At 60.0% G+C, this 54051-nt stretch carries 44 protein-coding genes and 1 pseudogene; 13 read left to right on the top strand and 32 right to left on the bottom strand.

Features of this window, described 5'->3' with window-relative positions:
- The 7 genes from ASE72_RS19195 to ASE72_RS19945 all read right to left on the bottom strand — a co-directional run.
- Positions 1-236 (bottom strand): hypothetical protein (locus ASE72_RS19195; protein WP_443024791.1); only part of this gene is annotated, 236 nt, incomplete at its 3' end.
- Between the two features lie 144 nt (positions 237-380).
- Positions 381-1142 carry a glycosyltransferase family 2 protein gene (locus ASE72_RS19190; RefSeq protein ID WP_056025572.1) on the bottom strand — a complete coding sequence of 254 codons (762 nt, stop codon included), beginning with the start codon at positions 1140-1142 and terminating at the stop codon, positions 381-383.
- Between the two features lie 115 nt (positions 1143-1257).
- The gene (locus ASE72_RS19185) at positions 1258-2544 is read right to left on the bottom strand and encodes an exopolysaccharide biosynthesis polyprenyl glycosylphosphotransferase (protein WP_156350690.1); all 1287 of its coding nucleotides are present in this window, start codon (positions 2542-2544) and stop codon (positions 1258-1260) included.
- Between the two features lie 258 nt (positions 2545-2802).
- Positions 2803-4101, bottom strand: coding sequence for a hypothetical protein (locus tag ASE72_RS20490; protein ID WP_156350689.1), 1299 nt, complete (start codon positions 4099-4101; stop codon positions 2803-2805).
- Positions 4061-6274: a GumC family protein gene (locus tag ASE72_RS19180; RefSeq protein ID WP_200916417.1), complete on the bottom strand. Its 2214-nt coding sequence runs from the start codon at positions 6272-6274 to the stop codon at positions 4061-4063. Before ASE72_RS19180 ends, ASE72_RS20490 begins: the two co-directional genes overlap by 41 nt.
- Before the next feature lie 15 nt (positions 6275-6289).
- Positions 6290-7060, bottom strand: a complete 771-nt coding sequence (locus tag ASE72_RS19175; RefSeq protein ID WP_235532464.1) for a polysaccharide biosynthesis/export family protein — start codon at positions 7058-7060, stop codon at positions 6290-6292.
- Positions 7057-8439, bottom strand: a complete 1383-nt coding sequence (locus ASE72_RS19945) for an O-antigen ligase family protein (protein ID WP_082446312.1) — start codon at positions 8437-8439, stop codon at positions 7057-7059. The genes ASE72_RS19175 and ASE72_RS19945 overlap by 4 nt, the downstream gene beginning before the upstream one ends.
- A gap of 1068 nt (positions 8440-9507) precedes the next feature.
- Between ASE72_RS19945 and ASE72_RS19165 the strand changes: the two genes are divergently transcribed.
- The 3 genes from ASE72_RS19165 to ASE72_RS19155 all read left to right on the top strand — a co-directional run bounded on the left by ASE72_RS19165 (position 9508) and on the right by ASE72_RS19155 (position 13013).
- Positions 9508-10170: a site-specific integrase gene (locus tag ASE72_RS19165; RefSeq protein WP_327196502.1), complete on the top strand. Its 663-nt coding sequence runs from the start codon at positions 9508-9510 to the stop codon at positions 10168-10170.
- A 522-nt stretch (positions 10171-10692) separates the two neighbouring features.
- Positions 10693-11574 (top strand): replication initiator protein A, encoded by an 882-nt coding sequence (locus ASE72_RS19160; RefSeq protein ID WP_056025556.1) that lies wholly within the window; start codon positions 10693-10695, stop codon positions 11572-11574.
- Between the two features lie 713 nt (positions 11575-12287).
- Positions 12288-13013: a helix-turn-helix domain-containing protein gene (locus ASE72_RS19155; RefSeq protein WP_235532463.1), complete on the top strand. Its 726-nt coding sequence runs from the start codon at positions 12288-12290 to the stop codon at positions 13011-13013.
- Positions 13014-13356: 343 nt separating this feature from the next.
- Here ASE72_RS19155 and ASE72_RS19150 read toward each other — a convergent pair whose 3' ends face one another.
- Positions 13357-13671: a ribbon-helix-helix domain-containing protein gene (locus ASE72_RS19150; RefSeq protein ID WP_056025550.1), complete on the bottom strand. Its 315-nt coding sequence runs from the start codon at positions 13669-13671 to the stop codon at positions 13357-13359.
- On the bottom strand, positions 13668-14354 hold the full coding sequence (parA, locus tag ASE72_RS19145) for a ParA family partition ATPase (RefSeq protein WP_056025547.1): 687 nt from the start codon (positions 14352-14354) through the stop codon (positions 13668-13670). The genes ASE72_RS19150 and parA overlap by 4 nt, the downstream gene beginning before the upstream one ends.
- Positions 14355-14945: 591 nt before the next feature.
- Here parA and ASE72_RS19140 point away from each other — a divergent pair.
- Positions 14946-15539 (top strand): hypothetical protein, encoded by a 594-nt coding sequence (locus ASE72_RS19140; protein ID WP_235532462.1) that lies wholly within the window; start codon positions 14946-14948, stop codon positions 15537-15539.
- Between the two features lie 241 nt (positions 15540-15780).
- Here the strand turns inward: ASE72_RS19140 and ASE72_RS19135 are convergent, their stop codons facing one another.
- Positions 15781-16863 (bottom strand): HAD family hydrolase, encoded by a 1083-nt coding sequence (locus ASE72_RS19135; RefSeq protein WP_056025544.1) that lies wholly within the window; start codon positions 16861-16863, stop codon positions 15781-15783.
- 294 nt (positions 16864-17157) lie between these two features.
- Between ASE72_RS19135 and ASE72_RS19130 the strand changes: the two genes are divergently transcribed.
- The 3 genes from ASE72_RS19130 (at position 17158) to ASE72_RS19120 (ending at position 19046) form a co-directional block, all read left to right on the top strand.
- The gene (locus tag ASE72_RS19130; RefSeq protein WP_156350688.1) at positions 17158-17529 is read left to right on the top strand and encodes a hypothetical protein; all 372 of its coding nucleotides are present in this window, start codon (positions 17158-17160) and stop codon (positions 17527-17529) included.
- 527 nt (positions 17530-18056) lie between these two features.
- Positions 18057-18440, top strand: a complete 384-nt coding sequence (locus ASE72_RS19125; protein ID WP_056025538.1) for a hypothetical protein — start codon at positions 18057-18059, stop codon at positions 18438-18440.
- Positions 18441-18581: 141 nt separating this feature from the next.
- A complete protein-coding gene (locus ASE72_RS19120) occupies positions 18582-19046 on the top strand; it encodes a hypothetical protein (RefSeq protein WP_156350687.1) in 465 nt (154 codons plus the stop codon).
- A gap of 228 nt (positions 19047-19274) precedes the next feature.
- Here the strand turns inward: ASE72_RS19120 and ASE72_RS19115 are convergent, their stop codons facing one another.
- Positions 19275-20393 carry a Fic family protein gene (locus ASE72_RS19115; protein WP_056025532.1) on the bottom strand — a complete coding sequence of 373 codons (1119 nt, stop codon included), beginning with the start codon at positions 20391-20393 and terminating at the stop codon, positions 19275-19277.
- Positions 20394-20504: 111 nt separating this feature from the next.
- A complete protein-coding gene (locus ASE72_RS20985) occupies positions 20505-20657 on the bottom strand; it encodes a hypothetical protein (protein WP_156350686.1) in 153 nt (50 codons plus the stop codon).
- A 148-nt stretch (positions 20658-20805) separates the two neighbouring features.
- Here ASE72_RS20985 and ASE72_RS19110 point away from each other — a divergent pair, with 148 nt between their 5' ends.
- Entirely contained in the window at positions 20806-21402 is a 597-nt protein-coding gene (locus ASE72_RS19110; RefSeq protein WP_056025529.1) for a recombinase family protein, read from the top strand.
- Between the two features lie 72 nt (positions 21403-21474).
- On the opposite strand, the gene ASE72_RS19105 is transcribed toward ASE72_RS19110, so the two are convergent.
- A complete protein-coding gene (locus tag ASE72_RS19105) occupies positions 21475-22203 on the bottom strand; it encodes a 3-keto-5-aminohexanoate cleavage protein (protein ID WP_056025577.1) in 729 nt (242 codons plus the stop codon).
- Positions 22204-23011: 808 nt separating this feature from the next.
- Between ASE72_RS19105 and ASE72_RS19095 the strand changes: the two genes are divergently transcribed.
- The gene (locus tag ASE72_RS19095; RefSeq protein WP_056025523.1) at positions 23012-23905 is read left to right on the top strand and encodes a phosphatase PAP2 family protein; all 894 of its coding nucleotides are present in this window, start codon (positions 23012-23014) and stop codon (positions 23903-23905) included.
- Here the strand turns inward: ASE72_RS19095 and ASE72_RS19940 are convergent.
- The 9 genes from ASE72_RS19940 to ASE72_RS20480 form a co-directional block, all read right to left on the bottom strand.
- A complete protein-coding gene (locus ASE72_RS19940; RefSeq protein ID WP_082446309.1) occupies positions 23823-25148 on the bottom strand; it encodes a glycosyltransferase in 1326 nt (441 codons plus the stop codon). The genes ASE72_RS19095 and ASE72_RS19940 overlap by 83 nt on opposite strands.
- A 585-nt stretch (positions 25149-25733) precedes the next feature.
- Positions 25734-32612, bottom strand: coding sequence for an autotransporter outer membrane beta-barrel domain-containing protein (locus ASE72_RS19090; protein WP_156350685.1), 6879 nt, complete (start codon positions 32610-32612; stop codon positions 25734-25736).
- Between the two features lie 681 nt (positions 32613-33293).
- Positions 33294-34253: a GDP-L-fucose synthase gene (fcl, locus tag ASE72_RS19085; RefSeq protein ID WP_056025574.1), complete on the bottom strand. Its 960-nt coding sequence runs from the start codon at positions 34251-34253 to the stop codon at positions 33294-33296.
- Between the two features lie 14 nt (positions 34254-34267).
- On the bottom strand, positions 34268-35395 hold the full coding sequence (gene gmd, locus ASE72_RS19080; protein ID WP_056025517.1) for a GDP-mannose 4,6-dehydratase: 1128 nt from the start codon (positions 35393-35395) through the stop codon (positions 34268-34270).
- A gap of 182 nt (positions 35396-35577) precedes the next feature.
- Positions 35578-36447, bottom strand: a complete 870-nt coding sequence (gene rfbA / locus ASE72_RS19075; RefSeq protein ID WP_056025513.1) for a glucose-1-phosphate thymidylyltransferase RfbA — start codon at positions 36445-36447, stop codon at positions 35578-35580.
- The gene (gene rfbD / locus ASE72_RS19070) at positions 36444-37385 is read right to left on the bottom strand and encodes a dTDP-4-dehydrorhamnose reductase (RefSeq protein WP_200916414.1); all 942 of its coding nucleotides are present in this window, start codon (positions 37383-37385) and stop codon (positions 36444-36446) included. The genes rfbA and rfbD overlap by 4 nt, the downstream gene beginning before the upstream one ends.
- The gene (gene rfbB / locus ASE72_RS19065) at positions 37382-38437 is read right to left on the bottom strand and encodes a dTDP-glucose 4,6-dehydratase (RefSeq protein WP_056025501.1); all 1056 of its coding nucleotides are present in this window, start codon (positions 38435-38437) and stop codon (positions 37382-37384) included. The genes rfbD and rfbB overlap by 4 nt, the downstream gene beginning before the upstream one ends.
- Positions 38438-38448: 11 nt before the next feature.
- Positions 38449-39018, bottom strand: a complete 570-nt coding sequence (gene rfbC / locus ASE72_RS19060; protein ID WP_056025498.1) for a dTDP-4-dehydrorhamnose 3,5-epimerase — start codon at positions 39016-39018, stop codon at positions 38449-38451.
- A gap of 184 nt (positions 39019-39202) precedes the next feature.
- Positions 39203-39379, bottom strand: coding sequence for a hypothetical protein (locus ASE72_RS20480; RefSeq protein ID WP_156350684.1), 177 nt, complete (start codon positions 39377-39379; stop codon positions 39203-39205).
- A 77-nt stretch (positions 39380-39456) separates the two neighbouring features.
- On the opposite strand from ASE72_RS20480, the gene ASE72_RS19055 reads away from it, so the two are divergent.
- Genes ASE72_RS19055 through rfbH form a run of 4 tightly spaced genes read left to right on the top strand, consistent with a single transcriptional unit; the run spans position 39457 to position 43703 of the window.
- Positions 39457-40485 (top strand): FAD-binding oxidoreductase, encoded by a 1029-nt coding sequence (locus ASE72_RS19055; protein WP_200916412.1) that lies wholly within the window; start codon positions 39457-39459, stop codon positions 40483-40485.
- Between the two features lie 9 nt (positions 40486-40494).
- Complete coding sequence (gene rfbF, locus ASE72_RS19050) at positions 40495-41265, top strand: glucose-1-phosphate cytidylyltransferase (RefSeq protein WP_056025491.1); 771 nt, start codon at positions 40495-40497, stop codon at positions 41263-41265.
- Complete coding sequence (rfbG, locus tag ASE72_RS19045; RefSeq protein ID WP_200916419.1) at positions 41259-42377, top strand: CDP-glucose 4,6-dehydratase; 1119 nt, start codon at positions 41259-41261, stop codon at positions 42375-42377. The genes rfbF and rfbG overlap by 7 nt, the downstream gene beginning before the upstream one ends.
- A gap of 12 nt (positions 42378-42389) precedes the next feature.
- Entirely contained in the window at positions 42390-43703 is a 1314-nt protein-coding gene (gene rfbH, locus ASE72_RS19040) for a lipopolysaccharide biosynthesis protein RfbH (protein ID WP_056025486.1), read from the top strand.
- A gap of 40 nt (positions 43704-43743) precedes the next feature.
- On the opposite strand, the gene ASE72_RS19035 is transcribed toward rfbH, so the two are convergent.
- From ASE72_RS19035 to ASE72_RS18995, 10 genes and pseudogenes are all read right to left on the bottom strand, one after another.
- Entirely contained in the window at positions 43744-45303 is a 1560-nt protein-coding gene (locus ASE72_RS19035) for a glycosyl hydrolase family 28-related protein (protein WP_200916410.1), read from the bottom strand.
- Entirely contained in the window at positions 45300-46199 is a 900-nt protein-coding gene (locus tag ASE72_RS19935; RefSeq protein ID WP_162235508.1) for a glycosyltransferase family 2 protein, read from the bottom strand. Before ASE72_RS19935 ends, ASE72_RS19035 begins: the two co-directional genes overlap by 4 nt.
- Complete coding sequence (locus ASE72_RS19930) at positions 46196-46987, bottom strand: glycosyltransferase (RefSeq protein WP_162235507.1); 792 nt, start codon at positions 46985-46987, stop codon at positions 46196-46198. Before ASE72_RS19930 ends, ASE72_RS19935 begins: the two co-directional genes overlap by 4 nt.
- 49 nt (positions 46988-47036) lie before the next feature.
- Positions 47037-48161, bottom strand: coding sequence for a hypothetical protein (locus tag ASE72_RS20475; protein WP_156350683.1), 1125 nt, complete (start codon positions 48159-48161; stop codon positions 47037-47039).
- Positions 48154-49071 (bottom strand): glycosyltransferase, encoded by a 918-nt coding sequence (locus tag ASE72_RS19020; RefSeq protein WP_056025475.1) that lies wholly within the window; start codon positions 49069-49071, stop codon positions 48154-48156. The genes ASE72_RS20475 and ASE72_RS19020 overlap by 8 nt, the downstream gene beginning before the upstream one ends.
- Positions 49068-50012, bottom strand: coding sequence for a glycosyltransferase family 2 protein (locus ASE72_RS19015; protein WP_056025472.1), 945 nt, complete (start codon positions 50010-50012; stop codon positions 49068-49070). Before ASE72_RS19015 ends, ASE72_RS19020 begins: the two co-directional genes overlap by 4 nt.
- The gene (locus ASE72_RS19010; protein ID WP_156350682.1) at positions 50009-51382 is read right to left on the bottom strand and encodes a hypothetical protein; all 1374 of its coding nucleotides are present in this window, start codon (positions 51380-51382) and stop codon (positions 50009-50011) included. The genes ASE72_RS19015 and ASE72_RS19010 overlap by 4 nt, the downstream gene beginning before the upstream one ends.
- Before the next feature lie 19 nt (positions 51383-51401).
- Positions 51402-52352, bottom strand: a complete 951-nt coding sequence (locus tag ASE72_RS19005) for an NAD-dependent epimerase/dehydratase family protein (RefSeq protein WP_056025466.1) — start codon at positions 52350-52352, stop codon at positions 51402-51404.
- A 10-nt stretch (positions 52353-52362) separates the two neighbouring features.
- Positions 52363-53280: a transketolase family protein gene (locus tag ASE72_RS19000; RefSeq protein WP_056025463.1), complete on the bottom strand. Its 918-nt coding sequence runs from the start codon at positions 53278-53280 to the stop codon at positions 52363-52365.
- A pseudogene (locus ASE72_RS18995) lies at positions 53277-54011 on the bottom strand (transketolase); the annotation flags it as partial. The pseudogene ASE72_RS18995 and the gene ASE72_RS19000, both read right to left, overlap by 4 nt.
- Positions 54012-54051 lie beyond the last annotated feature (40 nt).

Raw genomic sequence — 54051 nt, 5'->3', positions numbered from 1 at the left:
TATTGCGCCATGACGCCGTGCCCCTTGCTAAGCACGAGATAGTCGCGATCAGGATGCCGGGGATCGCCACCGGGATAGCGCACGAACGAGCGGTACAGCACTGCCATGATCTCCACGATGGAGAAGGCGCAGCCGACGTGGCCGGTATTGCCGGCGCGTGCCATCGCAAGTACCGTCTCGCGCAGCGAACGAGGATTGAAGGCATCATTCTGCGGCCAGGAAACCAAGGGCGTCATTAGCGAGCAGCCCCGGGGGAAGTGACGCATCGGGCCGCAGCGCGGCACGAACGGCGAATGCAGAGGGTTCGTGTCATAATGCTCCTATGCCCGGAATGAGCATCTTTAGACAAGGTGTGGTCCTTCAGCACGTGGCGGGAAGGCTCAGGCGCGCGGCCGGCGGAATTGCAACAATTTAAGCGGCATGCGCAGCCATACTGCACCGCGGCTTAATGGTTGACCGAGTGCCCGAAGGCTACGTGCCAGTTCGCGGCTGAGCAAAAGCTTCGAGCTGATACCTGCGGTCGATACGCCTCCCGGGCGAAAATGGGTTAGTACGACTGGCAGCTTGGCGAAGCTGGCGCCACGACCGAGCACCGCCCGTGCAACAAGATCAAAATCGCCCGCGATCCGATAGCTCGTGTCGAAGCCACCTAGATCGCGAACGAGTGCGCGGCGCATAAACATCGACGGATGTGGCGGTTGCGCACCGACCCTGAGCCACCACGGCGCAAAACTGCGCGCCGAATAGAGACGCTGGCGCGCTGTATTGCCACCGTTGACGACAAACTGAGTATCCGCAAACAAACAATCTGAGTCTGTTAGGCCCAGACTTTCAGCAGCCAGCGCCAAGGCGTCGGGGCGCGCCAGATAATCGTCTGCGTTGAGGAACAGGAGATAATCGCCCGTCGCACGTGCTACGCCCTTATTCATGGCATCGTAGATACCAGCGTCAGGCTCACTCTTCGCCGACAGGCGGTCATGATCGTGCTGATGGACAACGTCCATTGTGCCATCGCGTGATCCGCCATCGACGATGATATGTTCGTAATCCACGCCGGTTTGTCGGGCGACGCTGGCAAGCGTATCGGCAATGGTCGCTGCTGCGTTAAAGCTTACGGTGACGACGGAAATGCTCGGCTTCATAGTGCTGGAGGTTCCCTGCAAGCAAATAGCGGTAAGGATCAGGGCGATAGCTAGGACTTACGCGCCGCCCATCGGCTTCTCTGGCATCGATAGGGCAATCTGCCTGACGGAAACTCTATTTTGCTCCCTTACCCGTCAGCATGGTCTGCGCCGTCCTGATCATTATCAGGATGTCCAACCAGACAGAGTAATTCTTGACGTAGTAGAAGTCATAATGGAGCTTTTCACGAACATCCGCCACATCTGCGACGTGGCCCTGGTTGATTTGGGCCCATCCAGTAACGCCAGGTTTAATAATGTGCCGATAATGATAAAAAGGAAGTTCGGTTGCGTACCATTCCGACAGCGCCAATGCCTCAGGTCGCGGCCCGATGAGGCTCATGTCGCCTTTGATAATATTAAAGAGCTGTGGCAACTCATCGAGCCTCGAACGTCGAAGGAAGCGCCCTAATCGGGTGATCCGTGGATCGTTATCCAGCGTGATTGCCGCATTTCGCGCGCTAGATGGCGCAGCCGGCGTCGCGTGACGCATGGTCCTGAACTTGTATACAAGGAAAGATTTCGCGCGAAACCCGACGCGGACCTGACGAAATAACGCCGGGCCCGGTGAATCAATTTTAATCGCCAAAGCCACTAAAGCCATAGGTACCGCAAGAAGAATTACACCTAATGTGGCAAGTATTACATCAATGAACGTCTTAGTCTTAAGAAAAACATCGTTTGGGTTGATCGACCCAAGCGTGTTTTCCGACAAAGCCTCTACTTCCACCCGGCCAGTTAGCTGCTCTACCGCCTGTTTTACGTGATAGACGGGAACACCTTGTAGAACTAGGTCAGCGATCCTGACGTCCCATTCGTCACTATGATCGTGGTTCAAATCTGCGACGACGCCATCGATTTCCGAGACCGGTCCTGGGAACTGCTCAAGCTGATGCCATACGACGTTATCGATCCGGTCGAGCCGGTCCGTTGCCCCTCCTGGCACGATCCCAAAAACCAGCCTTTTGTGATTGTCGATCTTGAAATGGAGAAACGCAAAAAACGCTATCGAAAGTAGGTAGCTAACGAGGAACTGCCCCCGGCTATAGTCAATCCGAAAAAAGATCAGTATCAACGATAGCATTCCGAACATAATCGTGAAGCTAGTTATGATATAGCCGCCAGACGCAATGCCTGGAAAGACGTGTAATCTTCTATATCCAATATAACCAAGTAAAATGGCAAATAATCCGCCAATCGCGGTATTGTACTGGGTTGGGGAAAATATAGAGACATCAAAAATATATTGCCTAAACAATACCGGTATGATGACGCAGAATAAGACGCCAAATGTCACTCGATACCGAATGCGATCGAGCCAGATGTACGAAGAATTGAGAACGGATCGTTGCTCGTGCACCATGTCGACTCGCAAAAAGGCATTACAAAGAATTTAGCGCATCATATTTGCTTTGAGACGCAGAAAGTAGGTAATTACGCACTCGATACAGTCAGTTACGACATATCACAACATAAGGCGTGTCTCGAACGGTCTGACGGTGGGGCTGAGCGTTATCCGCTCCGAAGTTCCTTGCTCTAGTAACATAAGAGACAATGATCGGCGCAAGGTTTCGAAGATAACGCTTCCTTTAACACATTGATCATCACCGCAAAACTCGGTTTAATGGGGCATTCTACCCGAACCGGTTGGTGTAAGTACTATACGATCGACCTGACCTGATATCCCGCTGGTTGCGTCCGATGGCTGCGCAAACAGCGTGAGCACCTGCACAGGGCAGCTAGCTGGTACAGTGAGGGTGCCTGTGAACACGCCATTCGCCGTCGCTGAATTCGGCATGGCGACGCGCCCCAGCTCATGCCCGTCGCTGCGGCAAATAAGGCTCCAGTATGGAAGCGCGCGGGCTTCTTGCTCTATTCCACTGCTGTGTCCAGCAACACGGTACGTGCCAGGCGGCAAGAGCTGCACCTGCTGAAGCACCGGTCCGCCGATACTTGCTGGTGCCGAGAACTCGAACGAACCGCCTTCGCGTGTGCGCTGGATCGACGTCGAGATGCTGCCATCATTCACCGGCGTCCAATCGAACAACGACGGTGTCTGAAGCAATGCAGCAAAGCGAGGATCGCGCGAGCGGTGGCGATCGGCGCCAGGTCGCACGTTCGCGTAATAGCTCCAAGCCTGATCGGCCTTGCCGGCATTAAGCAAGGCATTGACTACTGCAGCACGCGCGGGTTCGGGCACCGCGATCCCGCGCCCGCGGAGCCCTGAGAAAAGCGCTGCGGTATTTTCAGGATCGTCCTTCTGCTCAGCGGCATAGGTAATGTAACTGTCTGTCCAAAGCGGCTTGGCGGCTAGCGTGTTCACTAGCGCGGTCCGGATCGCAGGATCGTGCGCAGCCTGCGTCAAAACAGGATAGAGCAGATCGCTCATCATTGGCTTTGTGCGTAGAGCGATGTCGTACCAGCGTAACGCCCCGACAACGTCGCTGTGTGCAATAGCATCTTCTATCGACCACAATTGCGTCTGAACGTTCCGGCGAGAAAGCATTTGTGCGTAAGCGAGGAGGCGGCGTCCGCCTTTTCCGTTACCGTCCACTGTCGCAAGCCCGAGATTAGCTGCAGCAATTACCACAGTTGGATCCCGACGCAGCGACGTGCGTGAAAGAGCTTGTACCTCGACGCGGTCACGCGCAGTCGCTTCGGGGGTGACAAGCGCGCTGGCATGTAGCGCGGTCAGGCGGCCGTCATAGGGGAAAATCGCATCGGCAGCCGCAGGGCGTGTCTTAGCGGTAACTTGCGCAATCGAGAACGTAATGCTCGGAAGCGCAAGCACGGCAACGCCGCAGGCAAGCGCAATCCGCCCAGCCGACGCCGTGCGTGAACGACGCTTACGAATAGGGGAGCGCGGCATGTCGCTCGCCTCAGCCCTCGCCTTTCGTTTCGCGACCGTAGCCATATCCATAGTCATATCCGTAACCGTACGTTGCACGCCGTGATTCGAACTTGGTCAGCACGCCGCCGAAAATACGAACGTTGGCGGCAGCAAGGCGACCCAGTGCGGTTTTTACTTGGCTTGCACGAATACCATGCGACTCAACTGCATATATCACACCCTCAACGCGCGCAGCGATCAACGGCGCATCAGCGAGGCCCATCACCGGTGGCCCGTCAATTACGACGTGATCGTAATCTTCGAGTAGCCGCTCGATTAATCGGGCGAGGCGGTTGCCTGTCAACAACTCCGCTGCATTGGGTGGGATCGGCCCTGCAGACATCGCAGTGAACCCAAAATCGACCATTGAGAACGTCAAAGGCTCGATAGCGTCTTCGCCCGCGAGGAAGTTACTAAGGCCACGCTCGTGCCCGACATTGCCCAGGTGGTGAACCGACGGCGCACGCATATCGGCGTCGACAAGAATCACACGCTTTCCGGCACGAGCTAGCATTATCGCAAGCGCAAGTGCGGTCGTCGACTTCCCCTCGCCGGGGCGCGTCGACGTGACCGACAACGAACGAGGCGCGCCATGCTCGGTGGTAAAGCCAAGATTTGTACTGATGGCGAGATAGGCATCGACAAGATCGGACTTACGATCAAGCAGTTCGTCGCGTGGCGAGCTGTTATTAGCAACCTTCGGTGCCGACCCAAGCAAAGCGAGCCCAAGGCGGCGCTCCACTTCGCCAGGATCACCGAACGCCTCGTCCATTTGCTCAAGGATCAGAGCCGTGGCTGCACCCAATGCGAGGCCAGCTAAGAGCGAGATGAGCAGATTAAGGAAAAGGCGTGGGCTGGACGGCCGCTGCGGCTCATCGGCAATATCAACGACAGAAATGTTGTTAACTCCGACGCCATTGGCAACGCCAATTTCTTTATAGCGCTGAAGCAGACCGTCGTAGAGTGCGCGGTTGGTGTCTACTTCCTGCTGATAGATATTATACTGAATGCTACGCCGACGGTTGTCGAGATAACTCGACTTCAGCTGGTTGACGCGAGTCTGAAGCGAGTTTTCGCGAGCTGCTGCGATGCGATAGGCGCCTTCAATCGACCCTGACACACGCGATTCCTCGCGAGTAATCGCCCGATCGAGTTGGTCGATCTGCGATTTCATCGCCCTCGCACTCGGATAGCCGGGCTCGAACTGAACCATTAGCTGCTGATATTGCGCAGCAAGCTCCGCGCGGCGCTGACGCAGGCTGTTTATGGCCACGTTGCTAAGCGCCTCAGCTGGTGTGCCGCCCTTTTTAGCTCGGTACCGTGCTTCGGCTTCAATGCGGTCGGTGATTGCTTGCGTCAGTGCGGTGTTGAGCGCTGCAAGATCGTCCGCGACAATCGAACGCTCTGAGGTCACCGCGCCGTTGGCGCCGCTGCCCTGCGAAGGCAGATTGATGATCTGCTGCTGCGTGGCGTAGGTCACCAATTGGCGCTGGGTTTCATCAAGTCGTTGCTTCTGCAAGGCAAGCTGCCGCTCGAGCAGGTTGCGCCCGTATGATGTCGCCTGAACTTTGCGCTCAAGATTGGTCTGTATATAGTTCTCTGCCCAAGCGTTCGCGATACGTGTCGAGAACGATGCGCGAGGACTAGTGAACGAAATATCGACGAGGCGCGACAGTCGCGCCGGGGTCACCGAAAGGTTCTGCTGGAGAACCTCACCAGCGACGCGTTGGCGCTCGGCACGTCCTGTTGCGCTGTAGCGTCCATTTGAAAGCTCAAACGCTGGGCCATCGCTCGATATGCCGAACATCGTATAAAAGTCGGGATCGTCAACGAGGCGAAGCTGCGTTGCAACGCGCTCCGATAAAGCACGCGATCTTAGCAGGCCATATTGCGTCTGGTAAAACTCCTGATCAACACTATTCGTCTGGCGTTCAACGCCTTGAAAATTTGTGACCTGGTTGGCATCGCGCGCGATTTCGACAGTCGCGGTTGCCGTATATTTGGGAGTCATCAGCAAAGTAATGACAAGCCCCAGTACAACGCATGCAACGGTCACGCCAATAATGACGTATTTCCAGCGCAGCGCGATGCGTAGATACTGCTGGATGAGCGGCGTACGCTCGCTGTCGATTGGGCGCGGCGAGACAGGCATCGGTTCCGATGCGCCAGCTCCGGGCTGCAGGTTCGTCGTTACGGCGTTCATGCTTTTATCCGAACTTTACTGCAGGACAGCAATTAGCGGCGCGGCAAGAAGCGGCGCGACTGAGACTATATCGCGGAACCGACGTCGTGCGGGTGAGTCACCGACGACAACGACGTCATTAGCGTAAATTGCAGGGTCGTCGTAGGCACCCCGGCGGATGGCATCGATGTCATAAAGCCCTGCCATGTGACGCCCATCAACGGTGCGTAGGATCACGACTTCGTTCTGCTTTGCAAATTCAGACAAGCCCTTGGCGGATGCGATCGCACGTAGGAGCGTCATCTGGTTCGTTACCGGATAGAGGCCGGGCTCTATAACTTGCCCTTCCATCGTCACCACTTGGCTTACCGAACTCCGGATGTTCACTGTAACGTCGGGGTTGCGAACGTAGTGGCCGCGCAACGCAGTCTCGATCGACTGCGCAAGCTCCTGGGCAGTTCGGCCGCTTGCGTCGATCGTGCCAATCAGCGGCATGGCAATTCGCCCGCCGGCGTCGACTTGGACCTCGCGGCTGAGATCGCGAATATTAAAAACATCGACCTGAATCGTGTCGAGCGGTCCGATCAAAGATGGCCTATCGCCCGCGGTCAAATCCTTGCGGCCGGGGGCGGGTAGGACCGTACTGTCCGGTACGACGGTGAGGCGATCGTTCGACACAAGTGGCGGTTGATGCGCGCAACCCGAGAGGGCGATGCCAGGAACGGCAAGTAGCCCCATAAGGGCAAAACAGATCGTTCGCATACGCGTGGAAGACACTTTACAAGACGGGATAGCCATATTGGTCATAGATGCCGCTCCGTCGGGGGTAAAGACCCTTTGCCGCTCGCGGAGGGGACCGTCCCTTCCAGCCAGATTGCTGCGATGGTCGCCAATGCCATTATTATAGGCGTGCGTGCGGGATAATCAGTAACGCTGGCAATCAGGATAAGTAGTAGCATTGCTGAGCCAAGCCGAGGCAGCAGATACGCCGCGTCTCCGCGCCATGCGAGCAAGCTCTTCCATCCCCACCAGCCGATAGCGACGAGGAGGAGTAGTAGCCCTGGCAGCCCCCCGTTGAGTATGATCTCCAGGAAATCATTGTGCGCGTGATTGAAATAGGTTGGCTTCAAAAGGGTGAATGGCTCATGCATTCGAAAGATGGGATCAAAACTTCCCATCCCTGTTCCAAACGGGAAATAGGTGCGGATCATCGCGAGCACGATGGGCAGGCCGCGACCCCGCATATCCTGTCCGGCATCTTGGTCGACAAGGCGATCGATCGATACCGCGCGATCCGCCGCGATGCTCGCGAGCACAAAGATCGCAAGCATCGCTATGAGACTGATGCTTACTGCTGGAAGAACCCATCGAGGATAGCGTTGGAATGCAGTTCTTAAGCTACGCCGCGACAACATTACTCCCAACGCGAGTGCCAATCCGCCAAGTACTAGACCTGCACGTGACCCGGTCGCTAGGATCGTGAGAACGAGCAATACGACGAAACCAAGGGCAGCCGGCGCGCGGTTCTTCGATCGCCCGCTGTAGCCGAACGCCCAAACGGGGGTGATCAGAAGGCCCAGAGCAAGGATCAACGCATAATGATTGCGATTTGCAATCAGTCCGTCGATCGCGCCCGGTGTACCGTTGACCAATGGGTTGGCGATCCGGGTCCCTGTGATCTGAATTAGCCCAATGACAAGTGACGAGGCGATCACCGCAAGAATTATGGCCGGAAGCCACCGCTTTTGATCTTCATGGATCCCTGTTGCGAGCAGAAGTACGGCGAATGGCACCACGAGCGAGAAGAGCGCGTTGAGGGTCGCGCCGGGAACGAGTGATAAAGGCCGCCAAAGGTCAGGTGGCGAGACGATTGGATCAGCGAAAGCTGCGCGACCAGGCAACGCGCGCCATAAATCGGGCGGCAGCGGCACCAGTTGCACGACGCATAAAATGATTGCAGCAAGGAGAAGCAGCGCGGTCCCTCGGGCTTCTTTGATACGTGGACGCCCCGTGAAGAGGATCGCGAGTATGATCGAGGCCCAGGCTGCCGCACGAGCAATGATCTGCCCCGAAACATTTTCACGCGAGGCACCCCCCGCGACCCAGAGGACGAAAAGGAATGCTGCCAGCAGCACGAATGAGGGGCTCGGGCGAAAGCGCGCAAGCCGATGACGTAAAAAAGCCATGCGCGCCCCTAAATCATCTCGCAGTCTGATGGAACTACCGCGTGACCTTAACGGGGGCCCCCAGGTTTAGTACGACCCTGTGGTATCATCGTCTGGCTCTATTTCTGACGGAGATAAGAAAGGTGACGACGCTTGCGCAGAGAACCGGTCGTCCGGTTGCGACGACTGCGGCAGCGTCGAGGCTGTGCCTATACGCGCATTGTCAGTGACCTGCGTTGCAAAGGCGGCGGTTGGATCGGCCACGCTGTCAGGCTGGTAGCGCTCGATACGAAGCCGGAGTCGGGTCTCGAGCCGGCTATTGATCCGGTTATTGTTTCGATTCTGGTTGAGCCCCGCGGGCTCCCCCTTGGCGTCCAGCCGCGCCCCGTAAGCCGTCGCGGTGTCGCGCGCGGTTCGGGTCTGCGCTACAGCCCCAGTAGCGAGGCAAAGCACGCCGGCTCCCGTTGCAATAGCGACAATGCGTTGGCTGTTTGTCATCTGCATCTATCCGTTTCGGAAGGTTCGCCGCAGCGACCCATTGTAAACGAGTCTAGGGCTTTGCAGCGTCCGCGTCACCGCGGAAACGGCACGCGGCGATGCGCTTGCTTCTCGTGCCGAATGTAACGAGCTGGCGAAACGTGAGCTGTTACGTCCGATAAATGTAATTCCCGGACATAAGAGTAGCGCGTCGGAATTGAGCGTGGCACACGCTTTTATATGGCCGCTTCCCATACTTTTGGACCGATCCCGTTCGATCCGGACCTCACGTCATCGCGAACCGCGCTCGTCGCCCTGCACTCGGATGAACCGATGTTGCCCGCGGTCCTGCATGAAAAGATCGAGCGTGCTGCCGCGTACGCCAAATCGGCCCGTGCCGGTGCGACGCGGCGCGCATATGATTCCGATTGGGCAATCTTCACCGCTTGGTGCACGCAGCACGGCTTGGCATCGCTGCCGGCAACGCCGGATATCGTTGCGGTCTTTGCCAGCGACCAGGCGACGGCGGGGCTCAACCCGTCAACGATCAACCGGCGGGTGGCGGCGATCGGGCATCATCACCGCGCTGGCGGGTATCCGGCACCGACCGCAATGCCGACCGCGGGGCGTCTGGCTGAAGTGCTCGCGGGCATTCGCACGGAACATGGCGGTGCCAAACGGCAGAAGCGTCCGGCAGACGCGGCCGCGTTGCGCAACATGCTGGCCGCGATCGACGGCGAAGGTTTGCGGGCGCTGCGCGATCGCGCGATCCTGGCGATCGGCATGGCCGCGGCGTTACGGCGTTCCGAAATCGTCGCACTGCAGGTCGAGCATATCCAAATCGTGCCCGAAGGGCTGAGGCTGACGGTTGCCCATTCGAAAACCGATCAGACCCGGCAAGGCATCGGCATCGCTATTCCCGAGGGCTCGCGCATTCGGCCCAAGGCGTTGCTTCTCGCGTGGGTGGCTGCGGCCGGACATGCTGAAGGACCGCTGTTTCGACGTCTCTCGCGTCGCGATGCGCTGACCCCTGCTGCGATGTCAGACCGTGCGATCGCGCGTCTGGTCCAGCATTATGCGGCGGCAGCAGGCTATGACCCGACGGAGTTCGCAGGGCATTCTTTACGCGCGGGGTTCCTCACGGAGGGCGCATCGCAAGGCGCGACGATCTTCAAACTTCAGGAAGTCAGCCGGCATAAATCGGTGCAGGTGCTCGCCGACTATGTGCGCAATGCGGATCTATTCAAGGATCATGCGGGCCAACGCTTCCTATAACCTACTCAATATACAGAATAAAACGCCGTAGGACGATCATCGGACTTCAACGCACAAACAGGCGTACTCGACACCCTTGGCACCTCGACACCTCGACACCTCGACACGTTGGAATGTTGGTGTGCTAGATTCCGTTTTTGACCAAAAACGTCTGCAGTAGACCGCAATATCGTTCATCGGTGGACACAGGTAGCGCCGACATTGTCGGCTCGAGCGATCACAACTGGCAGGCGGCCTGGAGGCTGACGGGGTTTTCCGTGTAATAGCACGAAGTCTCCTGTTCCGGTCGTACGGCACATGCCACAGCCTAGCGTTTTCCTCGTGAAAGCACGCAACGCCACACGGAATTCTGAGCTATTGCACAGAAACTGCTGTGCTTTTTCGAGGGCTGGCGGTCCGAACGCGTCTGCCCGGAGAATAGCCCAGCTAATGTTCGTGCTATCACACGGAAAACCCCCTTTCCGTTGGACAAGCATGAGGCACCGACACAGGTTGATCGCTGATAAAGGCGAGTTTGGGATCATGAGCGACGTTTCGGTTTTTCAGGGTGACCTGTTTTCAGTGCATAGCCCGCTGTACGGCGACGTGCAGGGCGAGCGGACCGTGGCTGAATTTCCGTTTTTCGCCCTGTCGAAAAAGGCTCATATGACGCCGATGGTCTTTGAATCGGGCGAAGCTCGGATCGAGATCAATCCGAGCAAGACCGGCGTCGCGACGATCTACGACAAGGAAATCCTGCTCTATATCGCCAGTCTGATGGCGGAGCGGGCGGAAAATGGCGAAAAAGCCGACCGGATCATGACGTTTACCGCCAATGATCTTTTCCGCGTTACCGGTACGAACTCGTCGGCACGGTCCTATACGTCGCTCAAGGCCTCATTGAACAGGCTGCAAGGTACACAGATTGTCACCAATATTGAAACCGGTGGCGAAGGGTCGGACAGCTCCTTCTCTTGGCTGCTCAAGGCTGACATCAAGTACATCAAGACATCGACAGGCGAGCGCCGGGTAAAATGGGTCGAAGTCATGGTGTGCGATTGGCTGTATCGTGCGATCCTGACGGATCAGCGGATCGCCGCATATCATCACGACTTCTTCAAGCTTGGTCCGATCGAACGGCGTCTGTACGAACTGGCCAAGTTCAACTGCAAGGACGACGGGTTCACACTCGATATTGGCGAGCTCGCGGCGCGCGTAGGCTGCGCTTCGGACCGACGTGGCCTTGAATATTTTAAGAAGCAGCTTCGCGACGTATCCGAACAGGATAGTCTACCCGAATATACTCTCGACGTGGTCGAAACGAAAATTCCGTCGGGACGCGGTGGTCGGCCGCGGTTGCACACGACGATCGGCTTTCGACCCAAAAGAGAGCCCGAAATCCTTGAAGACGGCACGGACGCGTAATCCGTCTGCAGGCAGGCACGAGGTTTTCCGTGTAATAGCACGAACGCAAACTCGATGCTCGTCGACCTACCCGGCCAAGCTATCGGACCTCGGCGAGAGTTTTCCGTGTAATAGCACGAACATTTCCCAGGTTTTCCGTGTGAAAGCACGAACCTTGGCGCTTTGCCCTGCCCCCATAAACCGCAAGGATGACTGAACGGCAGTTATCGTTCGTCGAATCCGGTTTGTTGCGGATCCGATGAGCGAGGATGTGGCCGTAACGATCATCGGCAAGGGAGGACAAGTGCCGGCGTTTCTGAGCCGCATCGCGCGCAGCGTCTACGCTGGCGCAGGATGCATACGCCGCTCAGATCGGCACCCTGCCCTATCTTGCCCATGGCATTGGTGACGAAGGAATGGCTGTGAGCGGATAAAAGGAAACCCGGCACAAAGGCCGGGCATCCCAAAAGCACATACTAGGTTCGTGCCGGCAAGCACAAACGATCGCTTCAACAACGATCCCTAAATATGCGCTTTTCAGATTGAATTCAAGGATGCGCGTTTCGTGCCACGGCTGACTTTTGCCTGTTTCCGCCACCCTCAAAAGGGAACGGACGATGGGGACTATAACGATAGGCGATGCCGCGCTTAAGGCGTTCGGCCGGCTGACGCACGAGCGGTCGCCTGGGCGGTCCGGGGGGCGATCGGGTGCGCCGCACCGGACGGGCGCGCCTGTGCTGCGCGACAGCCTGGAGGCGGGCAGCTTCGAGGAGGCGTTCTGGACGGTGCCGGCCAAGGGTGAAACCGACCGTTTGCTGCATGTCGCGCGTAAGACCCTTGATGCTGCGCGACGTTTGCGCCGTGATGCGCGATCGGGGGAACGGACGTTGACGGCCGTCGAGCGGGGCATTGCCAAACTGACCGGCAGCGCCGTCCGGGTCTTTGAGGAAATCCTGACACTGGCGCGGTTGAATCGCGGCCGCGTCTATCCTTCCTACGATTATCTTGCCGAGGCGACGGGGCTTGGTCGTGCAACGGTCGGCCGCGCGCTCGTGATCCTCGAAGCGATCGGTTTTCTGGTGCGTCAGCGACGTTTTAACCGCGTGAAGAGTGAAGGGCCCGGACCGCGCTACGTTCAGACATCAAACGCCTATCGGCCTTTGTTGCCTGGCAGCGTCCGATCCTACCTGCCCCGCTGGATGCGTCCTGCACCGCTGCCGGATGACGTCGTTCAGCATCGCATGGATCATGAGCTGGAAACCGCGGCGATGCTGGATACGCTGTCGTGCCGTGAGCTTGCGCAGATAACCGTGGATGGTCCTTTGGGTAAAATCCTTGCCAAGCTGGGCGCTGCGATCGATCGCACAGAGCGTGAAACTCAAAACGATCCAGAACCGCTTATGAATTCTATAGATACAGGTGACAAAGGTGTTGCCCTAGCCGGGCAACGCTCTGTCTAACGACAAACACAGCGACGGTACCTGACGATCACTACCGAATAACACGCGGAAAACCCTGAACGCGCCGACTTTGTCGGCGCGAATGCTCCCTAAGGGATCATGCGGATTATGCATCTGAACCCTCAGGCCGCACCGGTGGCTGAACCGTCGTGATATTTGCAGGATGATCGAGCGATCAACGCATTTTCGAGCGTTGATTGGTGAGCCCGAACAGTAGTCGGGTCGGGAAAAAAGGCTGTCTTATGGCAACCCCCGAATGTGGCTGCGTGTGATTTTCGCGCAATAAGCGCCCATCCCACACCAGCTTGCCGACCGAAATCAAGGTGACGAGAGCGGCCTTCCATCAATCCCCGATAGGGCTTTCCCCGTGCTTGCGTAACACGTCGTTAAAGGCCTCCGCCATCAGCGACTGGAGGCTCCTGCCCTGCCGTCGCGCCAGCGTATGCATGGCGAACGACATTTCGGGTGTGAAGAACCCGGCGATCTGCTTGCGGCCTTGGCGGCTGGCGGGACCCGATGCCCCACCCTGCCCCGCCAGCGCTGGGGTCGACGGCTGATTTGTCGTTTGTCCGGCAACCTGTTGTGTCGATTGGAGTGCCACGACCGGCTCGGGCGCAGTGCGATCACGCAGATTTGCAAAAGACGGCTTGCGGCTCATGCTAGTGTTTTTCCCTTCTTCATCATGGCCTTGGAGCCAGACTTCTTCGCTGCGTGTGTCGACAGGTTGAGCTGTCGACACGTCCACTCGTAGATCTGTCGAACATCGTCCGCCGCTTTGCCGTCGGGCTCGAATTCCATGACGGTGCGCCCTTCCGCACTGGCGTGGCGAAAGGCGGCACGGTCGGGGATCTGGATCGGGCAGGCCGGCGTACCGAAGCCCTCGACCAGTTCGCCGGCTTCCTGGTACATGCGCGGCGCATTGGGCGAGCCGGCCGTGAACACGACGAAGGCAGGCTTGCGGAGCAACTGCACGAGCTTCGCCGTCGTCTGGATTGCCGACAGATCGAAAGCGCTGGGACGACACGGGATCAGGACCAGGTCGGCGATCTCGACGGCAGCACGCGCGGCACTGTCGGCATGGGGCGGCGTATCGATGACGATGAACTCCGCCCCCTGCCCTATTGCCTGCTCGATCTTGGCAGCAAGCCGCGGCGGTGGGCTGTCGATGACTTCCGGGGGCGCATCCTGGCGCCAGCTGGCCCATTGGCTGGCCGTCGCTTGGGGATCGGTGTCGATGACGAGCGCGACACGCCCTGCGTCATGAGCGGCAGCGGCGAGATGGAGCGCCAGCGTCGTCTTGCCGGCCCCCCCCTTCTGGCTGATGATTGCGATAGTCGGCATGTCGGCTCTCCTACATGTCTACATGGCGACAGTGCAACACCGCTGACGAGGACGATCGCTTTCGTCCTGCTGTATGTCGAGACTTACACACGTGGACGATCATACATGTCGACATTCTAGATATAGCCCGACGGACACGATGGTGTTCTCTACATCCGATCGTTCGGGAGCCGCATATGGTGTTGTGCAGATGCCGATCGCACCCAGTGCGGCAGCCAGGCAAATACGCACCGGACAGGGTGGTGGCATTAGACGATGGGTTGTGGCGCGGTTCGCGGCTTTACCTGAAACATCTGCCCGAGCCGACCGAGTGGCCGTCCGCGTGCGCTTTGCGTTGGGCGGTTCGAAGATGGCTGGCCCAAAGATCGCCCATGTCGACATGTTGGCCGGCGGTACGTGAGTGGCGATACGACACGCGGTTTGGAGGTTTCGACAGCATGGCCTCAAGCCCGATGTCCTCGACAAATCGTGTCATCGACACCTCGACATTCCCACGAGACAGCGTCCCGGAGTGAAACCAGATCAGCGCGTCGACGAACTCACATGTAAACACGTCGACATGACGACATGTCGTAGATTTCGCTTTTGTTCGTGTCCGCACTGACTCATATAGTCGTGATGCCGATCCGCCCCGAGAACCGCTGGCTTTACCCGATCGATTGGCAGCAGCTGTCGGATACGATCCGTTTCGATCGTGCCGGTGCGCGCTGCGAGCGATGTGCGCGGCCGCATCTGCGCTTCGTCGCGCATCTTGGCGACGGGCGATGGTGGGATGCCGATACCGGCTATTGGCGTTCGGACCGTGGTCGACGGATCGCGGTTCGCGAACGGTTGGACATGCTTAGCGTCCGTACGACCTATGTCGTGCTCGCCTGCGCGCATCTCGATCATGATCCGGGCCACAACCTGCCGGGCAATCTCTCCGCATTATGCCAGCGCTGCCATATGCTCCACGATGCGGCCGAACACCGCTGGCAGCGATGGTGGAACGTCTTTCGCCTGTGCGCACTGCGTGACCTGTACGAAGATCCTCAGCTCACACGAGAGCGCCTCGCGCATCGTCTTTCGCGGGCCGGGGCAGGGGGGAAGCCGCCAAGGTTCGCGATTGCCGGATACGTCACTCCCCGTGACCGGACGCAGAGGCAATCTACACTGTACGGTGGGGCAGGTTCGTCCGACGCCTGAACTTAAACGGAGGATAGGCCCAGCGACGGATACGGGTAGTGTGCTAACCAACCCGCCGATGAGAGCCTGATCGATCGTCGTCGATCAGGCGCCCGCAGCACACCGGCCAAGGTCGACGCAACCGCTGGCCTCTTCGCCAGCAAAGGAGTCATGAGAGCGTATGTTTTCGAACATCCTCTTACCAGCCTCCTGGGTTGGGCGAAATGTTTGAACGTCATCAACGGTCGGTACCGCGCGGTCATCACGCATGCTTGCGTGCCGCGATAGTCGCAATCGCGTTCCGCATAAGGGCAGCACGGCTGGTCTCAGGCTGATCTCGCGTGTCGTAATGATCGTCCAGCGCTCGCGTCGCAGCTGGCTTTTCCGTGTCCGGGGCCTTCGTAAGGGTCTGCCGCAACTGTGCCGCCTGAAGCGCCCACCGCTGGGCATGAAGGTAGTCAAGATTTGCATCGATGCCGCTGCGGACAAGTTCCAGCTCCGTCATCTGCCCCGCTCTCCGACGATCGGGATAGGCTTCACCCAGTTCGCGAACGGCGATAAATCGGCGGGCAGGGGACGCACGGCCCTCGCGATCGACCCACCGCGCACGCGATCCGGCCTGGACGGCGCCGACGATATCGTCGCGCCAGGTATCGCCCACCATCAGCAGTTCACTGGCCTCGCAGCCGAGCTTGGCCGTCAGGCCGGCGTAGAACGGCCTGTCAGGCTTGACCGCGCCTGCATCGAAGGAGAAGTGCCAGACATCCACCAGATTGCCCAGGAGGGCCTTCAATGGAGCCGCATAGGGCAGGGCTAGGTTGGAGGCGACGGCGATCCTCACACCCTGCTCCCGGACCCGCCGCAACGCATCCAGCGTGTCGGGGTACAGCGCGATCGTCGCCAGTTCTTCCTCCAGCATCGCCAGCTCGGCGTCCGGGTGCGGCAACCCCAGTGCAGCGGCATAGTCCGCGAGGCCGATCGGCTGGACCATCGGCCAGGGCAGGGCCTCCGCCCGGTCACGGGCCTGCCGGATCAGCCGCTCGAATGGATGCCGCTTGCGACCGATATGGACCAGCGTACCAAACGCATCGAATGCGACTGCACGGGTGACCGGCGGTGGAGCATAGAGGTGATCGGCAGCGGCAAGCAGGCGGGCGTACAGCTCATCGCTGACGTTGCCGGCGCGGATCATGGCATCGGCGACCACCGCCGCGTCCGGGTCGGTCGGTTCGCGGAAGATCATGACCGCCTCGTTTCCCCGATCGCGGCCGGCGAGGTCAGCCAGGACGGCAGTGTAGGCGGTTTGCTCGGCCAGTGTACGGAAACTCGGAAGGGGATCGCTCATGGCAGGATCGTCCTGGCTCGATGGGGGAATGATCGTCAAAACGCCCGTCTCTGCTGCAGCTGCTTGTCCGAAGCGTCCCCTTCTGCGACCATAGACCTGCGGTTCGGTCAATCCCGGCCGTGGGGCGTAGGAACCCCGATGATCACAAGTCCGGTCGAGAGCTTCTCGGCCGGGTGGCTGTCACGCATGTCCAAGGCTTGCCCAAAGGTGGCAGCGCCTTGTGCTTGTGCAGGGTTCCTAACACCCGGCTTTGCGCGCCGGGCCTGCCTCCATTCTAGGTGAGGAGGCATCGCGGTGAGCGATCTGAAACAGAAAATGCGGGAATTGCTGGGCGGGCTGGATGAATGCCGGCAGCCTGGATCAGGTCTTGGCGAGCTTGAGAATTTGCTGTGTCTTAGGATGACAGAGATCACGCTGAACAGGCCAATTGGCATGAGCTGTTCCAAGGATGTTTATGCCGAATGGATGGCCGAGGAGGCTGAGCAGTTCGTGTCATTGGCGAGAATGTTGATGCTGGAAATGCGTGACGGGTTTTCAGGCCATCAGCGATTGCTGTTGGGGGGAATCATTTACGACCTAAACCAGAATCTTGAGAGATTTATCAACGATACTCTTTTGATAATGGGTGACAGGCAGGAGATACGCCGGCGTCTCGAAGCCAACTAGAGCGATCACGCCTGAGTGCCGTAAGCCGGATCAACATTTGGCGTCCGTCTGGCGTCCGTCTGGCGTCCATCTGGCGTCCGATGTACGTCAGTGCTCCTAATTTGCACCCTTCCTGCACTCTATCCGCACCCTAATTGCCCCCTATTTGCACTCCAATCCTTTCTGGAGAGCGTCTTTTGCGCAAGAATGCATCATAATTGCATTATATTTGCACTATAAACGCATCACACTTGCATCATTGGGCAAGCTTGCCTGCTGAGCTGCACTCATCAGGGTAGTTTGGACCCCCTTAAGCTCGGCCAGCCCGTTTCGGACCTGTCAGGGCTTCATTTTCGATCCTTAAATCCGTGATTTCGGGTCGTACACCATACGCACCTTTCGGTGCCGGTAAGTCATTGATAAATAACGCCAGTTGCCCAAAGTTTGCGTTTAGGTGGGACCCTACGCGGACCCTATTATGGTGCAACTAACTATAATCATTGTAGTTTATCATGTAAAATTGGGTCCACCCTGTGGTTGGAGGCAATATGGCGCTGTCAGATTCCATCAAGGTCCGGTTGAGGGAGGGGCAGGCGCTTGTTTTTGCCGCCCAAGCCGAACAACGGGGGGTCGGTATCGCGGCCTTCATACGTGACCGCCTTGATCAGATCGATCGGGTCGAGGAAGAGCTGGCAAGTATCCGTGCGGCCATGATCGATATGGGCGAAACGCTGGACGAACTCCGCGATCGGCTCGCTGATACCGGTAATAGCGCAAGCGCCCAAGTGCAGCCGGAGCTGGCAATACCGAACGCCGCTCAGATCGAAACGCTGATGCTGTTGCGGGCAATTGCATCGCCTGAAAAAATGCGAATGATCCGAGCCGAACTTGACCGCCAGGGAATAGAACCGTGGCGCGGAAAAGTGCGATAACGCCGGCGATTAGTGGACGGTCACAAGGCGTATAAGCCGGTTATGGTAACGCAGAAACGCAGATTGAAAGGGAGCGGCCAAATGTATTTCGATCGGAAGCGCCATATCTCGCCGGGCCGGCTAATCGGAATGGGTATAGGCATGATCGCCCTGGCTGGACTTTCGGCTCAGGCAGATGCCGCTGTTACGACCTTGTTGGCCCAGCCTAACCCTACCCAGTCCGCCGCTGTCGATAAGGCGCTCGGTTCCGCACCGGCATCGTTGAAGACCGACGTGACGGCCGCTCTGTCGACGCTGCGCCCGTATATCGTCACGCTGATGTGCGTGCAGGACGACATGGCGACACGGGGCCTGGTCGAAAAATTCGTCGGATCGCGAGGGACTGTCATGTTCAATGGATGGTCGGGTGCCATGTCGCCGGCAAAGCGGATGCGACATCACGATATGGTCGGATGCCTTACCGTCACCCGTATCCAGAACTGGCGGCGGATCGCTGCGAACGAGTTCGCCTTCGACATCCTGTTTACCGCCAACGACAGCGGCGAGAGCTACCTGTGGCAGAACAAGGTCCACAAGGAGCCCGACGGGACGTGGCTGATCGCCTGAGCAGCTAACGGCTTTCCTAGTCCAGGGCGGTCTAGCATCCAAGGCGAATGTACCGCTGGGGCCACCCCCGTGTCACGCTTGATGACCTGATCGGGTTTGCCTGGTCGGCGCCCATGCGGGAACTGGCCGCGCAAGTGGGCCTATCTGACGTGACCGGACTTGGCGTCGCGTGCACGCAAACAATTTACGCGACGCCAGCCTGCTTGAGCGTGAGCAAGGGCCACTCCATCACGCCGCCCCATCCACAAACAACGCAACCAGACGCTGGTTGATATAATAGTTGTTCCGCCCAATCCGGTGCTTGGTCAGCAAGCCGCCCTCCGCCAGTTCGTCGAGATATTTGGTCGCGGTCGGGCGCGACACGGTCAGTTCGGTCTGCACGTAATCGATCCGTGTATAAGGGTGGCGGAACAGGTTGTTGAGCAGGTCCTGCGAATAGATCCGGGCGTGGTCGGCGCGCAGGCGCTGCTTGAAATCGGCCATCAGGCCGTGGATCGCCTCGATCAGGCGCAGTGTCTCCTGCGCGGTCTCGGCGACGCCGCGTAGCATGTAGAGCAGCCACGGTTCCCAGTGGCCGGTATCGCGCACCGATTGCAGCAGCCGGTAATAGTCCGCCTTGCGGCTGGTGATGAACCGGCTGAGATACAGGATCGGGATGTCGAGCAGTCCGGTCCGCGTCAGGTACAGCACGTTAATGATCCGCCCGAGCCTGCCGTTGCCGTCGGGGAAGGGGTGGATGCTTTCGAACTGGTGATGGATGATTGCCATCTTGACCAGCGGGTCGAGATCGCTGTGCCCGCGCCCCCCGATCCCGTCCGCCCCAATGGCATCGTCGTTGATGAAGATCTCCAGCGCGTTCATGTGCGCGACGATCGCATTGGCGTCCTGCGGCGGGATATAGACCATCGCGCCGGTCTGGTCGTTCTTGAGCGCAGTGCCCGGCGTCGCGCGAAACCCGCTGTCGGTGCGCTTGAGCATCTGGAACATGGTGATGATCATGGTGTTGGTCAGCAGCCCGTCGAGGCGGTGCTGTTCGCTGAAGCCATGGCGCAGCGCGTCGGCATACAGCGCGACTTCCTTTGCCGCCGGGGACGATGGGTTTTCGGGAAAGGCGCGCGCCTGGAACAGCTCGTCCTGCGTGGTGACGATGTTCTCGATCTCGGAGCTCGCCTTGGCTTCCTGCATCGCGAGCGTATCGATCAGGATGCCCTGGTTGGGGATCGACGCGGCGCGGCCCTTCAGCTCGGCGAGGTGCCGGTGCGCCTGCGCGAGCGCGCGGAGCACCGCGGGCGTTTCCTCCAGCCCCGGCGGGGGCAGGGCGGGGATGGCGTAGCTGGGCGTCAGCATGGGGCGAGGACGTCGATCAACATTCTGCCGAAGAGTTTGCACATGGCGTGTGACGTGTAAAGAAAACTGCGTTTTCTTGACACGTCGCGCGAACGTGGAAAAAGGCGGGCGTCATTCCGCCGGAACGATGACGTCGGCGAGCCGGTGGCGGATCACCTCGGCCACCCTTGTCAGTGGCACGCCATCAACCAGATGTGGTCGCAACACGGCCAAGCGCTTTGCGACCTCGGCGCTTCCAATTTCCAGACCCCGATCATCCGCCATGGTGATCTACCCCGTCCGATAGAGGATCGTTCAGCGGACGGTCGCTGCCTGACCTGTCGAGGCACGGGAAACCGCCAAAAGCCGAGTCTCACATAGATGGTACTATATCTTTTGCGTTGAGGGACCCCTTTACGTTACAGGTTCTGTCATGACGCACACATTGATCGGTTACGCCCGCTGCTCCACTGACAAGCAGGACCTTGCCGCCCAGCAGGACGCGCTGGTCAGGCTCGGCGTCGCGGCCGATCGGATATACACCGACAAGGGGTTCACCGGCACAAACCGCAGCCGCCCCGGTCTGGATCAGGCGCTGGCGGCGGTACGAAGCGGCGACACGCTCGTGGTGCCAAAGCTCGACCGTCTCGCGCGATCGGTGCCGGATGCGAGGGCCATCGGCGATGACCTCGCCGTGCGGGGCATCAAGCTTCAGCTCGGAGCCAGCGTCCACGATCCGTCCGACCCGATGGGAAAGCTGTTCTTCAACATCCTCGCGACATTTGCCGAGTTCGAGGCCGACCTGATACGGATGCGGACGCGCGAAGGTATGGCCGTCGCGCGCTCGAAGGGGAAGCTGCGCGGCAAGAAGCCCAAGCTATCGGATCGTCAGCAGAAGGAACTGCGCCGCATGTATGACACCGACGATTATTCGATCAGCGATCTTGCGGAGGTGTTCTCGATATCACGGCCAACTGTGTACCGGACGCTTGGACGCCAACCTTCCGCACCTGTGGCAAAGGCGGCGTGATTCTGCCACGACGATCCCGCTGAATCTTCGTTTTTGGGAAGGCATGCACACTTCCGCTTGGGACGCCGTTCGTTAGACGCAGGTCACTAACCCGTCGATCAGCGCGCGGGCGGCGATGACAAGGTGAGCGTTGTCTAGTGCTGGCTGCCCGTCCGGCATAACCACCACATCCTCCATGCCGGTCCTGATACCATGTCCGCGCTCCAGCGCCCGCCTGTTCACCGCCCAGCACGACCCATCAAAGCCATGATGTACTTGTGGGAGCGTGACCCCCGCGTCAGCGAGGATCGCTTCCATCTCCGCTGCATCCCGCAAGGCAATTTCCGAATCAGGATCGAGGGGCTCGATCAGAACGCGACGGCACCGATCGGGCAAGGACGAAGCCACGAACCGACGTGCATCATCCGGGCACAGCAATCCGGCCTCGATCTCTACGCCGCGTCCGAGAAGCCATTCGGCCAGTTCGACAATGCCCGCCTCGCCCTGATTGGCCGTTACGAGATCGGGAAGGACGGCCCACTCTTTTACGATCGCCAGACGCTGCGACGGATCAGAGACGATGCTGGCCGACGTCGTGAGCGATACAGGGATACCGGGGCACCGCGCGCGGATCGCTGCCACAACCGCGTCGCATTCGACCGCGTTCAAAGTTTCCCGTCCGGCCCCGTCATAGGCATGAACATGGACGGACTGCGCCCCCGCCCTCACTGCTGCTTCGGCATCGGCCGCAATGGCGCCGGGGGTCTGGGGAACGGCGTCATGCCGACGATCACCGTTCAGTGCTGCTTGTAGAAAGGTCATCTTCACCTCCGCACCTCGCTGTCGTTGTAACCAACGCTTACCCTGCCCCGGCAGAGTTGGAAAAGCCTGTTGTAGGCTATGTTGGTTCAGTCCCGACGTGTCCCGATACACCATCGTTTTCGAGACGTTATGCGCCGCTGTGACTTGCCATTTATCGCTGACAGACCCTGCCAAATAGCTCTGATATCTACAGGGTGAGTGCTTGGCGCGCTGTCGCGAAACTTAGCACTTTGGCGACAGTCGGGTGGTGGGCTTTGGGGGCCTGCCCTCGCAGGTCATTGGTGGTACGATGATCGCATGCTGAAAATACGGATGAAGCGGGATGCAGAGCAGAATGCTGCCGCAATGAAGCGTCTCACTCAGATCGAGACATCAATCATAGAGCTCCCAAACGAGGACCTGCTCGATCTCGCTGACATTTTTAGGAAAAAATCCGAGACGGCTATCGCGCACTATGCTTTCGCCGAGATGGCCCGACGCAAAATTAGCCTTTAAGCCACCTTCCCAATGCGGACAGTATGACGGCTTTCGCCTAATTCCAGACATTCAGCCCGTTTTACACGCTTCTCAACGTCGTCCATCCGTTCATCTGGCTCGATGGCAACTGACGTGACAATGAGGGAAGGGGCCACAAGCCGTTATACCGGGTTGGTTCTCGGTCATTCAGGAATGCACAGCATTTCCGCAGCGGTAGCGGATCGCAACGTCGATGGTACCGCATGCGTACAATCTGCGTTCGACCGCAATGACTGCGCCGACTTTACCCGCTGACCGTCGAGACATACCGTCATGGGGGCTGATTGCGGCGATGATGCTGAGCTTCATCGCTGCAGAATATCCCCATGCATTTTCAATTGATCGGGTTCGGGCGGTGCCTGCTGTCTTGGCGTTAGTCGCACTCAGCGTGGCTATCATCATCGGCCGGCGCACCGCGCGACCTCGCCTCGCTGCTGGCGCAACCGCCTTCCTCCAAATGACGCTCTTTACGTTACTGGGCGTTGTTTTGGCCTATGCGCTGGCCGCGAAGTCGGGACTGCTGTGGGACGACCGTCTGGCAGCGGCAGACCGCATGATCGGGTTCAACTGGCCAGTGATACTGGCTCTCCTCGACAAATTTCCGACCGCGATCTGGGTGCTAGGATTGGCCTATCACAGTCTAACGGTTCAGATGATTGTCGTGATCGTGGCGCTGAGCAGCCTGTCAAAGTTCGACGTGCTCAGGACTACCGTGTGCGCAGCGATCCTTTCCGGGTTCGTCACGATCCTGATCTCGGGGCTGACGCCCGCAATGGGCAACCTGTTTGATCCTTCACACTACCAGCATCTTTGGCCGTCTGTGGCATGGCTCGAGCAAGGATTGATCACTGGCCTTCGCGATGGATCGCACAAGGTGCTGGATCTCACGATGCTTATGGGAATAGTCAGCTTCCCGAGCTTCCATGCAACGCTCGCTGCGATCTTCATCTGGTCGTTCCGAGCCATACCCCGGCTGACGGTCCCAGGCGCGGCATGGGCGGTACTTACCATTCTTGCGACGCCAATTTTCGGTGGCCATTATGGGGCGGACGTCATCATGGGCCTGATCCTGGCGCCACCTGCGATCATCTTTGCCCAGCGCCTCACGCGGCGCAGGCCGTCTCCTCGTCCGCTGACCTCCGCCTTGTCGGCATTAGGTCCTCTTGATCGCCAAGGGCGGCATTAACCAGCGCCGCTGCTTCGGTCACGCCTCCGCCGGCGGCAATATCCGCGGCGAACTGGCGTGCGACCCGGCGATAAGTCGGGATGGTCAACAGGCGTCGCAACGCCGGTTCAAGGCCGCCCCGGCGTGCGTCCGCCGGAGATACAGTGCAAGCGGCGCCGATCCGCACAAGACGTGCGGCCGTCGCTGGTTGTTCAAACGCCAGTGGCACGGCCACGATCGGGATTCCGGCAGCCAAAGCGTCCAACACGGTGTTAAAGCCGCCGTGCAGTATCGCGGCCGAGCATTGGTGAAGGATCTGGGTCTGCGGCAGGAACGCCCGGACCAGCGGATCACCGGGAAGCGAGGCGGCTTCGCTGTCGCTCAGCCCGCCGCCATGCGCTACCACCGCACGAGCACCAACAGCGGCGCATGCGCTCGTCATCGCTGCAAACAGCGCTCGCCGCGCACCCTGCAAGGATCCGAGCGAACAGAATATCAACGGCCGCCCGTCCTCCACCGGGAGGGTTTCTGCCAGTTCGCCAAGCCGCCATGGTGAACCATATCGGAAACTTGCTGGAAGTGCGGCGCGGGGGAAGTCGAGGCTTGCTGGACATTGGGCGATCTGCAGGCGTTCCGACCACTGATATTTCGGGTCTGGATCAAGACCCCAACGACGGGCGTAGGTCGAGACGGTACCGGTGATCGGTCTCATAAGTAGATCGCTTACCGCGTAACCGCCCTTGTTCCGGTTGATACCGACCGCATCCGGACGATACGCCCACCCAAGAAACGGCGGTGGGACCATTTCCTCCCTGAGGAGGGGCAACCCGGTAACTGCGGTGATAAACGGCAAACGGAGATGCCGAGCCGCCAGCGCGCCAGCCGGTTCCACGGAGTCCGCAATTACCGCGTCGATGCCAAGCCTCGTCAAAGCTGATGGCAAGGTCTCGAGAAGCAGGCGGGTCATTGTGGCAGTGCTGCGGATCATCCTGGGGAGTCCGATAAACCCTGAAGGGTTTGCCAACGTGCACATATGTTTCGCCAGCGAACCTTCGTGGTCCGCGGGATGGTCGATCGCGGCGAAGTGCACTGCCGAACTGGTTACAAGCGATGCCGCCTCAGCCATGTGAACCACGGTGATCCGGGATCCGGTCGATGCGAGGGCGGCACCCAGAGCTACCAAAGGGTTGATATGCCCGGCGGTTGGCGGTGCAATGATCGCGATATGTCGCCTTCCGAAGGTCACGTTCGTATAGCTTTCCATCGCCACCAGGTAATCACCGGCTCCTATCAGCAATCGCGTCTGGCGATAGTTCCATCACCTTGCCCGATGATAGCGTGGGTCGTGTCCGACCGACTGTCCGGTTGGTGGGCGCCAGCGCGTTCGCGCACAGTCCGATTTCCTCTCCAACCCGGTCTTTTGGCAAGTCATTCTACCCGGACTCGGACGAACCCTGATTGACGAAAAGGCGCTTTACCTCGTCCCGGTCCATTCTTGCTCGCCCGCCGGATATTGTGACGGCGATGGTGCGAAAGAACCGAAGCCAGCGCTTCCGCCCCTCAACCTCCCGCACCGCATTGCCCAGAAACAAAGCGGCAGCTTCTGGGTCAGCGATCACGCAGTGTTGAGATGAGAACGGTCGGGGAGCTAGGCGGGCGACGTCTGACCTGTGGCGATTTTGGTAGGCCGAACGTGATGTGGCGAGATCGTTGCGTTGTAATGGGCGGTGAACACCGAGCCTCCGTGCAAGCTACGATACTTGGCAAGGCATCCGGTTTTTACCTAGCTCCCCAAAAGTCATCATAAATGGCTACATGTCGACACATCGACATGTAGCCATCCTATGTTTCAGAACCGCAGCCGTACGCCCGTAGCGATGCTCTCGCGGTGGTCGTCCTGGCCGGTCTGCGCTTCGACCGTCGAGAACAGTTCGACGCCGCTCGGCAGGCGGTATGCGACGCCGGCCGATGCGGTGCCGGTCACCTGTGCGCGCGGTGCGCCCAGCGCGGTCAGCGTCAGCGGTGCACCGGCATAGCCTGCGACCGCATCGGCGCGCTTGCCTTCGATCCGGGTGCGGGCGCCGAACCCGACATAGGGACGGAACGCGGCGTCTGACGCCTCGCTGCGCGCGAATGTCACGCCGGCATCGGCAAAGCCGGTGACATGGCGATCGCGCGCCACAGTCAGTGCGAACGGTCCGCCGGCCTCGCCCACCCGGTCTCGGGTGGTGCGCAGATAGGTCACGCCGACCTTGGGGGTCAGCGTCCAGTCGTCCGCCATCGCCAGTGCATAGCCGAGCGACACGTCGCTCGCCCAGCTGTGCAGGCCGTAGCGCCCGGTTGCGCTGCTCGCCCCCGGTAGCGCGCGCGTGGTGCGCGCATCGCCGCCATCATACAGGATCGACGCGCCGATCCGGATATTGCCTGCCGTGTAGCGGCCATGAACGCCTGCGACGACACCATCGGTGCTGGTCGCAGCGCCAAGGGCAGTGATCCGCTGGCGGCTGTCGAGATAGCCTGCAAACGCGCCGACCGACCAGTCACGGTTGCCGATGCCGATCCCGCCGAGGAAGCCGTAGCCGCTGCTGCGGGCCTTGGCGGTGCCCGCGTCGCGATCGGCACCGAGCGTGTGCCACTGCGCGATCCCTTGCGCGAAGGTGAAGAGGCCGACATCCTCGCGGTCGGTGGTCGCAAAGCCGGGTCCGCGTGCGACGTCGGTCAGGCTCAGCGTCTGGTCGACGCCCATCTGCGTCGCCGATGCATAGGCTTCGGGCGTCAATTGCGCGAACGCCTGGCTGTTCGACGTGCCGCTCGCGGTCAGAAGTGCGGGCAGGGCGGCGAACAGCGTACTGGTCGCCGGCTGCACCTGGATCGCGGCATTGGCATAGTCGATGCTGCGCGTGACCTGCGGGTTAAACGCGGGATCGCCCAGGAACTGGCCGAGCAGCTGGATCCGGTCGGCACGCTGCACGACGAAGCCGAACAGCGACGCCGACTTGTCGATCGTCGTATAGCTGCCGTTGATCCCGCCGCTTGCGACGATCAGGTCGTAGGACGTACCCGGCCGTACCGCACCGTCCGCGACAATGCGGAGCGTCGACCCCGACGCGATCGAAAGCCCACCGTTGATCACGAGCTTGTCGGCTACGGTCGGCGTGATCTCGAACAGCGACACCGATCCGCTCGCAAGCGAGACGTTGCCCGTCACGCTCATCGTGCCCGGCGACGCCCCGGGGCTGAGCGTGCCAGCGACGGCGATGTTGCCGATCACCGACCCGGCCGACCCGAAGGTCGCGCCTGAGCGTACCGCGATCTGCGCCGCGCGGATCGTCGATCCCGCCAGGCCGACAAGTCGACCACCCGACATGTCGACACTGCTCAGCGATGCATTGCCGGCGATCGTCGCATAGCCTGCGGTCATGCCGAACGTCTCGACATTCGCGATCGACCCGAATGCGACCGGTGCCGCGGCGCTGCCGCCCGATACCAGGATGGTGTCGCTGCCAGCCCCGCCATCGACGGACCCTGCAAACCTGCCTGCGATCGTGAAGCGGTTATCGGCTGCCCCGAACACGACAGGCGCCGTGAGCGACGCCCCCGCGCCAATCGTCAGGTTGGTGGCAGCATTGACGCGCTCATAGGTCTGAGCACCCGTCAGCGTCAGCGTGCCACTACCTTCGCCGTTCAGGATCTCGAAGTCGCGCAGCATGTCCGCGCCGAGCGTGCGGTCGCCCGCCAGCTCGAGCGTCGCGGTGTCGGTCCCGGCTCCACCCGAGACGGTGCCAAGCAGCGTACCGCCTGCCGTCAGGCGGAAGCCGTCATTGCCCGCACCGAGATCGATCATCCCGGCGAGCGTGCCGCCCGCCGCGACGACGACGTTCTGCGCATCGTCGCCGAAGGTCAGCGCGGTGCCGGCGGTGCCGAGCGTTCCCGTCACGGTCAGCGCGCCGCCTGCAAGCGCGATGCGCTCGAAGCCCGTTGCCGTGCCGGCCAGCGTGACCGGTGCGTTTGCGGTGAAGCGCAGCAGGTCGGCGCCCGTACCGCCCATATAGAGGCCGGTCGCGCGCGTCGTGCCGAGCGCCAGCTCGTCGTTGCCGGCGCCGAGCGAGACCATCGCGACATCGCCGTCCACCGACAGCATTTCGGCCGCGTCCGAGCCCGTCACGGTGCCGACGACGAAGCCACCCAGCGCGAGGTTGAGGCCGGTGCCCGCAAGCGCGATCGACTGGAAATTCTGGTCGAGCGTCAGGCCCAGCGTGCCGCTGCCCTCGACGCTCAGACGCTCGAAGTTGCTGCGCTGGCCGATGCCGCTGCGGTTGCCGGCGAGCATGACGGTGTACAGATCGTCGCCGGCGCCGCCATCGACATCGCCTGCCACGCTGCTTCCAGCGCCCTCAACGAAGCGGTCGTTGCCGGCACCCAGCAACACGGCGCCCTGGATCGTGCCGGTGTTGACGACGCGGTCGTCGCCAGCGGCCAGGTCGACGCTGCCGGCGATCGTACCCGCATTGGTTACGGTTTCGTTACCCGCCCCGCCGGTGATCGTCACTGCGCCGGTGCTGGCGAGGACCTGACCGGTCGCGACCGTCACATCACCGCCCGACACGCCGATCGTGTCGAAGCGGAAAGTCCCCGAATAGGCGACATTGCCGCTGCCGACCTGCGTGAAGCGCTCGAAATTGACGAACTGGTCGCCATTGACGGCGCCACCCACGGTCGCATCGACGATCAGGCCGTCATTGCCCTCGCCGGCGTCGACGGTGCCGACCAGCACCGCATCCGCGCGCTGGAGGAAGCTGTCGTCGCCCGCGCCGAGCAGGACATTGCCCTCGATCCGGCCGCGGTTCTCGATGCTGTCGTTGCCGTCGCCGAGATCGACCGACCCGAAGATCGCGCCGGTATTGACGATACGGTCGTCGGCGCGGCCCGAGCTCTGGATCGCACCCGCCAGGCTGGTGCCGGCAAGCGGGTCGCCGTTCGCCAGCACGCTGCCGGTGCCGCCCCGGATCGTGCCGCTGTTGGTCAGGTCGAGCGCGGTGCCGGATACCAGCAGTGCGACCGCGGACGTGCCGGTCGCCTGGATCGTCCCGCTGTTGGCGATCGTCCCGGTTACATTGGTCCCGGTATTGACCAGCAGGCCGACCGCCGGACTGGTGTAGGTGTAGGTCGTACCGTCCCAATCCTGATAGGTCTGTGTCAGGCCGTTGCCGGTCGCCTCGATCGTCCCGCTATTGGCGATCGCGTAGGTCGAGCTGACGGTCGAGCCAAACCTGTCCTGTATGTACAGCTCCGCAGCAACGCCGCCTTCTCCGCTGGCGGTGACGGTACCGCCATTGGTCAGCGAGACCGCGCTTGCGCCGCTCGAATAGTAATCGCTGCCGGTCGAGATCACTAGCGCGGTGCCAGTGGTGGACGTGATCCTACCGCTATTGGCGACCGCGATTGCGGCCGGAGCCGTCTGGTCGAGGCGCGTGGTGGCCGATATCGCAAGTCCGCCGGTGATCGTCCCGCTGTTGCTGGCGGTGAGAGCGTCGATGCCATAGGCATCGAGGCTTGCGGCGAAATAGTCGGTGGACGAGGCGATCGCCCCGCTGTTGTCGAAGGACAACGTTCCCGACGAAACGCCTTGGTACACGGCGTTCGACAGAAGCGATTCCGCGCCGATCGTACCACTGTTGGTGAAGGCGTAGATCGTGCCGTTCACGCCGCCCGAGATCGTCCCCCGGTTGACGAACGCGGCCAGCCCGTTGGTCTGGGCCAATCCGGCCGTGTTGAAGAACGGAAGATAGGTCTGTGCGGCGCCATCGATGGTCGCCTCGTTGACGATCGTGCCGTCGCCCCGAAGGTACAGGTCGCCTGCAACACGGCTCGTCGCGGTCAACGTCACGCGCGTGTCGGTGCCGAGCGCCTCGACGTAATCGGCTTCGAAATTGATCGCCGTCCGCTGGTCGAGCGCGATGCTGTCGCTGGTTTTGCGCGACCAGCCGAAGATGTCGAAGCCCTCGCCGCCATCGATAATCCCGCTCACCCCGGTCGTCGTGCCGGTCTGGAGGAACATGTCGGTGCTCGACCCGAAGGTCACGTTCCCGGCGACCGTGCCGCCATCCGCGACGTAGAGGGCACTCCCATAGGAATAGGGCGACGTCGCCGCGACATCGCCGATGATCGAGCCGCGGTTGACGATCGTCCCGCCGTTCGAGAGGTCGATCGCGGTCAGCCCGCTGATCGTCCCGGTCGTTTCGTTGGTCAGTACGCTGCCATAGCCCAGCGTGACGGCGGTCGCCCTGCGGCTCTCGATCGTGCCGCTGTTGGTGATCTGCAGGGGGGTATAATAATAATAGCTGCCCTGCACGGCGGTACCATCGACCCGGATCGTACCGCTGTTGGCCAGCGTGGTGAAGCCCGTCACCCCTATTGCGCCGGCACCGGTGCCGGAAACATCCGTGATCGTGCCCGAATTGACGATGTCGCGCGCACCAATGATCGCCGTGCCGCCCCCGGTCAGGGTGATCGTGCCGCTATTGGTGACCGTGTTCCCGCCGCTGATCGCGACTGCCGGATAATAGAGGCCGGCCGCATTGGCGACGGTGATCGTGCCGCTATTGGTGACGTCGGCGGTCCCTGCGGCGATCGCCGCCAGCGTCGAATAGAAATTGTTCTGCGTGGTCGTGGTCAGCGCCAGCGTGCCGGCGTTGGTGATCGTCAGCGCCTGTGCCGGCCCCGCGGTGCCCATGGTCAGCTGGTCGACCGTCCGGATCCCGGTATCGACCAGCGTGCGATCGGTCGCCGAGATCGTCCCGTTCAGCGTCACCGACCCGTTGCCGGTCAGCCCGATCGTGGTGGCAAACGGCGTCGCGGCGGTCAGCGTCAGCGCCGCGGCGTTGGTCAGTTCATAGGCGAGACCCTCGAACCCGTTGGTCAGCGCCAGCGCCGCGCTGGCATCGGCATTGACCCGGTAGCGCAGCGTATCATAGCCGGCGCCCGCATCGACCCCGCCGATCGCCCCTGCGAGCGGTCGCGTGCCCGTGCTTGCCAGGTCGACGACGAGCATATCGTCACCGCCACCCAGCCGGATCGCGCCGCTCACCGTGCCACCCGCATCGACGAACACATCGTTGCTGGAATCGAAGCTGAAGGGCGAAACCAGGTTCACGGTACCGGCGATCTGGCCGGCGTTGACGATCGCAACAGGCGATCCGGTGCCGCTCACCGCCGCGGTACCGCCCGTGATCGTGCCGGATGCGGCGTTGATCAGCGTGCTGCCATATCCCAGCGAAACGCCCGTGGTTCCGCCCGTTATGGTGCCCGTGTTGACCAGTCGCCCGCTCGACAGCGATAGACCGGTGGTCGCGCCGATGATCGTCCCGTCGTTGGTCGATCCGCTGAAACCCCCGCCGGAAATCGTCGCGCCGGTACCCCCGGTCGAGCGGATCGTCCCGCTATTGGCCAGCGTGCCATAGACGACCGCAGCGCCGGTCCCCGTCGCGGTGATGGTGCCGCTGTTGGTCAGCATCGTATAGGCCTGCACGCCCGAGCCGCCATTGGCGGTAATCGTGCCCGAGTTGGTCACCGTCGATGGCGTGCCCACGGCAAACAGGCCGGTGCTACCGAGCGATGCGGTGATCGACCCCCGGTTGGTGAAGTCGAGACCGTAGGACGAGAATGCAGCGACCACGGCCTGCCCGTTGGTCACGAGCGCGGCCTGATTGACGAGCGCGCCGGTGCCACTGACCGATACGCCGGTGCCGGACGTAAAGCCCGCGGCCAGCGTCGCCACCGCATTGTTGCTTAGGTCGAAGCCGAGCAGCTCGAAATTGGTCGGCAGCACCGCGCGGGTGAACACCGCATCGGCATCGACGCCGATCGCCAGCGTATCACTCCCCGCTCCGCCGTCGATCGTTCCGGTGACCGAAGCGATCCGGCCCGTCGCGGCATCATAGCGCGCGCGGACCGTGTCGTTGCCCGCGCCCAGCAGCAGATCGCCGTTGATCACGCCCCCGCGCGTGTCGATCGTGCTGTTCAGTCCCGACCCGGCGGTCGAGACGACCGACCCGTTGATCGTGCCTGCATTGGTCAGCGACAGCGCACCGCTGGTGCGGATCGCGGTCGTGCTGCCCCCGATCACCGCGTCTGTCGCGTTGCTGACGTAGAGATAGCTGCCGGTACCGCTCAGCGTCGCGGCCGAGCCGCTCGACACGATCCGGCCCGTGTTGACGACGTTCATCCCCGAGAGGGTCGAGGCGAGGGCAGCATTGCCGCCTCCGTCGATCGTCCCGGCGTTGGTGACGTAGGAGATCACGCCGGCGATACCGCCGATCGTCCCGGTCGCGCGGTTGGTGACCGAGAGCGAGCCAAAGCCGATCTGGTCCGTGACCACGGCGGGCCCCGCGGTGCCGGTGATCGTGCCGGCATTGTCGATCGAAGCGGAGATATAGCCATTGGTGTTGCTGGCATCGCGCCGGATCAGGATCCCTTGCGCGCCCGTCATCGTACCGCCCGCCGCGACCGTCACCGTCGCGCTGGCCGACGGATAGCTGGTCTGGGTGGAACCGGGGACGCAATAGCCGACGGAGGCCCCTGAATATGGATCGCACGGTACTGTGGTGGGGGCAGCGGTAGTGATGAACAGCCCGGCCTTGCCCGTCCCGCCATCAATCAGGCCATTGACCTGGAAAGATGCATTATTAGCCCGACTGATGATCGCAGCAGTACCACTGCCGGGGCGCACGGTCGCTCCGCTTGCAATGACGATGCGACTATTGTCGGTTGCAACCGAGAGCCCATCGGCATCAGTACCTGTGCAGGTCGTTGTGCCATTGTTGACCGTGGGATCCGGCGCGCATTGCGCAAATGCCGGGCCCGCTACGAAAAACGTCGCCACGATTGCGCTCGTCTGCAACGCGCACATGCGCACACGCCGCTTCCGCGACGTCATTTCCCCGACCTTCATGCATTCCCCCATATCCTGTCGACGAATGCTAGCTTCGCGCGCCACCCGTGTCCATGGGGTGATCTGTGCCGAAAATGCTCAAAACCTTTAAAGGCTTCGCAATCGGCAATTCAGATCTTCGCGTTACACGTGGGGCACAGTTATCGGCCTCACAGGCGACCACGATATCCTGGGAGGGTTAATAGTGATCATCAAAGATCTTCGTGTTCGTGAATCGCCCAGTCCGGCCCTTCTATAGGGCGCGGCAGTCGTCGCGAATTTCGAACAGCGACGAACCTATCGAGAGTGTTTCCGGCGCGACGGGCGCGTTATTCTCACCCTCCGCATGGCTGTCATAAAAACGGGCGCGCATGCTGATCATCGTATAGCGGCGATACTTTGCCGCCCGAGGACGGCGCCTTCTGCATGCGTCCAGCTGCCGACGGGGTGGAGGTGAGGAGGGGGCACTGCCCCCTCTCGTTATGCAGGCGGTTGGGAAGCTGCCACGTTCGCAAGAAACCATGCGTAGGTTTCCTTGACGCCTTCGCTGAGCGCGACGGATGGTTTCCATCCCATTGCCGTCAGTCTTCCCGAGTCCATCAATTTGCGCATCGTGCCGTCCGGCTTCGATGCGTCAAAGGCGATCTGCCCGGTAAAGCCGGTTATGGCGGCCACCAGTTGTGCAAGATCGCTGATCGTGACATCCTCGCCGTAGCCCACGTTGATGTGGCTCAGCATCGGCTGAGTGTTCGCCTCGTATGTTTCCTTGTCGAGATCGAACACGAACAGCGAGGCCTCAGCCATATCGTCGACGTGAAGGAATTCGCGCCAAGGCTTCCCCGTGCCCCAGATCACGACCTCTTTGGCGCCGCTGACCGTCGCTTCGTGAAAGCGGCGGATCAGGGCCGGCATTACATGGCTGTTTTCAGGATGAAAATTGTCGCCTGGACCATAGAGGTTGGTCGGCATGACGCTGCGATAGTCGGTACCGTATTGGCGGTTATAGCTTTCGCACAACTTGATGCCGGCAATTTTGGCGACCGCATAGGGCTCGTTGGTCGGCTCAAGAACGCCTGTCAGAAGCGCGTCCTCACGCATTGGCTGTTCGACGGCCCGCGGGTAGATGCACGAGGAACCTAGGAACAGCAGACGCTGCACGCCTTGTGCATAGGCCTGATGGATGACGTTGGCTTCGATCATAAGATTTTCGTAGATGAAGTCGGCCGGGTATGTGTTGTTGGCGTGAATGCCACCTACTTTAGCGGCTGCCAGCACCACGCCGTCAGGCTTTTCGCTTGCAAAGAAAGCGCGCACCGCCGCCTGGTCGGTCAGGTCGAGTTCGGCGTGAGTGCGCGTGATGACTTCGGCGCCGCGCTCGCGCAGCTTACGCGAGATCGCTCCGCCGACCATGCCGCGATGGCCCGCCACATAGATGCGCATCGGAAGTTGCTCCATCAGCCTTCGACCGAAACTGGAAGATCGTAGCCATGGGTCTTAAGAAGAGCATGCCGCTTAGCGGTGTGGAGGTCTGCTGCGACCATTTCCCGGCACATTTCCTGCGCGGTGATCTCGGGGATCCAGCCGAGCCGGTCCTTGGCCCGGGTTGGATCGCCGAGCAGCGTTTCAACTTCGGCCGGACGGAAATAGCGCGGGTCTATGCGAACGATGACGTCGCCGGCTTTGACCGCCGGGGCATCGTCGCCCTCGACCTTGTCGACAATACCAATCTCGTCAATGCCTTCACCCTCGAACCGCAGCGTTATGCCAAGGTGCGCAGCCGACCAGGTGATGAATTCGCGCACCGAATATTGCACGCCAGTAGCGATGACGAAATCTTCCGCCTGCTCCTGCTGCAGCATCATCCATTGCATGCGGACATAGTCCTTGGCATGACCCCAATCGCGCAGGGAGTCGATATTGCCCATAAACAGGCCGGTCTCCAGGCCCTGTGCGATGTTGGCAAGACCACGGGTGATCTTGCGGGTCACGAACGTCTCGCCGCGGCGCGGGCTCTCGTGGTTAAACAGTATTCCGTTGCAGGCATATATGCCGTATGCCTCGCGGTAGTTGACCGTGATCCAGTACGCATAGAGTTTAGCCACCGCATAGGGCGAGCGCGGATAGAAAGGCGTCGTCTCCTTCTGAGGAGTTTCCTGAACGAGGCCGTAGAGTTCCGAGGTCGATGCCTGATAGAAGCGCGTCTTCTTTTCCAGACCCAGGAAACGGATCGCTTCAAGCAGACGTAGCGTGCCAAGTCCATCGACGTCTGCGGTATATTCGGGCGCTTCGAAGCTGACCGCAACATGGCTTTGTGCACCAAGATTGTAGACTTCGTCAGGCTGGACCTCGCTCAGGATGCGCGTGAGGTTCGACGTGTCCGAAAGATCACCGTAGTGCAGCTTCAGGTTAGGCTGGGGCGCGTGTGGATCCTGGTAGATATGATCAATGCGCTGCGTGTTGAACAGCGAGGCCCGGCGCTTTATGCCGTGAACCTCATAGCCCTTTTCAAGCAGGAGCTCAGCCAGATAGGAGCCATCCTGCCCGGTGACGCCCGTAATGAGGGCTACTTTCTTACCGCTCAATGTAATTTCCTCTGTGTAAAGTCTTTGGTCACCGAGACTGACTCAAAAATACACCGCACTTATTATAGTAGATAAATATAATATTGCGGTATGCGCATTGCCGGCTCTTTCGGGTCAAACCAAATCGAAGGTGTCGTGATGTTGCAATATACTGATACGGCCTCATGAGCCGTGGAACACGGTTATGATCCGCTCACCGCATTCAAGATGGCACGTCCATAATTTGTCTTCTTGAACCGTTCGCCGGCTTCGCGCGCCTGATCGGCGGTGATGAAGCCCTGATGATACGCGATCTCTTCGAGACAGGCGACCTGGATGCCCTGGCGGTGCTGGATGGTGCGGACGAACTCCGAGGCCTCCAGCAGGCTGTCGTGCGTGCCGGTGTCGAGCCACGCATAGCCACGACCCATCTGTTCGACGAACAGGTCGCCGGCGTCCATGTAGAGGCGGTTGAGATCGGTGATCTCGAGCTCGCCGCGGGCGGAGGGCTTCAGGTCGCGCGCGAACTGGACGACGCGGTTGTCGTAGAAATACAGCCCCGTGACCGCATGGTGCGACTTGGGCTTTGCCGGCTTTTCCTCGAGGCTGACCGCCTTGCCGCCTTCGCCGAACTCGACCACGCCGTAGCGCTCGGGATCCTCGACACGGTAGGAGAACACCGTCGCGCCGCCCTTGCGCGCGACCGCGCTCGCCAGCAGATCGGTCAGGTGCGCGCCGAAGAAGATGTTGTCGCCGAGCACGAGCGCGACATCGTCGTCGCCGATGAAGTCCGCGCCGATCGTGAACGCCTGGGCGAGGCCCTCGGGGCGGGGCTGTTCGGCATAGGAGATCGCCAGCCCGAATGCCGACCCGTCGTCGAACAGGCGACGGTAATTGTCGATATATTCGGGGCTCGAGATGATCAGGATGTCGCGGATGCCCGCGAGCATCAGCACCGACAGCGGATAATAGATCATCGGCTTGTCGTAGACCGGCAGCAGCTGCTTGTTCACGGCGAGCGTCGCCGGATGAAGCCGCGTGCCCGAACCGCCGGCGAGAATGATGCCCTTCATTGGGAGATGTCCTTCTTGGGGGCCCCGAGCAGTTCGTCGAGGATGTTGCCGAGCGCGGTCTGCCACGCGGGCGGATGGATGCCATAGTCGCGCGTGATCGCGTCATGGCTGAGCAGCGAGTTTGCCGGGCGCGTCGCAGGCGTCGGGTATTCGCTGGTCGGGATGCCATCGACCTCGGCGCTCGCGCCGCCCCGCGCGGCGCTCTGCGCGAAGATCTCGCGTGCGAAGCCGGCCCAGGTGACCGCGCCAGCGTTGCTGAAATGATAGATGCCGGTGGGGGCGGTGGGATCCTCGACGAGGCGCATCGCGATCGTCGCGAGCGCCGCGGCGAGATCGGCCGCGGACGTCGGGCTGCCATGCTGGTCGTCGACCACGCGCAGGCGTGGGTTGGTCGCGCCGACGCGGAGCATCGTCTTCACGAAATTGTTGCCGTGCGCGCTGACTACCCAGGCGGTCCGGACGATCGCGTGGCGCGCGCCCGAGGTCCGTACCGCGAGCTCGCCGCCAAGCTTGGAGGCGCCGTACACGCCGAGCGGCGCGACCGGATCGTTGACGTCCCATGCGCCCTCGCGCGCGCCGTCGAAGACGTAATCGGTCGAGACCTGGACGATCGGGATCGCCGCCTTCGCGCACGCCTCGGCAAACGCCGCGGGCGCCATCGCGTTGACCGCCCAGGCGGTGACAATATCGCTCTCCGCCTTGTCGACCGCGGTATAGGCGCCGGCCGAAATCACCGCGGCCCAGGGCGTGCCGTCATGGCCGCCAGCGACCATCGCGGCGATCGCCGCGGTATCGCGCAGGTCGAGCGCGTCGATGTCGATCGCGGTGACCGCCCAGCCCTCGGGCCAGGCATAGCGCCTGAGCTCGGTGCCGAGCTGGCCGTTCCCGCCGGTGACGAGGACGTGCTTCATACGGCCGGATGCGGAAGCATCGCTCATACCGACAGCCCGCGACGCTGGTCGGCCTTGTGCTCGGCGACGATCGCCTGCCACCAGTCCTGGTTGTCGAGATACCAGGCGACGGTCTTCTCGATGCCCGTCTCAAACGTCTCGGCGGGCTCCCAGCCGAGCTCGTCCTTGATCCGGGTCGCGTCGATCGCATAGCGCTTGTCGTGGCCGGGGCGGTCGGCGACATAGGTGATCTGCGTGGCGTATGGCTGGCCGTCGGCGCGCGGGCGGAGGCGATCGAGGATCGTGCAGACGGTCTTCACGACCTCGAGATTCTGCTTCTCGTTGTTTCCGCCGACATTGTAGGTCCGGCCGGGCTCGCCCTTTTCGAACACCGCGTGGAGCGCGCGGACATGATCCTCGACATACAGCCAGTCGCGGACCTGGTCGCCCTTGCCGTAGACGGGCAGGTCGGCGCCCGCGAGCGCCTTGACGATCATCAGCGGGATCAGCTTTTCGGGGAAGTGATACGGCCCGTAATTGTTCGAGCAGTTGGTGATCAGCACGGGCAGGCCAAAGGTGTGGCCCCAGGCGCTGACGAGGTGATCCGACCCCGCCTTCGACGCCGAATAGGGCGAACGCGGATCATAGGGCGTCTCTTCGGTGAACAGCCCGGTCTCGCCGAGCGAGCCATACACCTCGTCGGTCGAGATGTGGTGGAAGCGGAACGCCGCCTTCGCCGCGTCGCCGAGCGACAGCCAATAGGCGCGTGCCTCGCTCAGCATCGTGAAGGTGCCGACGACGTTGGTCTGGACGAACGCGCCGGGGCCGTCGATCGAGCGATCGACATGGCTCTCGGCGGCGAGATGCGTGATCACGTCGGGCTTGAACTCGGCGATCGCCGCGCGGACCGCGTCCGCATCGCAGATGTCGCCCTGGACGAAGCGGTAGCGGTTCGAACTCGCGACGCGTTCGACGGTGGTCAGTGTGCCCGCATAGGTCAGCTTGTCGAAGTTGAGCACTTCATGGTCGGTGTTTTCCATCAGGTGGCGGACAAGGGCCGAACCGATGAAGCCGGCCCCGCCGGTGACGAAAATACGCATTAGTCTGTCCTTCAGGCGAGAGGCGCGAGGGGCCGGCCGTCATAGGGGAAGGGGCTGTTAAAATCTTTTATCGCGGGCTGCACCATGTCCTTGGCGCTCAGTTCGGGGACAGTCCCGACAGGCATCGGCCAACTAATGCCGATTGCCGGGTCGTCCCAACGAATTCCGCCATCGGACTCGGGCGCATAGGTGTCTGAACATTTATAGCTAACTTCGCAATTGTCCTCGAGCGTCAGAAAGCCATGCGCGAAGCCGACCGGAACAAAAAGCTGATGACCGTTTTCAGCTGACAGCTCTGCACCAACCCATTGGCCATAGGTAGGGGAGGTCGCTCGTATGTCGACAGCGACGTCGAAGATACGCCCGCGGATGCATCGCACGAGTTTGTCCTGCGCGCGCGGCGGTGTTTGAAAATGTAAGCCGCGCAAGGTAAATGCGGGAGCGGAAAGTGAGTGGTTGTCCTGAACGAACGTGACGTCAATGCCGAGCCCCGCAAACGTATCGCGATTATATGTTTCGGTGAACCAACCGCGCGCGTCGCCATGGCGACGGGGGTGGATCAGTTGAACGGGGCTGTTCATTTAAATCTTCCTATTGCCGCCCGATTGATAGCGATGCCCGTTACGGCAAGGCTGCGGCAAAGGCTACCCACCGAGACATCCACGGCGCCAATGGAGAGAGAAAGAGGCGTCGACATCATCGAAAATCGCGCAGTGGCAATCTACGCACTCGATAGGATGCCAAGCGACAATTGACGTAGTGAGGTCAGACGATTTCAGCATGAAGCGTATGCGAAAACTTGTCGTTCTCGTCATGGGCGCGGGTGGTGACCTTGTAGACTATGCCATTGTCCTCGAAGGTCAGGTTAATTTGCGGTTCGCCGTCGAACGCATATTCGAAGGTTTTTTCTTCGCCTTCGACAATAACGTGATAAATCGTCATAAAACCTCCTAGCTCACATATGGCAACGCACGGACCCTGGTATGGGGTGCAATCACAGGTGTTTGCCAGGCGCACAAATGCTGGACTGTATCGAGGAATCAACTAACAGCCTGCATCGCATGCCAACTGTAACGCTAAATACCGGTCACACCTTCACCGCGGACCGCGCCGTTTCGATCCTCGATGCAGCGCGCAACGAGGGCGTGACCCTCGAATATAGCTGCCGGACCGGGCGCTGTGGGATCTGCAAGGCACCGCTGCTCGCAGGTGTAACCGAGGTGCTCCGTACGGAAGAGAGTCTTAGCACCGAAGACGCACGGGGCGGGCTCATCCTCACTTGCTGCCGATCGGCAACCAGCGATGTGACGTTGGACATCGAACCGCTCGACCGGCTAGCCGGGATCGAGATCAAGACGATGGCCAGCCGGATCGTGTCGATCGAGCGGCTCGCTCCCGACATCGTTCGCGTGATGCTGAAGACGCCACCCGCCTCGCCGATGCGGTTTCTGCCGGGGCAATATATTGATGTCATCGTCGAAGGCGTGCGGCGCAGCTATTCCCTCGCCAACGCGCCGCGCGGTGACGGCCTGCTCGAGCTCATCATCAAGCGCTACAAGGGCGGTATCCTCAGCGAGTATTGGTTCGAGCGCGCCAAGGCCAACGACCTCCTGCGGATCGAGGGGCCATTTGGGACGTTCTTCCTGCGCGAGCAAGGCCCCACCAACATCGTGTTCCTGGCAACCGGTACCGGTATTGCCCCCGTAAAAGCTCTCCTCGAAGAGCTTGCGGCAGATCGCGAGCGTGCCGCGCAACACCGGCTCACCGTCTTCTGGGGCAACCGCGAAGCCGAGAGCTTTTGCTGGGATCCGGTTGGATTGGGCCTCGACGTCGGGGTTCACCACTTGCTATCGGGCACCGATGCCAATTGGAGCGCCGCCCGGGGCTATGTTCACGATGCGGCGATCCGTCAGGGTATCGATCCTGACGACACGGTCGTTTATGCATGCGGCTCGAACGCCATGATTACATCTGCACGCGAGAAGCTGTTGGCGCTGGGGCTTCCAGCCAAACGCTTCTTCTCCGACGCATTTGTCAGCTCGAACTGAGGTAGGACAATGAAGGCAGTCATTCTCGCCGGGGGCCTCGGCACGCGTTTCGCCGAAGAAACCAGCCTGCGCCCCAAGCCGATGATCGAAATCGGCGGTCGCCCGATCCTGTGGCACATCATGAAGATCTACGCCGCACATGGCGTCACCGAGTTCATCATCTGCTGCGGCTACAAGGGCTATGTGATCAAGGAGTATTTTGCGAACTACTTCCTGCACATGTCCGATGTCACCTTCGACATGAAGGCGAACGAGATGATCGTGCACGAAAAGCGCGCGGAGCCATGGAAGGTCACGCTGATCGACACGGGCGACGATTCGATGACCGGCGGTCGCCTGAAGCGCGTTGCCGAGTACGTTAAGGACGAAGAGTTCTTCTTCTTCACGTACGGCGACGGTGTTGCCGACATCGACATCACCAAGTCGATCGAATTCCACCGCAGCCACGGCAAGGCGGCGACGCTGACCGCGACCTATCCGCCGGGCCGGTTCGGCGCACTGCAGATCGAGGGCGGCCAGATCACCGAATTCCTCGAAAAGCCGCAGGGTGACGGTGGCATGATCAATGGTGGCTATTTCGTGCTGTCGCCAAAGGTCCTCGACTACCTCGAAGACGATTCAACCACGTGGGAGCAGGAGCCGCTGCGCACACTAGCCACCGACGGCGAGTTGATGGCGTACGAGCATCATGGCTTCTGGCAGCCGATGGATACGCTGCGTGACAAGCAGCATCTTGAAAGCCTGTGGCAGAGCGGCAAGGCCCCGTGGCGTATATGGTAACGCCCTCCGACATGACCGCGCCGATCGTGACCAAGGGCAATGTGGATCCCGCTTTCTGGGCGGGTAAGCGCGTTTTTCTGACCGGCCATACCGGGTTCAAGGGCAGCTGGATGTCGCTTTGGCTCCAGCAGATGGGCGCCCAGGTTACCGGCTTCGCGCTCGCCCCTCCGACGAGCCCCGCGCTGTTCGAGGTCGCTGGCGTCGCGGCCGGCATGACGTCGATCATCGGCGACATCCGCGACCGCGAGGCCCTGGAGACCGCGTTGGTCGCGGCCGATCCCGAGATCGTCATCCACATGGCGGCGCAGCCGCTGGTGCGCGCTTCCTATGACGATCCGGTCGGCACCTATGCCACCAACGTCATGGGCACCGTCCACCTGCTCGAGGCGGTCCGCAAAGCTGCGTCGGTCCGCGCGGTCTGCGTGGTTACGACCGACAAATGCTACGAGAACCGCGAATGGGTCTGGGGCTACCGCGAAGACGAGGCGATGGGCGGCTATGATCCGTACAGCAACTCGAAGGGGTGTTCCGAACTGGTCACCTCTGCCTATCGCCGGTCGTTCTTCACCGGCAATGGCCAACCTGCGCTGGCCTCGGGCCGCGCTGGCAACGTCATAGGCGGGGGCGACTGGGCGGCTGATCGCCTGATCCCGGACATCCTGCGCGCGGTCGCCGACGGCGATCCGGTGCTGATCCGTAATCCGCTTGCGACCCGGCCGTGGCAGCACGTGCTGGAACCGGTGTCGGGCTATCTCGTGCTGTGCCAGGCGTTATGGGCCGATCCTGCGGCAGCCCAAGCGTGGAACTTTGGTCCGCGCGACGAGGATGCGCAGCCAGTACAGTGGATCGTCGAGCGCATGTGTGCACGTTGGGGCGACGGCGCCGACTGGACGCGCGACGAGTCGGTCCAGCCGCATGAGGCCAACTACCTCAAACTCGACATCTCAAAGGCACGCTTCGGTCTCGGCTGGCAGCCACGCTGGTCGTTGTCCGAAGCGCTCGACCGGATTGTTGCCTGGCATCGCGCCTGGCTGTCGGGCACCGACATGCATGCATATTCGCTTGAAGAACTGGAGCGCTTCACCCGCGCCAGCCATACCCTTTCCGCATAGGACCTATTCCCCATGACCGCTGACGAACTTCGCAAGCAGATCCGCACCCTGGTCGGCCAATATGCCGAACAGCAATTCGCACCCAAGCCGTTCGTGCCCGGTGAATCCGTGATCCCGCCCGCGGGCAAGGTGATCGGCGCACCCGAGATCGAGATGATGGTCGAAGCGTCGCTTGACGGCTGGCTGACTACCGGCCGCTTCAACACCGAGTTCGAAGCGAAACTCGCCAAGATGGTCGGTGCACCGTTCCTGCTGACCACCACCTCAGGCTCGTCCGCGAACCTGCTGGCGCTGTCGTGCCTGACCAGCCACAAGCTTGGCGATCGTCGCCTGAAGCCTGGGGACGAAGTCATCACCGTCGCGGCCGGCTTCCCGACCACGGTCAACCCGTCGATCCAGCACGGCCTGATCCCGGTGTTCGTCGACGTCGAAGTGCCGACCTACAACATCGACGCCAGCCTGATCGAGGCGGCAATCACCGAGAAGACCGGTGCGATCATGATCGCGCACACGCTCGGCAACCCCTTCAACCTCGCCGAAGTCCGCCGGATCTGCGACGAGCATGATTTGTGGCTGGTCGAGGATTGCTGCGACGCGCTCGGCGCGACTTATGACGGCAAGCTGGTTGGCACTTGGGGCGACGTCGCAACGCTCAGCTTCTACCCGGCGCACCACATGACGATGGGCGAAGGCGGTGCGGTCTTCACCAAGTCGGCCGAACTGCGTCCGCTGATCGAATCAATTCGTGACTGGGGCCGCGATTGTTATTGCGCGCCCGGCTGCGACAATACCTGCGGCTCGCGCTTCGGCCAGCAGCACGGCACGCTGCCGTTCGGCTATGACCACAAGTATGTCTACTCGCATCTCGGCTATAACCTGAAGATCACGGACATGCAGGCCGCCTGCGGCCTCGCGCAGCTCGATCGTGCGGAAGGCTTCATCGCGGCTCGCCGGCGCAATTTCGGGCTGCTTACCGAGCGGTTGAAGAGCCTCGAAGAGATTTTCATCATGCCCGAGGCAACGCCGAATTCGGATCCGTCGTGGTTCGGCTTCCCGCTGATGCTGCGCGATGGCGTCGATGCCAAGCGCGTCGATGTGACCCGCTTCCTCGACCAGAACAAGATCGGCACGCGCCTGTTGTTCGCCGGCAACCTGACGCGCCAGCCCTATTTCGAACACGTCAACTATCGCGTCGTTGGAGATCTGACGCAGACCGACCGGGTGATGAACAACACGTTCTGGCTTGGCCTGTATCCGGCCCTTGGCGCAGAGCATTTCGACTATGTCGGCAGCAAGCTCGAAGAGTTTTTTGGACTGAACTTCTAATCTACGGCCCCACATGTCGAATTGACGACATGTGGGGCCGCTAGTGCAACATCGTCGTAAAGATGATCAGCGAGCCGGTATCGACCTTCATTTGAAGATCTTTGCCCAATGCTCGGAACGCTACTCCCCTGCCGGTTGCATTGAGCGGTGGCACGACATCCCGGACTGTAGCACCCTGCCAATCCTTGATGACGCGGAACTGTGCTCCGCCATTGGGATCATAGCCCGAGACGATGCACGTTCCACCCAATCCAGTTTGGGAAGTGGCAACGGTCGCGAAAGACGACGCAACGCGGATTTCAGCACGTGACATGAAGCCCTGCGTCGCCGCGATGCCACCTTCGTTCTGAAACGTCATTGAGGCGACATTGTTGTCGCTCGCGCCGTTGATCTGACGCCGCCCGTTTAGATAGCTATCCTGATGCGTCCCGGTAAAGAAATCGGCCGCTCCAGCGCCGGACCCCGCCAGATTGTCTTCGTTGACCGTGATCCGCGAGCCTGTGTCACAAAGACGAACGCCGACACTAACCGGGTTGAACATGTTGCCTCGTAGCGCGACGCTCCCCTGCGCCTCCACAGTCACAACGCGCCGCGCAGATCCTGTCAGGGCAAAGATGCAGCAATCAAATGCGATGGTTGAGGCCGCATGAGTTCCTGAAAAGGTGCCCGCATGGACGATCGCGGGTGCATTGATACCCTCAAACCAGCAATTCGAAAAATGCACTTTGACGATGTCGTACGCAGCGAAAGCACGCGTTTGTAACGCCTCGAAATTACTGTTCTCGATCGTCCATAACGTTCCATAGGAGCCGGTGATCGCGGCCTCTCCCCCGAACGCGTTAAAGAACATCGAATCTTTGATGCGGTTGAGGTTTTGCCGATTGGGCTGACCGTATGTATCTGCCAGCGCAACGATCGCACTATGCTCCCGGTCCGTTCCTGTTCCAAGATAACCGTCGCGGCAGCGATCCCATACTGCGAAGATGAAAAGGCCGACATAGCTTGCTCGCAGATTGCCGTAAGTCTCGATCTGACGGAACGTGAAATATGCACTATAGTCGGCTCGTTTCGCCTGCGCGTAAAACGATGCATTGACGACGCGGGGACCGGCGCGACACGCTAGATTCTCGAACACACAGTGAAAGATGCTTTTGCTGGCACTGTTTCGGAAGGCCGCCGCATTTGACTCGGCAACTATCAACGTCGGGGCAAGTGCCATTCCCGCTTTCTCGCCGACCACCTGCATATTGTCGACGACATCGATGTTCGCGACTGCGTAACCAGCGGCGGTGTAGGGTACAGAGACAGCCTTGCCGGTTGCAATCGCCGCGTTGAAGGCGGCAGTATCATCCGTAATGCCGTCCCCCTTGGCTCCGAAATCGACCACCGAAACGATTTCGCGCGCCTTGGCCTCCACACTGCGTATCTGCGCACCTGCGCCAGCCTGAACAAAGGCAATGCCATCCGCGCGCGCAGCTAGCGCGGGCGTTGGCGCGCTTTCCTCGGCCAGCGCGTCACCTACATGGACTGCAGGGTAGGACGCGAGCATCGCGCGCAGAAAGCCAAGTGTTGAGCGCCGCGTTAGATTCGGGAACGTCACCGCAGGCGCCTCGATGTTTCTGCCGGCAGAGCCGATCGGTCAGCGTTACGCCAGCGCGTTTCAACAAGCTTTGCATCGACGAGGAAGCGGTACCAGAACCCGTGCAGAAAGTGGAATATGAACCCGGCCTTCCCATCCAGGAAGCCCAGCAGAATAAAGTAGCGATAGATGTAGTAGGCGAGAGGACGGATAAACGGTGGCATCCTGTAGAAAACCCTTTCCTTCAACCACCGTATACGTTCATTCTTGTTACCGAGAAAACGTGGCTGAAGAGCATTTCCGGAGTCTGCCGCACTATCATGCACCGCTGTTTGAGCCTCGAGACTTGAGTATTCATTGTGCTTGGTGATCCACAGCGCAAGATCGGTTAGCGGAATATCATCGATATCAGCTTCGAGCGTTGTACTGGCGCCACCACTCAGCAGCATATGCTCGTCGAGCGCACGCACTTCGCAACGCGCCATGCGCGGGCGCCACAGGCGCATTGAATGGCGGGGGTAAACGCCACCAAAACGCATTGGGCGGCCCATGAACCATAAACGGCGCCGCACGAACACACCATTTATCGTGCCTGGTTGTTGCGCGAGAAAACCGGGCAATCGCGCAACAAGATTATTTGACAGGACCTCGTCTGCATCGATGCGCATTACCCACGGGGTATCGAAATCAATCTCGTCGCTGGCCCAATTTAGCTTTTGGGCGAAGGAGGTAAAATTGCCCGTATGCACCACCGCGCCTTCTTCTTCGGCAATTGCACGAGTGCGGTCGTTTGAGTTCGAGTCGATCACGTGAACGACGTCGCATACCCGCCGGGCACTACGCAGGCAGCGCCGAATATGAGCTTCCTCGTTACGGGTCAGAACTATTCCACTGATCCCGGTACGCACGTCGGTCATGTCGCCTTTCCCGTCGTCGCATGATCTGATCGCTCGCGGAACCGAGCGCTCAACCGAAGCTGGACGAGCGACGTCATCAATCCGATCCGCCAGGTTAACCGTTGAATCATCGAGTAGCGCGACTGTGTGTAATTCTCGCCCGATCGACGAAACAACATCGTTGCGCCAGGCTCGAAAGTCACTGGACCGAGACTTTCCGAGACAAGTCCTAGCCATACGTCGTGCATCGGAATAGCGCGCGGGAATGGCATGGCGATGTCAAGAAGTTGGCGCCGGAAAGCCATATGGCATCCGACATAGGTGTTGCGCAAGATGTTCTTGATAAGCCCGGGTCCGGCAGATAGCAGCTCGAACAACGATCCCAGAGTCGGTTTTAGATCGCCATCAACAATATTGCTGTCGAGTACTAGAAGATCATACGGCATCGTATTCCCGGAGAAATGATCTCGAACACGAGTGAGACGACCTTCTAGCCACACGTCATCTTGATCGGATAACACAATCACGCTTCCTCGGGCTTGGGCAAGCGCATATTCAAAATTACGAATTGGGCCCAAATTTCCTGGCGTTTGGACAATTCGCACTTGACCGCTGGCATATTCTCTAAGAAGCTCAAGCGTTTTGTCATTAGATCGATCGTCGCTAATTACGAGTTCATCCTCGGCATCAAGCTGTAAGATAATGGAATCGATCTGCGGCCGTAAATATCGAGATCCATTATATGTTGTCATCACAACGCTAATGCCAACTTTATCTGATGAATAGATGTCTATATTTCCAGTTTTCACACTTATGCTACCCATTCACAAAATCTGAAAAATAATCTTCGTTATGTGGCTACGCATAAGACTCAGCCTTTCTATTAAAGGTGAATAAAACAAGTATGATATAAATCCCGAAGAAATAACGATGTTGAATTACTGGAGACAAGCACAGAAGTATCGTAACGTAGACAATAAAGAGCAATATGTTCCAGAAATCGGCTGTCTTCGACATATCGCTCGGTATCCCTCGGTAAACGAGAAGTCCGCTAAGGAAAATAAAGATCGTTGATGAGCCAGCTACAGCGACAGTGTAATAATTTGCACCTTCACCCTGTAGAAGATTGGTAAACCCTATCGCCCCGCTATAGAAATTCAATAAAAGTCGCATAACGTATACGACCGTATAAAGACCTGATGCAGACAGATTGTTCAAAGACAAAGAAAACTCGGTAGACCGGCTAACATCTTCGGCCGTGGAAAAATCGCCAAGTAAGTTAAGCTGCAATGCTTCACCGAAAACAACAGAAACAAGAGTTGTAAAAACTACCATTCCGGCAATTATAAACCAGTATCTCTGCTTAATATTTGCGCTAATACTGCCCGATCGTGGTAGCATTATAACCAAAAGAAGGCAGTAGGAGACAGTTGTCGCAAATGCGGGAAGGCGGGTAAACAACGCCGTGACAAGGCAGATGCACAGGGCGAGTAAGGATCGCGATCGGATGAATATTGCTAACATTGCAAAGGACGTAAGGGCGAATACCTCTTTATTTGCACCAAAAATACTGCAAAAAGTAATGGGATTTATCAATACCAAGGCGAGCATAGGCTCCCACGCTCGGCCGTACGTCTTGGCTAACCATATAACAGACAATACTATAAGGCCGGCGTTGACAAACGAAAGTAGTCCGGAATTATAAGAAAATATCCATAACCCAAGACAGGGGCCAATATCGCGAATAGTAGCTAAATCGAGAAACTCGCGCTCGATAGTACAGATTGCCTCATATGTGATAGAGTCCGCAAGAAGGCGTGGACCATAGACATCGCCTGAAGCAAGGTATGGTTGTATAACGGAATAGTAAAAATATACCGTAAAAGCACAATAGGCTAAAAAGAACGGTCTATAAAAAAGTGATGTTTGGCGCGCGGGCAGCTTTTCACTGACCTTACTAGTATTCTCTAAATGATTATGCATCGGATCGATCTCTATCCGGCTGATGCCCACTCAAAGCACTTCGTGAGTGTACTGCGTTGCTCCGGGGGCCCATCCGCATCATAACATAATCGCGCATGCCGTGAACTACCATGCCGAACCGTTCTCGGCGCTTCGGTGCCAAAAGGAGCGCGGCTGCGATCGTTTTGCCTAAGCTGGCCAGCCGGCCTGCGGAATAGCGAAAATGGCGACGTCGGTGTTTGGATGCCATGTAGAGGCCGTTGCGAACCATGTAGTAGTGCCGAATGGGAGCGTGGACATTCCAACGAACTGTCTTCCCCAAAACCGAAACCGTCCGGGATTGCCCAAGTCGATGCTCTAGTCGCACATCTGGCAGGGTAACGACGCGCAGCCCCACATCATGCGCGCGCAAGCAGTAATCATGATCGACCTCGTCGATAAACAGACGTTCGTCAAACGATCCTATCCGGGGCTGGTTGGCGAGGCTGACAATACTGCCTGACGTGATAACGGTGGGACTGTCGACGACGGTCGTCGCCATAGTGTCCTCAATCAGAAAGCTGGGGGCGGCGATGGCCAGGTCTTTTACGAAAGGCAGTGATAAGACGCGATCCCGAAAAGCATGGAACGGGACGTCGTCGAAGCTGCTGTCTTGATCCATCGTCAGCAGGAAGTCGGCGCCGCGCCCACGCGCCCAATCCACTGCCATGTTGAGAGCAGCGGCGATACCGAGATTGGTGCCGTTGAACACATATTCAGCATTGGCATGAGCGCGTACCGCTGCGACAATAGCCGGATCACGCGATGCGGAATTGTCGATAACAACCAGCATATCAAGGTCATCGGCGTAGGTCGCCAGATTGGCACCAATACTGATATCACATTCATACAGGATGACGCACCCAGCAACGATCTGCTTTGTATGTGTCATAGTCGCGAGCTCCGAATGTTTACCGCGAGCCGGGCGATGGACGCTGGTACGAGCGCGCAAGCTAGCAATAGGAAACGTGTACGACCCGTCGCCAAGCGCAACGCGTTCCATCGAGGGGTTATTTTCACGATCGTGAGAATGCCACTCGCGCGCAGCTTTACGATATTGGCGAGCGAGAACAACGCGCTGTATTGAGCGTGAAGCCCGATACAGGCAAGTTTTGCCTGCAGATCGTAGGTCGCCGGCAACGACAGCACGAAGTCAGTCCATCGGTCGATCCAGACCTCGAAAATCCGCTGTTCCCAGACGCTCACCTTGGCCTGGCCGACGATCCGCAGGGCTTTTGCGCCCTGTCCGTTTAACCAAAGTACCGAAGGCGTTCGCCGGGAAATATGATCGAAGACGATACCAACATGGATGAACGAGGTATCACGATATCGTTCGAAAGCGCCCGCGTTGACTAGATCGCGATTCAAGATCAGTGCCGACATACAGGTCATGTGCCAGCCGAGTTCTGCGAGCAGCGCGTTGCGGTTGGTGTAGATTTGTTCGGGAATAGCCTTTGCACGTTGCTCGACGTCGACGACGATCGCATCGAATGCATGCTCGCCTGTGGCGGCGATGAGAACCCGCTGCAAAGCGGCGGCCTCGATTTCATACGTATCGCCTAGCAACCAGACGTAGCGGGTAGACGTCTGTCGCAGTACGGCTTCAAAATTGCCGTCAGGACCCAGATTCTCCGCGTTGCAGACATAATCGAGCAATGGGTAATGGGCTGCATGTCGCCTTACCACAGCCGCAGTGTCGTCCGTGGAGGCGTTGTCAGATACCAGGATTCGTATGCCATAGGGAGCGACCGTCGCTATCAGTCGCGTCAGAGCTGTGTCGAGGAGCGGTCCTCGATTATACGTCGGCAGGGCCATGGACAGGGCCGTGTTCATAGCGCGGCTGGCCCCGTTCCGGCCATCCGTGTCCGCTGCCGCGCCGAGTAGCGACGAAATATTAAGATCGTCCATGGCAGCGTGACTCCAGCGGTAATGCCTGCATACAGCGCCAGCATGGCGGTGACGCTTACATCGGATCCGACGTATACGGCCACGCACGTCAAGACTGCAGCGCCGATCGAGACCGGCAGCATGGGCTCCTCACGAAACGCGCGCATGTAGGTTGCCGCAGACGAGATTACTGCATTGGCAATGACTGCGATCGCGAGCAGCAGCAAGTCGGTTGATCCGAGGAGCCGTGTCGCTGCGTCGGGGCGTATTCGCACGACGATCTGCGCGAGGATCACGAACAAGAGGCATAGAGCGATGGTGACCCCGACCGCGCGCAGCGCAGCCGGCCGAAACTGCTGGCCAAGTGCGTCGAGATCGCCGCGTGACGCATGTCGTGCGAATTCCGGCACCTTGGCATACATCCAGCTCATGCTGACGGTAGAAAGACCGGTAAAGATTGCCATCGACAGACCGAACCTCCCTGCTGCAATGGGACCGGCGGTACTGAAGATCAGCGGTGTAAACAGGCTGAAAATGAAATAGCCGCTTATCCAGCTAAGGCTAATACGCCATTGCAACGGGAGGATATCGCGTCGCCACGACATGGTATTGTGGTTGCGCAGCGGTATGGTGAACCGCCGCCCGAAACCGCGCGTTCTATACAACCACCAGGCAGTGCCAATACAGGCGGCGAGCGGTACGCATACTGCAGCCCATATTCCTCCTCCGACACCTAGCGTGATCCAGGCACAACCATAGCCGACCAGTGACTGGTATAGTCGCATCTGCGCAACATTGCCGATCCTGCCACATCCTTCGAGAAATGCCAGCCGCGGACTGAGGTAAAGATTGACGCCAGTCACCAGCACGAGTGTGAGCCAGGGCAACGCCCAAACCTCGGGCGACAGCGTGTGATTGCGACCGAAAAACAGCAGGCCTGCCGGACCGACCCCCAGGACGAAAGCCGCTGCCGCAACCAGATACCAGCGGCGGGTAAGACTGGACAGAGCCCCCAAACGCGCCAGATGAATGCTCGCGCCGTTTAGGCTTCCATCCTCATCTACTGCTAGTTCTGCCGCTTCGTGGCCAGCAATTTGGGTAATGACCTGATTGAACCCGAGCTCAAAGAATACTTGCAAACCCAGTATGCTGGCGAAGGCGAAATAATAGCCAAGTTCGGTCGCTGAAAGCAGGATTGGTAGCAGTAAAGTCGTGAGAAATCCGGCCCCAATGCCCCATCCACGCAGCACCACAGTGCTGAAGACATGGAAATCGAGGCCCATGATGCCTCTGATGGTGCCAATCATTTTCTTCACGAATGTTGGTCCTGTCGCTCTAGCAGCGCTCAACCGCAGCGTGCCGTATCGCTTCTTCCAGTCCCGTTTCAATCCGGAGGCCAAGCGTGCGCGCCTTGCCGATCGCAGGAACATAGACAGAGTGCGGCCGTGCGGTGGCGGCAGGATCTATCCGGACTGGTTTATCGATCGACAACGCGGTGCAGACCGTGCGCGCAAGTGTCGTGATCGAGACCGCTTCGTCCGAGCCGACGTTGTACGCCTCGCCTGCAACACCGTGCGACAATATGACGCAAAGCCAATGCGCCATGTCCCGTCCATCTATGTAGGAGCGGAGCGTCTCGGGATTCCCTGCGATGTCGATCGTGGCACACTCGTTCGACAGTGCGTCGCGGATAAAATTGCCCGCGGCATAAGGCCCGTCCAACGGCATGTGTGGGCTGATAATTGCAAAGCACCGCGCAATCACGCAGCCGATGGCGTGCTGTTCGTTGAACAGCGCGCACAAATGTTCTGCTGCCCGTTTGCCTTGGCCGTAGACGGATGCCGTCTTTGACAGGGCAGGGGCATGCACTGCGTCGGCTTCGGTGGGGAAATTATTCCCTTTGCCACCATAGACCGCGCCCGAGCTGACGAACAACGTTCGCACGACGCCCGTCCGTGCTGCAAAATCCAGCACCTTGTGGGTTCCGTCGACGAGCTGATGGAACCAGGCGATACGATCGCCCGCGCGATGCGTATCGGCCGCGGCGTGGATCAGATCGGTGAAGCGGCCGATATCGGGCAACGTGTCGAGATCGCCCGCGACGAAATGTAACCAAGACTGGCCGGCATAGACAGGAAAGCGTGCAAGAAATGCGTCGGCCTGTCGTGACAGGACGACTACTTCGAAGTTCGCACCATGCTGCGCCGCAGACTCCGCAAAATAGTCCAGTAGCGAGCGCCCTACGAACCCTGTGCCGCCGGTCACAAAGACACGGCGGCCATCCATTGCTATCGGCTCAGATAGTAGCGGTGAAGGCATCCACGCGCTCCTTCACGCTGGCCAGATCAAGTCCGTGCTCGCGCAGGAGATAGTCGTAGCTGCCGCAGTGCTTGGAGAAGCGATCTTGGATACCGATGCGGAGCACCCGGCAAGGTTCTACCTCAGTCACGATCTCGGTCACCGCTGCGCCGAGTCCACCGTGGACTGAATGCTCTTCCATAACGACGATCGCGCTACTCGAGCGTGAGATCGCGGCGATCGCCTCGGTCGACAGCGGCTTGACCGAGGGGACACTCCATACTGCCATTGGCCCATGCTGTTCTGCCAGTTGCACTGCCGTTGTAAGCATAGCCCCTGTCGCCAGCAGCGCAGGCGCATCGGCTGGACCGGAGCGTACACAGATCGGTTCGCCGACCACGAGCGGTGACAGCGTCCCGGCGTGGACCTCGCCGCGATCGGCCTTGCCCATTCGCATGTAGACCGGGCCGCGTAGATCATAAGCAAGATCCATGCACGCCGTCATCTCGTAGCGGTCGCCTGGGGAAAGGACCGTAAGTCCGGGCACCGAACGCGCACATGCGATGTCCTCGGCGGACTGATGGCTCGGCCCTAGGTGGCTATACACGAAGCCCGCACCGTCCCCTAAAAGAACGACCGGCAGATCGTCATGCGCGATGTCCATTTTGATCTGCTCGACCACGCGGATCGGTACGAAGGCGCTCAAGCCATAGACGAACGGCCTGAACCCCAGTCGGGCAAGTCCTGCCGCCATGCCAACCATGTTCTGCTCGGCAATGCCGGCGTTGATGAACTGGTCCGGGCACGCCGTCCGGAACTCGTCGAACAGGGCGTAGCCGTGATCGCCTGTGATCAAGAGAACGTCGGGATTGTCCCGCCCGAGCCGGGTGAGGGCGGCAGAGAATGCGCTTCTCATAATGCCACCTCCGCGCGCAACGCTTCGATCGACGCCTCGTAATCCTGCGCCGACAGATGGCGGTAATGCCACTGGTTGTCGTGTTCCATGAAGGGCACCCCCTTGCCCTTGATCGTCTTCGCAACGAGCGCCTTGGGACGCGGGGAATCGCTGTCGATCAGCGTGCGGATCGTCGTCTCGAGCGCGCCTTGATCATGTCCGTCAACGTCTGCGGTCTCGAAGCCAAAGCTCTCCAGCTTCTGCCGGATCGAGCCCAGTTCCATGACGTCGTCGGTGCGACCCATTGCCTGGAACCCGTTGGCATCGACGATCATCATGAGGTTGCTGAGCTTGTTATGGCTTGCAAACAGCATTCCTTCCCAGATCGGCCCCTCATTAAGCTCACCGTCGCCGACGATCGCGAACACGCGCTGATCGGTACCGCGCCGACGCAGCCCCTCTGCAATCCCGACGCCGACTGAGAAGCCATGGCCCAGCGAGCCCGACGATACTTCAAGCCCGGGAGTACGCGAGTCCGATAATCCCATAAGATCGCTGCCGTCGCCAAAGTAGCGCTCAATGTGCTCCTTGTCGTTCAGCCAGCCCATCTCGCGCATGCAGGCATATTGCGCCATGACGCCGTGCCCCTTGCTAAGCACGAGATAGTCGCGATCAGGATGCCGGGGATCGCCACCGGGATAGCGCACGAACGAGCGGTACAGCACTGCCATGATCTCCACGATGGAGAAGGCGCAGCCGACGTGGCGATCACGCGGTTATCGCGGTGACGAT

Source organism: Sphingomonas sp. Leaf20, from assembly GCF_001421535.1.
Lineage (GTDB): Bacteria > Pseudomonadota > Alphaproteobacteria > Sphingomonadales > Sphingomonadaceae > Sphingomonas.
The sequence above is the reverse complement of the archived record's forward strand: the minus strand, read 5'-3'. Positions and strand labels throughout refer to the sequence as shown.

Bases quoted from the DNA above. Each gene is read 5' to 3' on its own strand.
- ASE72_RS20490 (WP_156350689.1), bottom strand. From the start codon at position 4,101: ATGGATATGGCTACGGTCGCGAAACGAAAGGCGAGGGCTGAGGCGAGC.
- ASE72_RS19120 (WP_156350687.1), top strand. From the start codon at position 18,582: ATGATCGCCCTGGCTGGACTTTCGGCTCAGGCAGATGCCGCTGTTACG.
- ASE72_RS19105 (WP_056025577.1), bottom strand. From the start codon at position 22,203: ATGACCTTTCTACAAGCAGCACTGAACGGTGATCGTCGGCATGACGCC.
- ASE72_RS19175 (WP_235532464.1), bottom strand. From the start codon at position 7,060: ATGACCAATATGGCTATCCCGTCTTGTAAAGTGTCTTCCACGCGTATG.
- ASE72_RS19185 (WP_156350690.1), bottom strand. From the start codon at position 2,544: ATGGTGCACGAGCAACGATCCGTTCTCAATTCTTCGTACATCTGGCTC.
- ASE72_RS19160 (WP_056025556.1), top strand. From the start codon at position 10,693: ATGAGCGACGTTTCGGTTTTTCAGGGTGACCTGTTTTCAGTGCATAGC.
- ASE72_RS19180 (WP_200916417.1), bottom strand. From the start codon at position 6,274: ATGAACGCCGTAACGACGAACCTGCAGCCCGGAGCTGGCGCATCGGAA.
- ASE72_RS19935 (WP_162235508.1), bottom strand. From the start codon at position 46,199: ATGACCGACGTGCGTACCGGGATCAGTGGAATAGTTCTGACCCGTAAC.
- ASE72_RS20480 (WP_156350684.1), bottom strand. From the start codon at position 39,379: ATGACGATTTATCACGTTATTGTCGAAGGCGAAGAAAAAACCTTCGAA.
- fcl (WP_056025574.1), bottom strand. From the start codon at position 34,253: ATGCGCATCTATGTGGCGGGCCATCGCGGCATGGTCGGCGGAGCGATC.
- ASE72_RS20475 (WP_156350683.1), bottom strand. From the start codon at position 48,161: ATGCATAATCATTTAGAGAATACTAGTAAGGTCAGTGAAAAGCTGCCC.
- ASE72_RS19000 (WP_056025463.1), bottom strand. From the start codon at position 53,280: ATGAGAAGCGCATTCTCTGCCGCCCTCACCCGGCTCGGGCGGGACAAT.
- ASE72_RS19165 (WP_327196502.1), top strand. From the start codon at position 9,508: ATGCCGACCGCGGGGCGTCTGGCTGAAGTGCTCGCGGGCATTCGCACG.
- rfbB (WP_056025501.1), bottom strand. From the start codon at position 38,437: ATGCGTATTTTCGTCACCGGCGGGGCCGGCTTCATCGGTTCGGCCCTT.
- rfbG (WP_200916419.1), top strand. From the start codon at position 41,259: ATGGTAACGCCCTCCGACATGACCGCGCCGATCGTGACCAAGGGCAAT.
- rfbH (WP_056025486.1), top strand. From the start codon at position 42,390: ATGACCGCTGACGAACTTCGCAAGCAGATCCGCACCCTGGTCGGCCAA.
- rfbC (WP_056025498.1), bottom strand. From the start codon at position 39,018: ATGAACAGCCCCGTTCAACTGATCCACCCCCGTCGCCATGGCGACGCG.
- parA (WP_056025547.1), bottom strand. From the start codon at position 14,354: ATGCCGACTATCGCAATCATCAGCCAGAAGGGGGGGGCCGGCAAGACG.
- ASE72_RS19135 (WP_056025544.1), bottom strand. From the start codon at position 16,863: ATGAGCGATCCCCTTCCGAGTTTCCGTACACTGGCCGAGCAAACCGCC.
- ASE72_RS19940 (WP_082446309.1), bottom strand. From the start codon at position 25,148: ATGGAAAGCTATACGAACGTGACCTTCGGAAGGCGACATATCGCGATC.
- ASE72_RS19115 (WP_056025532.1), bottom strand. From the start codon at position 20,393: ATGCTGACGCCCAGCTACGCCATCCCCGCCCTGCCCCCGCCGGGGCTG.
- ASE72_RS19190 (WP_056025572.1), bottom strand. From the start codon at position 1,142: ATGAAGCCGAGCATTTCCGTCGTCACCGTAAGCTTTAACGCAGCAGCG.
- ASE72_RS19125 (WP_056025538.1), top strand. From the start codon at position 18,057: ATGGCGCTGTCAGATTCCATCAAGGTCCGGTTGAGGGAGGGGCAGGCG.
- ASE72_RS19055 (WP_200916412.1), top strand. From the start codon at position 39,457: ATGCTGGACTGTATCGAGGAATCAACTAACAGCCTGCATCGCATGCCA.
- ASE72_RS19005 (WP_056025466.1), bottom strand. From the start codon at position 52,352: ATGGATGGCCGCCGTGTCTTTGTGACCGGCGGCACAGGGTTCGTAGGG.
- ASE72_RS19945 (WP_082446312.1), bottom strand. From the start codon at position 8,439: ATGGCTTTTTTACGTCATCGGCTTGCGCGCTTTCGCCCGAGCCCCTCA.
- ASE72_RS19095 (WP_056025523.1), top strand. From the start codon at position 23,012: ATGATGCTGAGCTTCATCGCTGCAGAATATCCCCATGCATTTTCAATT.
- ASE72_RS20985 (WP_156350686.1), bottom strand. From the start codon at position 20,657: ATGGCGGATGATCGGGGTCTGGAAATTGGAAGCGCCGAGGTCGCAAAG.
- rfbA (WP_056025513.1), bottom strand. From the start codon at position 36,447: ATGAAGGGCATCATTCTCGCCGGCGGTTCGGGCACGCGGCTTCATCCG.
- ASE72_RS19020 (WP_056025475.1), bottom strand. From the start codon at position 49,071: ATGACACATACAAAGCAGATCGTTGCTGGGTGCGTCATCCTGTATGAA.
- rfbF (WP_056025491.1), top strand. From the start codon at position 40,495: ATGAAGGCAGTCATTCTCGCCGGGGGCCTCGGCACGCGTTTCGCCGAA.
- ASE72_RS19110 (WP_056025529.1), top strand. From the start codon at position 20,806: ATGACGCACACATTGATCGGTTACGCCCGCTGCTCCACTGACAAGCAG.
- rfbD (WP_200916414.1), bottom strand. From the start codon at position 37,385: ATGAGCGATGCTTCCGCATCCGGCCGTATGAAGCACGTCCTCGTCACC.
- ASE72_RS19150 (WP_056025550.1), bottom strand. From the start codon at position 13,671: ATGAGCCGCAAGCCGTCTTTTGCAAATCTGCGTGATCGCACTGCGCCC.
- ASE72_RS19015 (WP_056025472.1), bottom strand. From the start codon at position 50,012: ATGAACACGGCCCTGTCCATGGCCCTGCCGACGTATAATCGAGGACCG.